The organism is Paenibacillus sp. FJAT-26967, assembly GCF_001541095.1.
Classification (GTDB): domain Bacteria; phylum Bacillota; class Bacilli; order Paenibacillales; family NBRC-103111; genus Paenibacillus_F.
Map to the genome: position 1 here is coordinate 346,029 of NZ_LMXH01000003.1, position 57,671 is coordinate 403,699.

57 protein-coding genes and 1 riboswitch (1 of these 58 only partly in view) are annotated in these 57,671 nt (G+C 52.1%); of the genes, 44 read left to right on the forward strand and 13 right to left on the reverse strand.

The genetic code is table 11. From position 1 onward, the window contains the following. Positions 1-98: 98 nt before the first annotated feature. Positions 99-671: a GNAT family N-acetyltransferase gene (locus AR333_RS16090; protein ID WP_068776382.1), complete on the forward strand. Its 573-nt coding sequence runs from the start codon at positions 99-101 to the stop codon at positions 669-671. Between the two features lie 86 nt (positions 672-757). On the opposite strand, the gene AR333_RS16095 is transcribed toward AR333_RS16090, so the two are convergent. Beyond that, entirely contained in the window at positions 758-1,624 is an 867-nt protein-coding gene (locus tag AR333_RS16095) for a D-alanyl-D-alanine carboxypeptidase family protein (RefSeq protein ID WP_068776383.1), read from the reverse strand. 554 nt (positions 1,625-2,178) lie between these two features. Between AR333_RS16095 and AR333_RS16100 the strand changes: the two genes are divergently transcribed. Next, positions 2,179-3,252: a hypothetical protein gene (locus AR333_RS16100; RefSeq protein ID WP_068776384.1), complete on the forward strand. Its 1,074-nt coding sequence runs from the start codon at positions 2,179-2,181 to the stop codon at positions 3,250-3,252. A gap of 204 nt (positions 3,253-3,456) precedes the next feature. Here the strand turns inward: AR333_RS16100 and AR333_RS16105 are convergent, their stop codons facing one another. Both AR333_RS16105 and AR333_RS16110 read right to left on the reverse strand, forming a co-directional pair. Next, positions 3,457-3,690, reverse strand: a complete 234-nt coding sequence (locus AR333_RS16105; protein WP_068776385.1) for a hypothetical protein — start codon at positions 3,688-3,690, stop codon at positions 3,457-3,459. A 17-nt stretch (positions 3,691-3,707) separates the two neighbouring features. Then, the gene (locus tag AR333_RS16110) at positions 3,708-3,926 is read right to left on the reverse strand and encodes a hypothetical protein (RefSeq protein WP_068776386.1); all 219 of its coding nucleotides are present in this window, start codon (positions 3,924-3,926) and stop codon (positions 3,708-3,710) included. A gap of 293 nt (positions 3,927-4,219) precedes the next feature. On the opposite strand from AR333_RS16110, the gene AR333_RS16115 reads away from it, so the two are divergent. The 4 genes from AR333_RS16115 to AR333_RS16130 all read left to right on the forward strand — a co-directional run bounded on the left by AR333_RS16115 (position 4,220) and on the right by AR333_RS16130 (position 7,750). Further along, on the forward strand, positions 4,220-5,077 hold the full coding sequence (locus tag AR333_RS16115; RefSeq protein WP_068776387.1) for a sugar phosphate isomerase/epimerase: 858 nt from the start codon (positions 4,220-4,222) through the stop codon (positions 5,075-5,077). Between the two features lie 156 nt (positions 5,078-5,233). Further along, the gene (thyA, locus tag AR333_RS16120) at positions 5,234-6,028 is read left to right on the forward strand and encodes a thymidylate synthase (RefSeq protein ID WP_068776388.1); all 795 of its coding nucleotides are present in this window, start codon (positions 5,234-5,236) and stop codon (positions 6,026-6,028) included. Between the two features lie 167 nt (positions 6,029-6,195). Beyond that, positions 6,196-6,684 (forward strand): dihydrofolate reductase, encoded by a 489-nt coding sequence (locus AR333_RS16125; RefSeq protein ID WP_068776389.1) that lies wholly within the window; start codon positions 6,196-6,198, stop codon positions 6,682-6,684. A 160-nt stretch (positions 6,685-6,844) separates the two neighbouring features. Next, the gene (locus AR333_RS16130; protein ID WP_068776390.1) at positions 6,845-7,750 is read left to right on the forward strand and encodes a Gfo/Idh/MocA family protein; all 906 of its coding nucleotides are present in this window, start codon (positions 6,845-6,847) and stop codon (positions 7,748-7,750) included. A gap of 321 nt (positions 7,751-8,071) precedes the next feature. Here AR333_RS16130 and AR333_RS16135 read toward each other — a convergent pair whose 3' ends face one another. The 4 genes from AR333_RS16135 to AR333_RS16150 form a co-directional block, all read right to left on the reverse strand. Next, a complete protein-coding gene (locus tag AR333_RS16135; protein ID WP_068776391.1) occupies positions 8,072-8,716 on the reverse strand; it encodes a YcnI family protein in 645 nt (214 codons plus the stop codon). Between the two features lie 103 nt (positions 8,717-8,819). Further along, positions 8,820-9,488: a response regulator transcription factor gene (locus AR333_RS16140; RefSeq protein WP_068776392.1), complete on the reverse strand. Its 669-nt coding sequence runs from the start codon at positions 9,486-9,488 to the stop codon at positions 8,820-8,822. Beyond that, a complete protein-coding gene (locus AR333_RS16145) occupies positions 9,451-10,287 on the reverse strand; it encodes a sensor histidine kinase (protein ID WP_068776393.1) in 837 nt (278 codons plus the stop codon). Before AR333_RS16145 ends, AR333_RS16140 begins: the two co-directional genes overlap by 38 nt. A 236-nt stretch (positions 10,288-10,523) precedes the next feature. Next, positions 10,524-10,766, reverse strand: a complete 243-nt coding sequence (locus AR333_RS16150; protein WP_068776394.1) for a hypothetical protein — start codon at positions 10,764-10,766, stop codon at positions 10,524-10,526. Between the two features lie 220 nt (positions 10,767-10,986). On the opposite strand from AR333_RS16150, the gene AR333_RS16155 reads away from it, so the two are divergent. Next, positions 10,987-12,330, forward strand: coding sequence for a hypothetical protein (locus AR333_RS16155; RefSeq protein WP_068776395.1), 1,344 nt, complete (start codon positions 10,987-10,989; stop codon positions 12,328-12,330). Positions 12,331-12,497: 167 nt separating this feature from the next. On the opposite strand, the gene AR333_RS16160 is transcribed toward AR333_RS16155, so the two are convergent. After that, complete coding sequence (locus tag AR333_RS16160) at positions 12,498-13,091, reverse strand: TVP38/TMEM64 family protein (RefSeq protein WP_068776396.1); 594 nt, start codon at positions 13,089-13,091, stop codon at positions 12,498-12,500. A 201-nt stretch (positions 13,092-13,292) separates the two neighbouring features. On the opposite strand from AR333_RS16160, the gene AR333_RS16165 reads away from it, so the two are divergent. The 9 genes from AR333_RS16165 to AR333_RS16205 all read left to right on the forward strand — a co-directional run bounded on the left by AR333_RS16165 (position 13,293) and on the right by AR333_RS16205 (position 22,675). Next, positions 13,293-13,907: a type II toxin-antitoxin system PemK/MazF family toxin gene (locus AR333_RS16165; protein WP_235918035.1), complete on the forward strand. Its 615-nt coding sequence runs from the start codon at positions 13,293-13,295 to the stop codon at positions 13,905-13,907. 217 nt (positions 13,908-14,124) lie between these two features. Next, the gene (gene pxpB / locus AR333_RS16170; protein ID WP_068776397.1) at positions 14,125-14,910 is read left to right on the forward strand and encodes a 5-oxoprolinase subunit PxpB; all 786 of its coding nucleotides are present in this window, start codon (positions 14,125-14,127) and stop codon (positions 14,908-14,910) included. A gap of 21 nt (positions 14,911-14,931) precedes the next feature. Next, positions 14,932-15,990 carry a biotin-dependent carboxyltransferase family protein gene (locus tag AR333_RS16175; protein WP_068776398.1) on the forward strand — a complete coding sequence of 353 codons (1,059 nt, stop codon included), beginning with the start codon at positions 14,932-14,934 and terminating at the stop codon, positions 15,988-15,990. 5 nt (positions 15,991-15,995) lie between these two features. Next, on the forward strand, positions 15,996-16,757 hold the full coding sequence (locus tag AR333_RS16180; RefSeq protein WP_068776465.1) for a LamB/YcsF family protein: 762 nt from the start codon (positions 15,996-15,998) through the stop codon (positions 16,755-16,757). Positions 16,758-17,389: 632 nt separating this feature from the next. Then, positions 17,390-17,686: a CD3324 family protein gene (locus AR333_RS16185; protein ID WP_068776399.1), complete on the forward strand. Its 297-nt coding sequence runs from the start codon at positions 17,390-17,392 to the stop codon at positions 17,684-17,686. Positions 17,687-17,967: 281 nt separating this feature from the next. Continuing rightward, positions 17,968-18,369, forward strand: a complete 402-nt coding sequence (locus AR333_RS16190; protein WP_068776400.1) for a response regulator — start codon at positions 17,968-17,970, stop codon at positions 18,367-18,369. Between the two features lie 22 nt (positions 18,370-18,391). Then, on the forward strand, positions 18,392-20,155 hold the full coding sequence (locus AR333_RS16195) for a diguanylate cyclase (RefSeq protein ID WP_068776401.1): 1,764 nt from the start codon (positions 18,392-18,394) through the stop codon (positions 20,153-20,155). A gap of 319 nt (positions 20,156-20,474) precedes the next feature. Next, positions 20,475-20,882 (forward strand): DUF2203 domain-containing protein, encoded by a 408-nt coding sequence (locus AR333_RS16200; protein WP_068776402.1) that lies wholly within the window; start codon positions 20,475-20,477, stop codon positions 20,880-20,882. A 155-nt stretch (positions 20,883-21,037) separates the two neighbouring features. Continuing rightward, the gene (locus AR333_RS16205; RefSeq protein WP_253735881.1) at positions 21,038-22,675 is read left to right on the forward strand and encodes a copper resistance CopC/CopD family protein; all 1,638 of its coding nucleotides are present in this window, start codon (positions 21,038-21,040) and stop codon (positions 22,673-22,675) included. Positions 22,676-22,830: 155 nt separating this feature from the next. Here AR333_RS16205 and AR333_RS16210 read toward each other — a convergent pair whose 3' ends face one another. Both AR333_RS16210 and AR333_RS16215 read right to left on the reverse strand, forming a co-directional pair. After that, positions 22,831-24,027, reverse strand: coding sequence for a DUF418 domain-containing protein (locus AR333_RS16210; protein ID WP_068776403.1), 1,197 nt, complete (start codon positions 24,025-24,027; stop codon positions 22,831-22,833). Positions 24,028-24,215: 188 nt separating this feature from the next. After that, positions 24,216-25,010 carry a lipid II flippase Amj family protein gene (locus AR333_RS16215; protein ID WP_068776404.1) on the reverse strand — a complete coding sequence of 265 codons (795 nt, stop codon included), beginning with the start codon at positions 25,008-25,010 and terminating at the stop codon, positions 24,216-24,218. A 295-nt stretch (positions 25,011-25,305) separates the two neighbouring features. Between AR333_RS16215 and AR333_RS16225 the strand changes: the two genes are divergently transcribed. Further along, positions 25,306-26,283: an ABC transporter substrate-binding protein gene (locus tag AR333_RS16225; RefSeq protein WP_068776406.1), complete on the forward strand. Its 978-nt coding sequence runs from the start codon at positions 25,306-25,308 to the stop codon at positions 26,281-26,283. Between the two features lie 264 nt (positions 26,284-26,547). Beyond that, positions 26,548-26,940 (forward strand): hypothetical protein, encoded by a 393-nt coding sequence (locus AR333_RS16230; RefSeq protein WP_068776407.1) that lies wholly within the window; start codon positions 26,548-26,550, stop codon positions 26,938-26,940. A 392-nt stretch (positions 26,941-27,332) separates the two neighbouring features. On the opposite strand, the gene AR333_RS16235 is transcribed toward AR333_RS16230, so the two are convergent. Beyond that, on the reverse strand, positions 27,333-28,265 hold the full coding sequence (locus tag AR333_RS16235) for an aldo/keto reductase (protein ID WP_068776408.1): 933 nt from the start codon (positions 28,263-28,265) through the stop codon (positions 27,333-27,335). A 175-nt stretch (positions 28,266-28,440) separates the two neighbouring features. Between AR333_RS16235 and AR333_RS16240 the strand changes: the two genes are divergently transcribed. From AR333_RS16240 to AR333_RS16275, 8 genes are all read left to right on the forward strand, one after another. Continuing rightward, entirely contained in the window at positions 28,441-29,016 is a 576-nt protein-coding gene (locus AR333_RS16240) for a TetR/AcrR family transcriptional regulator (RefSeq protein WP_068776409.1), read from the forward strand. 27 nt (positions 29,017-29,043) lie between these two features. Next, positions 29,044-29,397 (forward strand): multidrug efflux SMR transporter, encoded by a 354-nt coding sequence (locus tag AR333_RS16245; protein WP_068776467.1) that lies wholly within the window; start codon positions 29,044-29,046, stop codon positions 29,395-29,397. Then, complete coding sequence (locus AR333_RS16250) at positions 29,397-29,711, forward strand: multidrug efflux SMR transporter (RefSeq protein ID WP_068776410.1); 315 nt, start codon at positions 29,397-29,399, stop codon at positions 29,709-29,711. Before AR333_RS16245 ends, AR333_RS16250 begins: the two co-directional genes overlap by 1 nt. 483 nt (positions 29,712-30,194) lie before the next feature. Next, positions 30,195-31,229: a phenylalanine--tRNA ligase subunit alpha gene (gene pheS, locus AR333_RS16255; protein WP_068776411.1), complete on the forward strand. Its 1,035-nt coding sequence runs from the start codon at positions 30,195-30,197 to the stop codon at positions 31,227-31,229. Between the two features lie 25 nt (positions 31,230-31,254). Continuing rightward, positions 31,255-33,711, forward strand: coding sequence for a phenylalanine--tRNA ligase subunit beta (gene pheT, locus AR333_RS16260; protein ID WP_068776412.1), 2,457 nt, complete (start codon positions 31,255-31,257; stop codon positions 33,709-33,711). A gap of 181 nt (positions 33,712-33,892) precedes the next feature. Beyond that, a complete protein-coding gene (locus tag AR333_RS16265) occupies positions 33,893-38,662 on the forward strand; it encodes a hypothetical protein (protein ID WP_068776413.1) in 4,770 nt (1,589 codons plus the stop codon). Beyond that, positions 38,662-39,210 (forward strand): CvpA family protein, encoded by a 549-nt coding sequence (locus tag AR333_RS16270; RefSeq protein WP_084783737.1) that lies wholly within the window; start codon positions 38,662-38,664, stop codon positions 39,208-39,210. Before AR333_RS16265 ends, AR333_RS16270 begins: the two co-directional genes overlap by 1 nt. Before the next feature lie 224 nt (positions 39,211-39,434). Further along, the gene (locus AR333_RS16275; protein ID WP_068776415.1) at positions 39,435-40,007 is read left to right on the forward strand and encodes a hypothetical protein; all 573 of its coding nucleotides are present in this window, start codon (positions 39,435-39,437) and stop codon (positions 40,005-40,007) included. 103 nt (positions 40,008-40,110) lie between these two features. Here AR333_RS16275 and AR333_RS16280 read toward each other — a convergent pair whose 3' ends face one another. Then, positions 40,111-40,476, reverse strand: a complete 366-nt coding sequence (locus AR333_RS16280) for a cupredoxin domain-containing protein (protein WP_068776416.1) — start codon at positions 40,474-40,476, stop codon at positions 40,111-40,113. Positions 40,477-40,702: 226 nt separating this feature from the next. Then, the gene (locus AR333_RS16285; RefSeq protein ID WP_068776417.1) at positions 40,703-41,068 is read right to left on the reverse strand and encodes a phage holin family protein; all 366 of its coding nucleotides are present in this window, start codon (positions 41,066-41,068) and stop codon (positions 40,703-40,705) included. Between the two features lie 187 nt (positions 41,069-41,255). On the opposite strand from AR333_RS16285, the gene AR333_RS16290 reads away from it, so the two are divergent. The 18 genes from AR333_RS16290 to cbiB all read left to right on the forward strand — a co-directional run. Further along, entirely contained in the window at positions 41,256-43,622 is a 2,367-nt protein-coding gene (locus AR333_RS16290; RefSeq protein ID WP_367584600.1) for an endonuclease MutS2, read from the forward strand. 225 nt (positions 43,623-43,847) lie between these two features. Then, a complete protein-coding gene (locus tag AR333_RS16295; RefSeq protein ID WP_068776418.1) occupies positions 43,848-44,522 on the forward strand; it encodes a PspA/IM30 family protein in 675 nt (224 codons plus the stop codon). Positions 44,523-44,618: 96 nt separating this feature from the next. Then, positions 44,619-45,038: a DUF350 domain-containing protein gene (locus tag AR333_RS16300; RefSeq protein ID WP_068776419.1), complete on the forward strand. Its 420-nt coding sequence runs from the start codon at positions 44,619-44,621 to the stop codon at positions 45,036-45,038. A 12-nt stretch (positions 45,039-45,050) separates the two neighbouring features. Further along, positions 45,051-45,182 carry a hypothetical protein gene (locus AR333_RS25635; RefSeq protein WP_301336126.1) on the forward strand — a complete coding sequence of 44 codons (132 nt, stop codon included), beginning with the start codon at positions 45,051-45,053 and terminating at the stop codon, positions 45,180-45,182. A 47-nt stretch (positions 45,183-45,229) separates the two neighbouring features. Continuing rightward, entirely contained in the window at positions 45,230-45,760 is a 531-nt protein-coding gene (locus AR333_RS16305) for a hypothetical protein (protein ID WP_253735882.1), read from the forward strand. Between the two features lie 156 nt (positions 45,761-45,916). Further along, positions 45,917-47,245 (forward strand): MFS transporter, encoded by a 1,329-nt coding sequence (locus AR333_RS16310; RefSeq protein ID WP_068776420.1) that lies wholly within the window; start codon positions 45,917-45,919, stop codon positions 47,243-47,245. Between the two features lie 110 nt (positions 47,246-47,355). Further along, positions 47,356-48,282 carry a cysteine synthase A gene (gene cysK, locus AR333_RS16315; RefSeq protein WP_068776421.1) on the forward strand — a complete coding sequence of 309 codons (927 nt, stop codon included), beginning with the start codon at positions 47,356-47,358 and terminating at the stop codon, positions 48,280-48,282. A gap of 268 nt (positions 48,283-48,550) precedes the next feature. Beyond that, positions 48,551-48,847, forward strand: a complete 297-nt coding sequence (locus AR333_RS16320) for a GNAT family N-acetyltransferase (protein ID WP_068776422.1) — start codon at positions 48,551-48,553, stop codon at positions 48,845-48,847. Positions 48,848-49,060: 213 nt separating this feature from the next. After that, positions 49,061-49,552 carry an Lrp/AsnC family transcriptional regulator gene (locus AR333_RS16325; RefSeq protein WP_068776423.1) on the forward strand — a complete coding sequence of 164 codons (492 nt, stop codon included), beginning with the start codon at positions 49,061-49,063 and terminating at the stop codon, positions 49,550-49,552. A gap of 12 nt (positions 49,553-49,564) precedes the next feature. After that, positions 49,565-50,761 (forward strand): aminotransferase class I/II-fold pyridoxal phosphate-dependent enzyme, encoded by a 1,197-nt coding sequence (locus tag AR333_RS16330; protein WP_068776424.1) that lies wholly within the window; start codon positions 49,565-49,567, stop codon positions 50,759-50,761. A 66-nt stretch (positions 50,762-50,827) separates the two neighbouring features. After that, positions 50,828-51,088 (forward strand): aspartyl-phosphate phosphatase Spo0E family protein, encoded by a 261-nt coding sequence (locus AR333_RS16335; RefSeq protein ID WP_068776425.1) that lies wholly within the window; start codon positions 50,828-50,830, stop codon positions 51,086-51,088. 53 nt (positions 51,089-51,141) lie between these two features. Beyond that, the gene (locus tag AR333_RS16340; RefSeq protein ID WP_068776426.1) at positions 51,142-51,717 is read left to right on the forward strand and encodes a hypothetical protein; all 576 of its coding nucleotides are present in this window, start codon (positions 51,142-51,144) and stop codon (positions 51,715-51,717) included. An 88-nt stretch (positions 51,718-51,805) separates the two neighbouring features. After that, a riboswitch (cobalamin riboswitch) is annotated at positions 51,806-52,010 on the forward strand. A 180-nt stretch (positions 52,011-52,190) separates the two neighbouring features. Further along, entirely contained in the window at positions 52,191-53,198 is a 1,008-nt protein-coding gene (locus tag AR333_RS16345; protein ID WP_068776427.1) for an ABC transporter substrate-binding protein, read from the forward strand. After that, complete coding sequence (locus AR333_RS16350; protein ID WP_068776428.1) at positions 53,199-54,236, forward strand: iron ABC transporter permease; 1,038 nt, start codon at positions 53,199-53,201, stop codon at positions 54,234-54,236. Beyond that, positions 54,236-55,021, forward strand: coding sequence for an ABC transporter ATP-binding protein (locus tag AR333_RS16355; RefSeq protein ID WP_068776429.1), 786 nt, complete (start codon positions 54,236-54,238; stop codon positions 55,019-55,021). Before AR333_RS16350 ends, AR333_RS16355 begins: the two co-directional genes overlap by 1 nt. A gap of 178 nt (positions 55,022-55,199) precedes the next feature. Beyond that, complete coding sequence (cobT, locus tag AR333_RS16360; RefSeq protein WP_068776430.1) at positions 55,200-56,258, forward strand: nicotinate-nucleotide--dimethylbenzimidazole phosphoribosyltransferase; 1,059 nt, start codon at positions 55,200-55,202, stop codon at positions 56,256-56,258. A 28-nt stretch (positions 56,259-56,286) separates the two neighbouring features. Continuing rightward, the gene (gene cobU, locus AR333_RS16365) at positions 56,287-56,871 is read left to right on the forward strand and encodes a bifunctional adenosylcobinamide kinase/adenosylcobinamide-phosphate guanylyltransferase (RefSeq protein WP_068776431.1); all 585 of its coding nucleotides are present in this window, start codon (positions 56,287-56,289) and stop codon (positions 56,869-56,871) included. Positions 56,872-56,881: 10 nt separating this feature from the next. Beyond that, positions 56,882-57,671, forward strand: partial view of an adenosylcobinamide-phosphate synthase CbiB gene (gene cbiB / locus AR333_RS16370; protein ID WP_068776432.1) — the 5' portion only. Its footprint extends 188 nt past the window's final position; the window shows 790 of its 978 coding nt (coding positions 1-790); its start codon is at positions 56,882-56,884; the stop codon falls past the right edge of the window.

A 57,671-nucleotide genomic window follows, 5' to 3' on the forward strand; every position in this document is an offset into this window, starting at 1 on the left:
TCTCCAATCTGTCCTTTACAAAAAGAGGAATCTGTCTATTTTAGACTATACAAATATCCGCTATAGTAAAGTCAGTAAAGAAACTGGAGGTACATGATATGAAGCAGACCAAAGGCAGCTCCCCTGTCAGATTCCGGGAAGGAGCAGCCGTTTACTTACGTCCCATTGAGCTGGAAGACGCCGAATTGTATCATGCCAGTTTGTATCATTCCGCGATCCGCGAGTTAACGGGGACCCAGAAAATCTATTCCAAAGAACAAATCCGCCAATATCTTGAAGGGAAGATGCAGGATTCATCGAGCCTGCTTCTGCTGATTGCCCTGAGGGATACGGATGAGGTTATAGGTGACATTGCCCTGCAGGATATCGATTTGCTGAACCGGAGCGCGAATCTCCGGATTGCTTTGTTCGGAGACGAGGTGCTGGGCAAAGGCTACGGCAGTGAAGCCATTACGCTTCTGCTGGATTACGGATTCGGTATTCTTCAATTGCACCGTATTGAGCTGAATGTGTTTGACTTCAATCCGCGCGCGCAGCATGTCTATGAGAAGCTTGGCTTCCGCAAAGAGGGTGTGCAGCGAGATGCGCTGTTCTACAATCACAAGTACCATGACTCGATCACGATGAGCATTCTGGAAGAAGAATACAGAGCGATCTATTGCGCGAAGTAAAAAAGCGGAGATGGGGCGTTGACCCTAAAGAAGAAAAGAAGCCGGCTATCCCTTGGGGGGATAGCCGGCTTCTGTCGTTAGCCGTATTAGTTAGAGACAGCGGTTGAATTAAAATATTCTTCCAAAGTCGTGTTCTTGCTGTGAATTTCTTTGGCAGTCTTCGTACCCACATAGCGCATGTGCCACGGCTCATACTGGTAGCCTGTAATATTTTCTTTTCCCTTAGGGTAACGCACGATAAAACCGTAGTTCTGCGCGTTGTCTGCCAGCCACTTTGCTTCCGGTGTACCGGCGAAGCAGTCATCGGCGGCACAGGCGCCTGTGCTTCCCGAGATGTCGATGGACAGGCCGGTTTCATGCTCGCTGTGTCCCGGAACGGCGCTGTATTTCTTGGCGGCTTCTTCCCCGTCTTTTTGCACATAGCGGTTAAACAGGGTGGTCTGAGTAGCGTGCGAGCGATAAGCCGAGACACCGGCCAGATTAATACCGTCTTTTTTAGCTCCGGCAAACATCTTCTCAAGTGCAGTAGCCGCCTCCTGACGCATCATCCGCTTCTCGATTTTTTCTTTGAAAAGAAAAGGGACATCGGGGTAGGTAAGATCGGTAGGCTTATAGTTGTCAGGCAGTTTATATTCTTTGTTGACGAGAACAGATACACTCTGCGGATCGGCTGACCCCGGGGTAGAACCGCCGCCGGCAGCAGGTGCGGTTGCTTTGGGTGAAGCGGTAGCAGCAGGCTTGCCCGATTCTGATGGTGAAGTGCTTGGTTTGTCAGATGGCGAAGGTGAAGGTGTTGGTGAAGCCGAGGCCGAGGCTGTTGTGTCCGGCGTGGCTGACGGATTAGCAGAAGATGATGCGGTTCCACCCGTTTCCTTATTGTCGGAGCAACCTGCGAATAGAGCGATTGCAGCGGTAAGCAGCAGGGTACGAACCATGATTTTTCCTGATTTCATCGTATTTCCTCCTTGATTGCAAAGCTGGTCTGGCATGAATAGGATAGCTATGTAACTGGCAACTCTTCTATTATACCCCATGAGGGTCTTCGATGCATTTGTGACTAAGCAGTGACAGCACTATTAACTTCTTGAATGATTCGTTACAATGTGAGTAATCGAGAGGAGGCAGCGCACAATGATGATTGCATCTTTGCTAATCGGGCTGGCATTAGCCGGGCTCATATTATGGGCTACGATATGGATCACCAACAAGGCATACTCCAGAAAATGGGACAATCCGGATCAGGATTAACCGCGGATAATCATGTAATTGTTTTACTTCCCGAACTTAATTTCCGTTATAAGGGTTATAAACCACTGGTATAACTAGTTTTAGGAAAAAAATTCCCTGAAGTGGTTTCGATTTCGGATGAACGGGTTAATCTCAACTGGGATATGATTTCATCATTTTCCTGCATTATACAAATCACTCCTTTGCTTCAGATACGATTTGTATTATAATGGTTCTTCGTGCTCCACTAAAAAGAAGGTTAGAGAGAGGGGAAATGGGTTTGAGTAAGAAAGTATGGATGTCCTTATTTGTTATTATGCTGGCGATTTCCGTAGTGTTAACGGGTTGCGGAAGCAAAGAAACTCCGAAGCAGGCTATGGAGGAAGCAACAACTACGGCCGCGGCAATGACTTCTGCTGATTTTAACATGAAGATGACGCTGAATCTTGAATTCCCGGAAGCCGCCGTCAAAGCGGATCCAAGCTTGAACATGGCTGCCAATCTCATGAAGAACATGGAATTGACCGCTAAAGGTGTTTACCAGGCTGACCCTATGCAGACGGAAATGACCCTGGAGGCTCATATTAAAGGCGATATGCAGACTACAATCACCGTTCCTATGGTAATGACTGCAGATAAGATTTACATTAAAGTTCCCAAAACGCCATTTTTGCCGCTACCGGAAGACGTGACGAGCAAATACCTGGTGATGGATATGAACGAACTCAACAAGAACAGCGATGTGAAAGTCGATATTAAATCGCTTGATATGAAGAAACAGCAGGAATTCAGCCAAGATGCCATGAAAATCTTTACAGCTAACTTTGACGAGAAGACTTATTTCGTTGATGTAGACAAGAAAGATGCGGGCATTCCGGATACCGCTGACGCTAAGCAGGTTGTTAAGTTCCAGATCACGAACGAGACACTGGAGCCGGCACTGATGGCTATTATCGAGAAAGTGGCTCCTCAGATTCTTGATCTTGTAGGCAGCGACAAATATAAAGACATGTTCCAAATCGACCCGGCAGAGCTTGAGAAAGCGAAGAAAGAAGTGGCGGCAACCGATACAGAACAAGCAAAGAAAGATATTGCTGAAATCAAGAAAGCTCTGAACATCAATGAAATGAACATCATCACAGCGATTAATAAAGATAACTACCCGACTTATCAAGCTATCAACGCTAATCTTGATATCAAAGACGAGAAGTCCGGTAACTTTAAAGTCGGCACCAAAATAACCAATGAGTATACGAACATCAACCAGAAGGCTAATTTCAAAATTGGCATTCCGGCTGAAACCCTTACTATGGAAGAGTTTAATAAAAAAATGCAGGGATCCGGTCTTCAGTAACCGGCCTGCATGATCATACGAAGAAATCCCAGGCATGCTCTAACAGCCTGGGATTTCTTCTTTTTATTCGGCAATGCACACCCAAATAGCCGCCCGAAGTAACAATAAGCGTTCCGGAGATATAAAATCCGGAACGCTTATTGTGAAGATTTCGGGTATTTTTATAGGAACATCCTAATAGGATGTTGGTAGATAAACAAGAGATCAGCAATTAAACAACAGCCGGGCGTATTGCATGATGAGCTGCATGACGGCCGTTTGTTCCTCTGTCTTGGCCAGAAGGCAGTGGCGGCGCCAATCGAGAAGTCGGATGGCTGCATCGGGATTTCCGCTGCGGGCAGCCTGCCAGGTTTGCTCCACCTCTGTCATAGTAGGGATTACCTGATGTCTGCGGTAAAAGCCGACTTGTCTGGAAAGAGCGGCAAAATCGTCTTTCATTGTGAATGGACCCGTCCTTAGCTGCTTTTCTTGTGGGCATTGGTTTCTTCAAATCCCGACCAGAAGAAAAATGTGCCGCTTATAACGATTAGCAGAGGACCCCACTGCAGAAGCTGATTCCAGCCCTCTGAGGATATCAAATACACGCCATATCCGGAGAGCAGGATTCCATATACCAGAAGAAGATAGCCCAGCAGCAGCTTTGTTTTCAGTTTTTTGACGGCCCAATTCGGCATTGTTTTCTTCCCCCTGTTTCCTTATGACTACTCTTTATTACCTCGTTCTTTTTCAAAGGAATCACCTATTTCTATAAATTTAGTCACGAATAGCGAGAAAGAAGAAACCCGAGTGGAAAGAATGTCCAACATTAGCCGTAAGCGGGATGATAAGGGGCTAAAAAAGCGCATTTAGGGGGATATACGCGAATTATGCTGAATTATGCGAAATCAAGGAGGTTGCTTCTTGCTGAGGGGTTTTCTATGATACAGGTGTAGTTATTTCATTCATACAGAGAAACGAGGCGGCCCAATTGAAAATCGGCTTAAGCTCCTACAGTTTGTACCGCGCGATTACGGCAGGAGAATTGGACTATGTCAGTGCACTCGAATGGATCGCAGCTAACGGCGGCGAGCACATGGAAGTGGTTCCGCTTGGAATCGATTTCACCCAGGAACCCCAGCTTGTGCAGAGCATTCGCGAGAAAGCGGCTGAGCTGGGCATAGAGCTGTCCAACTATGCTGTCGGCGCCAACTTCCTGACAGAAAATGATGAAGCATACCAGCAGGAGATCGAACGTGTAAAACGTGAAGTGGATGTGGCTAACGCCCTTGGCGTTAAACTGATGCGTCATGATGTTGCCCGTCACGAAGATGTGTCCATGCGTACTTTCAATGCAAATGTGGACCGGATGATCGAAGCCTGCCGCACAATTGCAGACTATGCAGCCCAGTATGGCATTACGACGAGCATCGAGAACCACGGTTTTCTCGTTCAGGCAAGCGATCGTGTCCTGACAGTTGTACAAGGAGTAGACCGTCCTAATTTCAAAACGACTTTGGATATCGGAAACTTCATGTGTGCCGACGAGAATCCGGTTGCATCGGTGAAGAAAAACTTGCCGCTGGCATCGATTGTGCACATTAAAGACTTCTACCTCCGTCCTTCCTACCGGAATCCGGGTGAAGGCTGGTTCAAGACAACGGCCGGCAATTACCTGCGCGGCGCCATTGCGGGACAAGGCGATATTGATATGTGGGAAGTGCTTCGTGTTGTGAAGGAATCCGGCTATGACGGTTACCTTTCGATAGAATTCGAGGGCATGGAGGAGTGCAAGCAGGGCTCCCGCATCGCTATGGATAATGTGAAGCGCATCTGGTCCGAAGTGTAAACAGCATGAATTATTTCCGTACACAATAATAAACAGATAAGCCCGTAAGAGGAGAAAACAATCCCTTGCGGGTTTTTTGCGTCCCCTGCTAATGAATTCTTGATGGAACCAGGGAACTAACTTATACTAATAAGGATGTTTTTCCGGAGGTGTGTAATGAACAGTTATTTGAACTTGCTGCGTGATGTAAGGGACAATGGAGTCCGCAAAGAGGACCGTACGGGTACGGGGACGATCTCGGTATTCGGGCGCCAGATGCGGATGAATTTAGCGGAAGGATTTCCGCTTCTGACTACGAAGAAGCTCCATACACGATCCATTATTCACGAACTGCTGTGGTTTCTTAAAGGCGAGACGAACGTACAATATCTGCATGACAATAAAGTAACGATCTGGGATGAGTGGGCCGACGAGAACGGCAATCTCGGGCGTGTATATGGCGCTCAGTGGCGTACATGGCTCGCGCCGGACGGCCGCACCATCGACCAGATCTCTAAGCTGATCGACCAGATCAGGAACAATCCGGACTCACGCCGGCATATGGTCAGTGCCTGGAATGTTGCGGAAGTGGATTCGATGGCTCTGCCTCCGTGCCACTATGCGTTCCAGTTCTATGTAGCGGACGGGAAGCTGTCCTGCATGTTCCAGATGAGATCCGTAGACACATTCCTTGGTCTGCCGTTCAATCTGGCCTCCTACGCCCTCCTGACGCACATGATCGCACAGCAATGTGATCTTGAAGTGGGGGATCTGGTGTGGACAGGCGGCGACGTACACATCTACTTGAACCACCTGGAGCAAGTAGAGACGCAGCTCGCCAGAGAACCGTTCCCGCTTCCCAAGCTCGTAATAAAGCGCAAGCCGGAATCGATCTTTGATTATACTTTCGAAGATTTCGAATTTACCGGCTATGAATCTCATCCGGGAATCAAGGCTCCGATTGCGATTTAGCTCCGCTGCATTTACCGACATTTTATTGCCAGGGAGGATCGTTTAACTCCATGGCAATTTTTATTTTGGGGTGTTATGCTAAGATGGAATTTTCCAACCGGACAACAAGAAGTCAACACGGGCCGACTTCACGTATGGGCCCAAAATTTGAATAATGAGGTGAGAGTATGAGCGTATCATTCCTATTTGCTATGGATCGCCAGAATGCGATTGGCATCGATAACAAGCTTCCCTGGCACCTGCCTGCAGATCTTAAGTTTTTTAAAAAAATGACAACCGGTCATTCCGTCTTGATGGGGCGCAAGACTTATGATTCGATCGGACGGCCGCTGCCGAACCGGAGGAATATCGTGCTGACCAGACAGCCGGATTATAAGCTGGAGGGCTGCGAGGTTGTTCATAGTGTGGAAGAGGCGCTTGCCGGTTTCCAGGAGGAAGAAGTCTTTGTAATCGGTGGCACGGAAGTGTTCAAATTGTTCTGGCCCTATGCAGATAAGCTATATGTAACGTTTATCGACGATATTTTCGAAGCGGATACGTATTTTCCGGTCATTGAGCCGCAGGAATGGTCGCTTGTTTCAGAGGAACAAGGAATCAAGGACGACAAGAATCCCTACGACTATTATTTCCGTACTTATGAACGCACAGGGAAATAGAAACGGAAGATACGCTAATCATTCAGGAACACGGCAGCCGGACGAGGGTAAGCTTCATCTACATAGAAAGACTGTACTTACACAACTACAGGGCTTTGAGGAATAGAGGAAATGGCATCGCGATTGTGCTCATGAAGCCTATGGGGAGCGGGGAACGTTGATGGACAAGGTGTTGCGTATTGGGATGATCGGCCTGGATACATCACATGCCGTAGAATTTACGAAGCTGCTGAATGATCCGGCCAATCCATATCATGTACCAGGCGGCAAGGTCGTTATCGCTTATCCGGGCGGTTCGGATGATTTCGAGCTCAGCCGCTCGCGGGTCGAAGGGTTCACGAATAAGCTGCGGGACGATTTCGGTATCGAGATTGCCCATTCCCCTGCTGCGGTTGCGGCGGCGTGTGATGCCATTCTGCTGGAATCGGCGGATGGACGGGTACATGCAGAGCAGTTTCGCCAGATCGCCCCTTTCGGCAAGCCGGTCTTTATCGACAAGCCGTTTGCGGTATCTTCCCGGGATGCCGCTGACATCGCCGCTTTAGCGAAATCCGAAGGGATAGCGCTTATGAGCAGCTCATCGCTCCGCTTCGCCGAAGAAGTGACACGGGCGCTTGCGGACACCTCCAGAGGCGCGCTGCTTGGCGCGGACTGTTACGGTCCGATGGCGCTGGAGCCTACGCAGCCGGGGCTATTCTGGTACGGCATCCACATGGTGGAGATGCTGTACGCTGCACTGGGCCCGGGCTGCATGCAGGTCACCGCGTTCACGCGGGATGCGCATGACGTGGTGGTCGGCGTCTGGGCGGACGGACGCATCGGCACTGTCCGTGGCAACCGCGCCGGAAGCTTCGGCTTCGGCGCCCAGATACACCGCGAGAAGGGCACGACCGCGGTAGACGTGGCCGCTTCGGCGAAGCCTTTCTACGCGAGCCTGCTCGAGCGCGTAATGGAGATGTTCGCCGGAGGCAGCGCCGCTGTCGGGCTGGAGGAGACGCTGGAAGTAATCCGCTTCATCGAAGCGGCCAACGAGAGCCGTGAGACGGGGCTGCCGGTACGCTTGTAGCCGCTGCTGACTTGCTGGGGCGGCTCTTGCAGCGGGTTAACGAAGAGACTTGCCCCAAGTAAGCCCCGAAGTCAGGCGGCTTTCGACTGCCCGCAATCCTGCTGAGAAAAGCGGCAGTGGATGCCAATAACAAAGGAGCTAAGCAGATTTAAGCCGCTTAGCTCCTTTTCGTTTAAACGATCACTTTATCTAATCATGGATAGTGTCCCGTACCTCTACAAATTATTGCTTTTGGGACAGCTTTGACAGCCTCAGATTCGGACCCGCAGCCTATCAGGAGGCGGCGCTAGTTGCCGGGATCCTAGATCGGTCGGTGTGTTCCTACGTACGCTTACGGAAAAGTGTGAGCAAGAGTGATGCTGCGCTCAGAACTACCGCTGCGATGGACAGGATCAGGGGCGTGCTGCTAGTTTCCGCACCGGCGGCTGCTTTAGGAGCTTCGGCTGCCTGATTAGGCGCAGCCGCTGTATTGCCGTGACTGTCTTTGGCCCCTTCGGCAGGCTTGGCGCTTATTTTCGTAACGGAAGCGGGCTTGTCGGAACCTTCGGCTCCGGTCCATTCGACGACGCTGCCGTCTTTGTAGGTCTGGTAAGCTTTCCATACGATGCTGGAAGCATTGTCGGCCACTTTGCCCTGCATGCTGAACTCGGCAAATTCTGTTTTGCTGAGTCCTTCGCCTTCGGAAGTCCAGGTGACGCCGGTTATTTTCTCGGCGGCATCCTTGGCGATCTCGTATTTCCAGCCCGGTTTCGGTTCGAATCTGGAAACAGCTACCGAATCGATTGGGAATTTCACTTCGACTTTGACAGTCGGGATGTCCTTTTCAACCGGAACGCGGACGGTAAACTTCTGATAAGAGCCGGCAGGCGCTTCAGCCGGATTTACGGTTACGTGTGCGCTGGCGACTCCTGCAAAGAGCATCATCCCCGCCATTAAAGCGGCAGCTTTGACTGCGATTTTTTTCATTATTAAACATCCTCTCTCCTGCGTTTTCTATACTTCTACTGTATCTAATCTGCGCGGGAGAAAGAATGACTCAGGTGGGCTATTTTTATACAGAATTTGTAGATTAGTTATGTAAATTTCGTGTCAAACCCTGTTTGACGGCATAGGCAGTGAGCTGAACGCGGTTATCGATCTGAAGTTTCTCGAAAATATTCTTCATGTGATTCTTAACGGTATTCTCGGAAATCAGCAGCTTGCCCGCGATTTGACGGTTGTTATACCCTTCGGCAACATGCAGGACGATTTCGTGTTCCCTGTTGGTCAGCGGGGGAAGGGACTGGCTGGAGTGAGGCGGAGTCCCCGACATACGGAAGCGCTGCATCAGCCTGTCGGCCATTTGCCGGGCAACCTGTGAATCGTCGTCGAGAAGGGCATGTAAATACTGCATCCACTCGTCGGGGTCCATATTCTTCAGAAGATAGCCCTGGGCACCGAACTGAATAGCCGTGAACAAATCCGCGACATCATCGGATACCGTAAGCATAACGATCCGAATATGCGGGTAGAGCTGTTTAATCTGCCGGGTAGCTTCAAGTCCGTTCACCGGGCTCATATGGATGTCCATCAGAACTACATCCGGCTGCAGGTCTCCGCACATGGGTACGACTTCCTCGCCGTTATAGGCTTCACCTACTACAGTAAAAGACGGATCGTCCTCCAGCAGGCTCTGCACGGCTTGCCGTGCCAGCGGATGATCATCCGCGATGATGACGCGGTATGGGGTCTTTGCCATTTGACTTCCTCCTTACTGAATGAACGGACAGCTCTGTCCCGCCTTCAGGCGGAGATTGGAACTTCCAGACTGCGTTCAATTCCGCTGCCCGTTTCTGCATCATGGCGAGGCCATAACGGTATCTGCCCGGATCCCCTTCAGCGAATCCGAGCCCGTTATCCGATATTCTCAGGGACCAGCTTGTCCCCGAAGCTTCCAGCTCGATCGAAGCCTGGCTGGCGCGGGAGTGCTTGCGTATATTCGTGAACGCCTCCTGGATAATCGCGAATAGCTGGACTTCCTCCCCGGGCGTGAATACTTTGTCTGCGATGCTGAGATCCTGCAAGGTTTCGATCCCGGTCAGCAGCTCCCAATCCTGAAGCCATTTCACAGCACGCAGCGTGAAGGTGCTTCCTTCTTCGGGAAGGGTGCGCAGATTATAGATCGCCTGCCTCAGGTGGTGATCTATCTCCGATACAGCAGCGGTGGCCTCTTCGGTCTTGCCCTGCTTTAACTTTACATGGATAAAAAACAACGTTTGCGCCAAGTTATCATGAAGTTCTCTGGCAAGTCTCTCGCGTTCTTCGTAAACGGCCCGTTTGGATGTTTCCCTTGCGAGCCGGTCGTTGGTCCTCTCGATGTTGCGGAACATCCAGGTTGCGAAGAAATAAGAGAGGAGCAGGGTCAGCAGCGTAATGTACCAGTTGCCCGCTTCCATGGATAAATAGCTTAGGATAAGCTCGTGGCGGATAAACTCGAATCCTCCGATAATAAGGGCAGGCGTAATCACTGCGAGCCATTTTAATGTTTTGAGCGACATAAAAGTTCCGTCCTTTACCTCCGACTCAATCTGTTCCCACTATACCCCAACAGGCAGCTGTCAACAAGGCGGGGGGCAGTAAGACATCAGCTTGCCGCCCCGTAGTGAATTTACTGGCAGATTTCCGGGCATAGTTCTTTTTACTTTACGGTAAACGCTTACAAAACTCTTGGGCTTACAGACTCCGCAGATAGAAAATAAGCCGGCCTGTAATCGCGCTGGCCGACTTCTTCTTATTAATAGAGCATTTCCGAGTAGGAAGCTCCTTTATTCGGATGATGCAGCGGTAAAGCAGCGTGATCGAACGGATCATGACCTTCTATGATTTCAATCATGCGGACATGCTCTAAAGGAAGCAATACGTTATTCACTTTAATTAAACCGAATTGTTCATAATGATTGGTGATGGTACCCGTAATCGTATCTTTGCCGCAGCTGACTTTAACTTTTTTCTTTTGATAGATAAGAATATCGAACATGAACTCACCTCTCTAATAAGTTATGACATGTCTGCAAGGATATTCGTCACACGTTTGATAAAAAAAAGTTAATATATTTTAACATAAGGACAATTTAAGGACTTGTCTGTAATAGGAGCGTTAGGTAAAATGTGTAGTGTGTAAACGTTTGCTGAAAAACGCCGTGCACCTTCCGGCACATTCGCTTACTAAGGAGTAGAATCGGAAAAGGGGATGCAAGATGGAACTGAATATGGCGGGCAGCCGGGATGAGATACCGATTGGACTTATCGGTCCCGAAGAACTTCTGGATAAATTATTGGAAGCTGTTAAAGCGTTTCCCTCCTTTCGTCCGCTGCCGTTAGTCTGGCGTGGAGAAGGACACGATGTTGCTCAAACTCTGCAAATTATGGAGCAGGCAGAAGTATTGCTTTTTACGGATCCGATTACGTTCAAATGGGCTAAGAAAAAAATAATGTTCCGTATCCCGGTTCATTATGTCCCTCTTACGGGAACGGGGCTGTACCGTGCCCTTTACTTTGCGCGCAGCGGAGGGGCTCCCGTATGCTTGACGGTTGACGGTCTTAACGAGCCGGCGGCGGCCAAGGCGCTCCGAGAGCTGGGGGAGAGCAGCATGGAAGTTGTATGCTACAACGGTCCCAGTGATGATCCGGTCCCGGATCTTGTCAAATTCCATAGAGAAGCGGCTCAGAAGCCGGGCACGATTGCTTTGACGGGGATGAAGGCCGTATACGATGAGTTGACCGCGGCCGGGCTTCGGACAGAATGGCTTTCACCAACGGAGCACGATATGACTTTGTCGCTGCAGCGCGCGCTATTGTCTACAGAGACAAGGCGCAGCAAGGAAGGCCAGATCGTGATCGGCTTTATTAATATAGACGGATTTCAGCGTCTTACCGAGCGCTCCGGATCGGAGCATGAGGTGCAGAGGATGAAGCTTGATCTTCACCGGATGGTTCTTGATTACGTTGAGCATCTGGACGGATATATGAATACGCTTGGCGGGGATGAATTCTTATTCATGACGACCCGGGGAATATTCGAGCGCGAGACGGGCGGCTACAAATCTATCCCGCTTGCCAGAGATATCTCGGCTATGCACGATTTGACGATGAGCATCGGTATCGGATTCGGACGCTCGGCGAATGAAGCGGGTACGCATGCTCGACTGGCGCTTAGACGCGCCAAAGAAGCCGGGGGCAACATCACGTTCATTGTCCGCGAAGACCGCAGTGTCATCGGACCTTTGGAGATGACGGAGCCGAACCGCTTTGACTTGTCCCTGATTGATGCGGAACTTATCGGAGAAGCAAGCCGGGCCGGCATGACGCCTGCATACTTGAGCAGGCTTGTCGCTTATGTGACGCGCTTCGGCAAGCTCGATTACACGGCCCAGGAGCTTTCCTCTGTCCTGGATGTGACCGTCCGCAGCACGCACCGTTTCCTGCTTGCCTGGCAGGACGCAGGTCTGGTCGATGTGATCGGGGAGGAGCGTGGCGTGTCCAAGGGCAGGCCGAAGCAGATTTTCCGGTTGTCTTTTCTGGAAGAAAGACTACGAACTTAGAAGACATCGGCAATTTGACGCATAAGCGGCCATAAAAAGGCAAACAATGTATACGAATCGTTTTAACACTATCAAATTCAGCTCTTAAACCAATAAAGAAAAAAGCCCCGTAAGGAGCTTTTTTCTTTATATCGGGGTGCGATGGGGAGCGGCAGTTCAAAACCGGTCTAATCGCGGTGCATGCGGTTCTCCACCTTTTTGCCTAGAAGCCACAGAATGAGAATGACGACTAACATAACGAGGAACTTCCAGGGCTGCCGTACAAACGACATGATGTCGTAACCGACGAAAGCCATCATAAAGACCATAACGGCTTTGCCGGATATGATGGCGGGGAGGAACACCCATTTATCCATTCGGGAAAGCGCCGCTACAATTACGACCAGGGATGAGGGCGTGAACGGGAAGCAGCTTAGCAGGAAGATCGTACCGAACCCGTGGTTGTGAATCCATTTCATGCCGTTGCTTACTTTGGGCCGTTGTACGAATCGCAGCATGAAAGGGACATTGGAGAGCTTGCGGAACAAGAGGAACAAGGAAGTTGCCCCGAGGCTAGTCCCCAGCCAAGAGTAAAGAAAGCCCAATCCTAAGCCGTAGGCGGCCGCATTTCCGACTACAATGGCAAACAGCGGCAGGATCGGGAGGAACGCTTCTATGAAAGTCATGAAGATTCCGGGCAGCGGTCCAAGTGATTCGTACTGGGACAACAGCTGCATGATTTTTTCTTCGGTAAGCATATTTTTTAGCGATTCCCAGTTCACGATAGTTTCAAGGGCTCCTTTTTCGGGTAGTGATGTTCAATTGGATTTTTTATTCTAGATGGAAAAGGATTTCTTCTATAGTATAACGAATGAAAATCACAATGGTTTCTTGCACCCGGATAAATCCATTGTTGAATGTACATGCGTTACTCCTTTTACATCAAATTATACTTTCGGCCGCATGGAAGGAGAATGGGATTTATGTTGAACCGCAATCATAACGGAGGTGGCCCTTTGAAAGCTGACCTGACTCGTATGCAAGATTATCTCGAATGGCTCAAAACGAAAATCTATCTGGACTCTTTGTCCGACAAAGCGAAGACGCGATCTTTACGCCGCGGTGAAGTATACAAATGTAATCTGGGTAAAGGAATTGGCAGTGAAGAGGAGAAGGAGCGTCCTTGTATCGTTCTGCAGAATGATGTAGGCAATAAACATTCAGGAAATACGATTATTGCACCGATCACCCATACAGCCGGCATTCCTAGTGTATCCGTAGAGCTTAAGGGAGAATACACTTATCTGGAAGCAGGCAAAGAAAAAAAGCTTTCCGGTTACGTGCTGCTGGCCAACGTGATGACAATCAGCAAATCTCGTATCTCTGGAAGCTGTCTGGCTAATATCCGCAGCGAGATGGATGAAATTGAAGAAAAATTAATGGTTTCGCTGGGAATGTATAAGAAATACAAAGATCTGCTCGACAAAAAAGAACGGGATAAAGCGTTCATCAAACGTCTGCTGCAGGAAAATTACGCTCTCAAAGAAAAGCTGGATTTGTATGAGCGTCCGGACAGCGCTTCGGAAATACATGGTTGACAACTTTTATTTGGTATGGTTTAATTGGTTTAACGACTTACAAATATGTTTGGTCGGTCGATCGAATCGTACTGATAGGTCCATTACAAGTTCAAATATAAGGAGTCCGTTGATTCCTTCGCTTCTTTCGAAAAAAGATCTCCCGCCAGAGGTCTTTTTTTCATGTCTACATACTAATAAACGTTACAGATATTTTTGAAACCGGGAGGCACAAAAAGTGGGTACGTTTCCAAAGTTCTTGCTGGAACCATTGGGAGATCAAGCTCTACTCATAAGATTCGGTGAATCCTTCTCGGAGGAACTGAGCCGGCAGGTACTTGCGGCAGAATCGGTGCTGACACGGAACCCGTTCCCCGGACTGGTGGAGACAGTTCCTGCTTACCACACGCTGACGATCTGGTACAGTGTGCCCGAAGTACACGCTGCGCAGTCTGCGGAGCTGGCGAGAAACGTTGGGAATGGTTTATTCCATCAAGAAGTGACGGTCTTCGAATGGGTCAGCGGACAAGTTGAGAAGCTTCTGACGCCCGATCTGCTGGAGAAGAATTACCCGGAAGCTAGTATCGGAGCGGCTGCAGGAAGAGTCAAGATCATCCCGGTGTGTTACGGAGGCGAATACGGACCTGACCTTGAAGAAGTTGCCAAGATCCATGGGCTTACAGCAGAAGAAGTAATCCGGCTGCACAGCGGTGCCTGCTACCGGGTCTATATGATCGGTTTCATTCCGGGATTTCCTTACATGGGGGGCCTTCCATCTGCTCTGGCCACGCCAAGGCGCAGCAATCCGCGGGTGCGGATCCCCGCCGGCTCAGTCGGCATCGGGGGTACGCAGACCGGTGTGTATCCGCTTGCGTCACCGGGAGGATGGCATCTTATCGGTCGCACTCCTTATGAATTATTTACGCCTCGCCGCGATATCCCGGCTCTGCTTCAAGCCGGAGACGATGTCCGTTTTCAGCCGATTACAGCAGCGGATTATGAGCGGATACGGCGCACTCTATAAAGGAGAAGAGGTGGAATTACGATGACTCTCCTGGTGAATCAGGCAGGTTTGTATACGACGGTGCAGGACCAGGGGCGAATCGGCCTGCGCCGGTACGGCATGGTACAAAGCGGAGCTATGGACCGGAGGTCTGCCAGAATAGCCAATATGCTGGTAGGTAATCCTAGCGATGCGGCTTTATTGGAATGGACTCTCCGCGGCCCGAAGCTGACAGTCGGCAGGGATATGCTGATGGCCTTCTGCGGGGCACAGTCCGTTATCAAGGCGGACGGTCATCCCGTGAAGGGGTGGCAGGCCGTATACATTCCGGCCGGTACGGTGCTGGACCTGGGCAATGCGTCCGAAGGATGCCGCGGCTATCTTGCTGCAGCAGGCGGCATAGACGTGCCTGAGGTGCTCGGCAGCCGCAGCACGTACGTACGCGCGGCCCTTGGCGGCTTGGAGGGCCGGCCGCTTGCAGCGGGGGATAGACTGCCGATTGGCGAGCCTGGCCTGGCAGCCAATCGGCTGCTGAGGCTTCTCGCGAGAGATGGAAGCGGCGAGCGTACTGCGATGCCCGCAAGTCCGGCTGTCAAGGCGGCGCAGTGGAGTGTATCGCACACTCTGAGACCCGCCTCAGCCAAGGCAGCGGTGCTTCGTATGGTCCGCGGACACGAAGCGGACCAGTTCGTGCCCGGGCCTCACGGCCTTGCCGGACTGCTGGGCAGCGTATACCGCGTGCTTCCGCAGTCCGACCGGATGGGCTGCAGGCTGCTGGGCACCGAGCTGCAGTTGGCAGAGCGGACCCAGATGGTGTCGGAGAGTGTAGTTCCCGGCACCATCCAAGTGCCGCCGGACGGACAGCCTATCGTACTTGGAGCAGACAGCCAGACGACAGGCGGGTACCCCCGGATCGGCCATGTGATCTCGGCCGATCTGCCTATACTTGCGCAGCTGCCGCCGGGAGCATCGGTGAGGTTCAGCGAAGTAACACTGGAGGAAGCTCATGCTGCTATTAGAGATGAGGAGACGGATCTGCGCTGGCTTCAGGCTGCTCTGTACATGCGGATGGTAGGAATCGGAAGGAGTAGCATGTCATGACTTCTATTAAAAGAATCGATTTGAATTGCGATATGGGCGAGAGCTTCGGGGCTTACCGGTTCGGTTCAGACGAGGCGCTGCTGGACTGCATAAGCTCAGCCAATATTGCTTGCGGATTTCACGCAGGAGACCCTGGCGTCATGCGCCGTACTGTCCACCTTTGTCTAAGCAAAGGTGTTGCAATTGGCGCACACCCGGGCCTGCCCGACCTTGCAGGTTTCGGGCGGCGTGAGCTTGCGGTCAGCGCGGACGAGACGTACGAGCTGACGCTGTATCAGCTCGGCGCGCTGCATGCTTTCGTACGCGCCGAGGGGGGGAGCATGCGGCATGTGAAGCCGCACGGAGCGCTTTACCATATGGCGTCGGTGCGTCCGGAGCTAGCCGAAGCCATTGCCCTCGCCGCCTCGCGTGTCAGCGGCGAGCTCGTGCTGCTGGGCCCGCCGGGGAGCGAGCTGCTCCGTGCCGGCAGGGCTCACGGCCTGCAAGTGGCGGCGGAAGCTTTTGCCGACCGCACATACCGGCCGGACGGCAGCCTGACGCCGCGAATGCAGCCAGGCGCGCTGCTGGCCGATCCGGCCCAGGCTTGCGAGCAGGTGCTCCGCCTCGTTCAAGACGGGGCGGTACCCGTCGAGGGAGGCGGGGCGCTGCCGCTTGCGGCAGACACCGTCTGCATTCACGGCGATGGGCCGCATGCCTCCGCGATCGCCCGTGCGGTACGCGATGCGCTCGAACGCAGCGGTGTAAGCGTGCGGCCCGTCGGCAGCTGACGATCTGCCGCCGCAGTGACCCGCCCTCGCTACTCTGACAAAGCGGGCGTACCAGGTGCTTGCATCTTGATGGCCTTATGTGTCTGCTGTCTTTTCTTAACTGCTGGAAAGAACGACTATAACGAATCTTCCCCTTGTGAATGCGTGTTCATATATGCGTTAATAGAGTTGTAGCCGGCCGGCTTCACTCTCTAAGGAAAGGAGTGATTCGGAACAATGAACACAACTATGGAGGTGGCTTCCGCATAGCGGAGCCCGTCTGACCGGAGGCCGCAGTGCCTCCGGTTTTTATTTTTCCTAATGAAGAGACGCAAATTGGGCGTGACAAGAAGAGGCCGACTCCCATATAATTGAAAAATAGCAACTTAAAAAAAACTTTGGTGAAAGGAGATGCTTTTCCATGCAAAAAAAATTAAGAATTGTGAACGTCACCGTAGAGGTGCTCATTTCTTAACTGCATATCATTCATGGAAGTACCAATCACCTGTTTGTATATACATACAAGCTGCGCGATAGAGCTTATCGTGCTTTTTCTTTCCTCTGAATGATAGCAGGTGCGGAGATGAAGACCCTCTACGGTAGACGATGCGGTACGGAACACACACGACCAAATCGAGGAGGTATTCAATCCGATGAGTTATAAGAACGGCAAGGACATTCTTCCGGCTCACTTGCTACAAGAACTGCAAAAGTACATCCAGGGAGAAATCATATATGTACCTAAGAAAGAAAAGAAGCGTGCAGGCTGGGGCGAAAATAACGGCACAAGGCTGATTATCGAGCGCCGCAACCGGGAAATCTTCCGGCTGTATCAGAACGGCTCTTCTGTTATGGAGCTGATCCGGACGTTCCATCTTTCTGAGGACAGCATACGCAAAATCATCGGCAAAACCCGCGAACGGCTCAAACAAGCCGCAGCGACCCCATAAAACGGCGGCCCAACAGGTCGCCGTTTTTCTGCATTTATGACTAGGGTTGGTGTTTCAATCCAACATAGTATGATAACATAGGTTAATTATACGAAATGTGCCTTTTGAAGCAGGATTCTAAGAAGTTAAAAGAGAAAATGAAGCTACAGAAATAGTAAACGGAACGGCTGTGCGCGAAGTTACGTAGTGTCAGGGAACTAATCCCGGATGCCCGGAGGCCGTGAAGGTGAGTATCCGGTAAGCTGCTCGCCTTTCGTACAGACAAGACAGGAGGAAGAAGCTTGAATCCCTATCGTATTCTACTGGCGGATGATGAAGCCGCGCTCCGGTTTTTGCTGACCGAAACACTTGTGGATGAGGGTTATGAGATTACGGAAGTCATGGATGGCCTAGAAGCTATCCGTAAGCTTCAGCTGGAAACTTATGACCTGATTATACTGGATTATATGATGCCGGAGAAAACCGGCGTAGAAGTGTGCGAATGGCTGCGATCGGAAGGGGTGGCGAACCGGGACGTCCCCGTTATCCTGCTCACGGCCAAGGCGCTGGAGAAGGACCGGGAGAAAGCAAATGCTGCCGGTGTCACTACTTATATCGTGAAGCCGTTTAGCCCCCTGCAGCTTGTGGACACCGTGGAGGAATTAATCCGTGTACACAACAAGACTGTATATAACTCGCAATAACGAACGGATGTGAATCTGAGCTATGAATCAATCGGGTTCCCGATGGCAGGGCGACAAGGCCCAGGGAAAGGATGAGCGGCTTCTAAAGCAGGGCAGGAAGCTGTTTATTAAAGAGCTAGGTAACCAAATTAAGCAAATGGACGAGCTGCTGGTCCTCATTGCCTCTTCGTCCCCTGTACAGGATCTTCAGGATATGTACAGGATTGTTCATATGCTCAAAGGCAGTGCTCCCATGTTCCAGTTCGCCAGAGTCGGTAAAATTGCCGAAGAATTGGTGCGGATATGGGAATGGACGCAGGCTTTACAGCCTTCTGTATCCTTAAGCGAAGATTTTGCCCCGCTTGTGAATGAAAGTGTGAATCAGACAAGTCTCTATTTAAGACATTTACGTATGGAGCATGATGTGTCCGTCATTGAGCTTGAAGTGGATGATCAGAAAGAGCAGGGCATTGTTCTTAACTTGGGTACCAGACGAAGACTGCTCATCATTGACGACGACGATGTGCTGCGTTCTTACCTTGTACGTCGTTTGGAGCTTGATGGTTATACGGTGGATGAAGCGAACAATGTTTCATCGGCCCAGCTTCTTCTGCGTGAGCATGTGTATGATCTGGTGACTTTGGATTTGATGATGTATCCCCAATCCGGATACGAATTGTTTGACTTTCTCAAAGACGATCCTACCCTGAAATGGGTTCCTCTGATCGTACTCTCCGGACGGGATGATTTGAGTGACAAAGTCCGTTGCTTTCATCTGGGTGCGGATGACTATGTGACGAAGCCTTTCCAGTATGAGGAGCTGGCTGCGCGTATTTACGGGATCGTCAAACGGACCAAGAATTTCGAAGAAATGGCGTTTCGTGATCCGCTGACGGCCGTCTTCAACCGGAGATATTTCGATCATCAGATTCAACTGGAGCTGGAGAGGGTGCAGCGGTATCCTTCGTCTATTTCGCTTGCCTTCATTGATATCGACGGTTTCAAAAAAATTAACGATGTCTATGGTCACCATATTGGCGATCTGGTTCTCCAAGGGCTATCCCATCTGCTTCAGACCCGGATGCGTTCTACAGATCTTGTTTTCCGTTTCGGCGGAGAAGAATTCGTCGTCGTTATGCCCGGAACGGATGCGGACGGAGCGGCAGAGTCTGTACAGTCTCTGCTGGAGATAGCCCGCAGTCAGCCGATTGTGTCGGATGAAGGCAAGAACTATTGGATCACCTTCTCTGCAGGAATCTCCGCCTGGAACGCCGGACTTACCATCGATGAGTGGATTCTCCGTGCGGACAAAACGATGTACCGGGCCAAGCAGGAAGGCAAAGACCGGGTATTGGTCTCGGAAGAATCATGCCAGAGTCCGGCTCTTCCTGATGCGGATACACGGGGGCGGTATAAGCTGCTGGTTGTCGATGATGATAAAATTCTGCGAGCGATCGTCATGTCAGGTCTTAATCATCTTAATCTTCTCATCGAAGAAGCCCAGGATGGTGAAGAGGCGTATCACCGGCTGATGGAAGGGGATATCGATTTGTGCATCCTCGACGGAATTATGCCTAGAATGAGTGGTATGGAGCTGCTGGAGCGGATTAAAGCCGAGCCTCCTCAAACCCGTCCCATGTGTAAGGTTATGATGCTGTCCGGCCGCCGCAAGGATGAGAATATGGAGAGACTCCAGGAGCTTGGAGTCAGTGAGTATATGACCAAACCGTTCTCCATGGTAGAGCTGGAGATGAACGTAAAGAGGCTGCTTGGTATGGAGCAGCCCAGCGCAAAGGTTACCTCGTAACCGTATCCTGAGCATTTCGATCCCGGGGGATTGAAATGCTTTTTTATTATGAATTTGTCGGTTGTATAAATAGCTTCGGCAGGGACGGACCAAAGGACTGCTTGTTTCCCGTCCCGATTTTCGGGGTAAATTCCCTGTGCATATGGAGCGTACAGATGCCAATGCTTCCAGGGAGCCCTATCAGCCTGGTATTATTCGAATAATTGTAAGGCTAATAACGACCGTTTAGTCCGCGCTGTCTTATACTATAGGAAGTAGCAGAGGCGGCACGTTCGATTGAACGGTTATTTTCTGATACACTCAAAAGGGGGTGGAGTCGATGTCCAAACGGTATTTTACAATCCAAGAGGCCAATGCCCTGCTGCCTACGGTTGAAGATCAGCTTGATCGCTTGCAGGATATCAAGACGGACTTTGAATTCAAGTACATCGAATTGCGGGAGAAAAGGCAGCAAATCCGCCAACAGATGCAAAGCGGCAAGCGTGACCCTCTGTTTGAACTGGAATGCGAGCTGGAATTTATGCAGATTGAAGCACGCGGGATTATTCATCATTTTTACCATCAAGGCATTGAACTCAAGAATATCGAACATGGTTTAGTTGATTTTCCATCGATAATCGGTGGAGAGGAAGTACTTCTGTGCTGGCGCAGCGGTGAAGAACGGGTAAGCTTCTATCACAGCAGGCAGGATGGTTTCCAAGGCCGCAGACCGCTCCCGGAGGATTAAGAGTGTCTGAGTGTCTTTTGCATATGCCCGGATTACGGGGAGCCCCTCATTGGCAAATCTCCTGGCAGCCTCTTTGCTGGCTGCCAGGCTTAAGTTTGTCGTAGGCCGGCCGGACGCTGCACAGAAAGATTAACATTTGAGGGAGAGTAGAATAGGTGGCCATTGTCTTAAAGCGTTACGGCCGTGTATTGGCCGGCATATTCATGATTCTGAGCTTGCTTGTCGGGCTGTTTCCGCGAGAAGCATCCGCTCATGCGGCTCTGATTAACACCGAACCGGCTCCGAACAGCAGGATGGAGCAAGGGCCGGAACAAATCCGTCTCACCTTTAATGAAGCGCTGGAGGAAAGTGTTTTTTACATTCATGTGCTGGATCAGAGCGGTAACAAGATAACAGATGAAGAGGCAAGCATGACTCAAGACCGCTCGGCGATTGTGCTGAAGCTGCCGAAGCTCGGCGAGGGTTTGTATCTGGTTTCGTATCACGTCATCTCGGGGGATGGGCATCCTGTCGGAGGCAGTTATCCGATTACAGTCGGGGACCCGCCTGCTTCGGGAGATTCGGCTGCCGGAGAGGCGCCGCATGAACACGGAATCGGGAGCTCGGGCGTTGACGGGCTGCTCCAGTTCATTGCCCGCGGCTTCTGGTATGCGGCGATGCTGTCGCTGACAGGCTGGCTGTTCTGGAGGCGGACCGCTTCTATCCGGAAGCTTCCTGAGGCTGTATCGTCCAAATGGACGAGAATGCTGCAGCTGTTCTATCTGATTACGCTGCTTTTTGTAGTCGCTACACATTTGGAGTCTCTGCTGGGCGGGGGCGGTCTTTCGCAGCTCGGCAATCTCCTGACCCGTACGGGCATCGGAATATCATGGCTGGTATCATTGGCGCTTTCACTGCTGGGCTTTATGCTGCTCACCCGCAGGGCATGGCTCGATTATGCCTGGGCCGCGGCGCTGCTGCTAACCAAGAGTCTATCGGGACACGCGGTAACATTCTCGCCGGAATGGGCAAGCGTTCTCTCCGATGCGGTCCATTTGGCAGCTTCTGCATTATGGGTGGGCGGACTGATTGCCGCGTGGGTTCTTTACACAAAGAAAAGGGATGAGTTTACCGGTTTCTTGAAGGCCTTCTCAAAGGCAGCGCTAGGGTCCATCGTTGTTCTGGCCGTCAGCGGGTCTGTTCTTGTGCTGCTCTTCCTGCCGGATCTGACCTATATTTTCGATACGCAGTGGGGTATCCTTCTACTTATTAAGTTAGGATTGGTGCTTGTCGTTGCAGGAACAGGAGCACTTCTTCGTTATTATATGAAAAAGAACAACGAGCAGGCCGTTCGCAGCTTGTACAAGGTTGATTTCAGCGCGATGCTGCTTATCTTGTTGGCTGTGGGCTTTCTGACTTATTTGTCGCCTGCGCCGCCTAACCAGCCGCTTAACTGGCACGAAATGGGCAAGACGGCGCATATGACCGCTGTCGTTACCCCTAATGCGCCAGGAACCAATTCGTTCGCGGTAACGGTGTGGCTGCCTGAGAATACGGGCGCTCCCAAACATGTTCAAATGAACGTCCAATATCAGCCCGCAGCAGGGGATGATTCGGCTTTGGCTCCTATTCAGATACCTTTGGAGCTGCAAAGCGGATCTAAGAACGAAATGAAGATAGCAGACTTTACTGCTTACAGTTATACCGCGCAGGGCCCATTCCTTCCGCTCCCGGGCAATTGTGTGCTTGAAGTAAGGATTATGGACAGCAATGACGATGAGACTGTATTTAAAAAAGAAATGAAGCTGTATTGAACACGGAATGCGGCTTCACGCAGTTATTCGGCATTATGTGCGAATGAATATCAACACTGCATTTATGATGTGTGATAAGTTCAGCACATCCAAAAAGGACCTTCTGTCTGGAGAGACAGAAGGTCCTTTTTGTACGGAGATACAGGCTGCGGCGGCTAAGACTGCTGTTTGCCGGGTTGGTCTGCCATACCGGCGTAAGTAAGGCGCCGCCACACCCATTCTGCCGGTCCATAGCGGTGACGTCGCAGCCAGAATGCGGAGTAGGCAATCTGGACCGGGTAAATCGCAAGGCAGATCAGGGCTCCTTGCCATACATTCACATGGCCGTACAGCCGAAAGCCCAGGAACAGGACTACGCACAGGACCGTCTGGGTCAAATAGTTGGTCAGCGCCATACGGCCGTACGGCTGCAGGAAGCGGAGCCTGCGCTGCCACACGGGCTTCTCAAGCAGCAGAGCCAACTGGGAGATGTATACAAAAGCAAGCGTGTAGCCGCTTATGTAAGTGATGAAATAGACGACAGCGCTGAGGCTGGATTCCATTCCGAATGCATAGATGATTGCGGTGCATGCCAGAAGCGGCACGCTTGCAGCCAGATTCCGGCGGCGGAGCCGCTTCCACTGGGAACGGTGGGCTTCCACGTTCTGAAGCATGCCGCTTTTGCCGACCGCAAGTCCCAGCAGGAACATGCCGAGAATAATAGGCAGCATCGTCAGCTGGTTGGCAAGCGATTCGAAAACTTCCACTTGCCAGTGCCAAGCAAGCCATTCGGTCCATGGAAGTGTCCGGAAAGCCTGGAGGGCGCTCTGTATCTCGCTGGCGGTAAACAAGGGGCCGCCAAAAGCCGGATTAATGCGGCCTTCCAGGAGCGCATCAACTAGAACGATTATGGCGGAGAGTCCCAGAGTCAGCAGCAGGTAGCCGATTACCAGCAGACGTCCCCAGAACCATAAGGCTTCGGTGCGCATCGGATAGAAAGCGGGCAGCAGTAATCCGGTGATGGCATACAGCGTCAGGATATCCCCCTTCCAGAGGAAGATAAGATGCGCAAGTCCGATCACAAGAAGAATAAATAATCTTCGGAAGAACAAGCTCTTGCCGTATCCTTTCTGTTCCGCGCGTGACATGAAAAGATAGAAGCCGAGTCCGAATAAAAAAGAAAAGATCAGGTAAAATTTTCCTTGAACGAATAGATCGAAAAACATCCGTATGTACCGGTCCGCTCCGTCATAGGTTCTAAATTCGCTGCCGCTGAAGGTCGGCATGTTCACGAGGAAGATGCCCAGAAGAGCAAATCCGCGGATGATATCAATACTGACAATGCGTTCTTTTCCGTCGGCCGGGCCGATCATATGTGGAAAACTCCTTCCGGTTGGGCAATGTACACCTCATCATACCGGGAAAAAGAATCCCGTGCAATAAACGCATACCAGGCTCAGATTCTATGAATCAAGCCGGGTCCGGATCACATAAACAAAGGGGTGTTTGTACGATATGATTTCCCCAGACGGTAATAAAAATCAATGATTTGCCGAGAATTCTAATACAAGGAAAGCGTCCAGCGTATAAATGCGGCGGCGGGAACAAGCAGCACTTGTGCAAGAATCGTCCCGGCAAGGCGGGAGAGCATCAGCAGACCGAACATTTTGTTCATGGATTCCTGGCTTGCTTTGCCGCTCATCGCCCGGTCCGTCAAGAGAGCCACCCGCGGATCAAGGAAAAGCGTCATGATGATTGTCGCAACGCCATTGATCAGGGCGGAAGACATCGTCGCCTGCGATTTGCCGTCTGGTGTAAATGCCGAAGCGTACAGGGCAGCCAGCACACCGACGGTATATATAGCGGTAACGGCTACATTCAGCACAATCAGACGTTTGGGCACACCCCCGACTCGGAGGCGGGACAGCATATCTAATCGGGGCAGGCGGATATGGCGCTTGGCTCTTTTGACGCTATGAATATTCGCGGTTGCTTTGAGCATCAGAGGAATAGAGCCTGTCACTTCAAAATGGGCAATCATCCGCGCGGACAAAGCTACTAGTGTCGGGAAGAGCAGGATTGCGACAGCCGTTCCGATGGAGGAGGAAATGAGTACATAGCGAAACGGCGCCAAAGCCAGATGAGGATCAGTCAGACCTGCGTTGTCGGCTATTCCTGCCGTCAGCATCCCTTGAAACATATTGGAAGTACGGGATACGAGAACAATCATTCCGGCAAGCGATAGCGCCACAGCGAGCTTGCCTATCCGGATACCGGCTAGCCGGACCGCATAGGCAGCCGTTTCGGATGCGTGGATCAATAGAGTGAACATGCATGCGAGAAGCAGCATAGACAAGGATATCGACGCTCCTTTGGTTTTAATCAATGAACAGCTAAGAGGAGAATATAGCCGGTTGTAATGAAACTATATAAGTGCTTGATCTTGTCCGTCACTTTAAATGTATATGCGGAGATATTCTGCCGGAAACCAGCTTTGATTTAAAAGCAAGAGAGAAAATGGAAGCAGCGGGGGAGAAACTGAATGTAATGGTTGACAAGCAGGCTTCTAAAAGGTATATTTCTTTGGTGAATGATAATCATTATCATTCGTTGTCATCTAGAATACATACAAGACAGGAGAGAATAGATCGATGAAATCAGCAGCACGTAAAGTATACGTACTCGGAATGATCGTTCTTGCCATGGTGCTGGTACTGGCGGCATGCGGCAAGAATACGGATACTTCTAATGGGGGTGCGGCAACCCCTGGAGCGGGAGAAACAGCGTCAACCGTTAAGATTAAGCATGCCATGGGCGAATCCGATGTACCGGCCGCTCCCAAGCGCGTCGTTATTTTGACGAATGAAGGGACGGAAGCTCTTCTGGCACTAGGCATTAAGCCGGTTGGTGCGGTTAAATCATTTACAGGCAACCCTTGGTATGATCATATTAAAGCAGATATGGAAGGCGTAACAGTCGTCGGGGACGAGCAGCAGCCCAATCTTGAGCTGATTGCCAGCCTGAAGCCGGATCTTATTATCGGGAATAAAATGCGTCAGGAAAAAGTATATGAGCAGCTTAAAGCAATCGCTCCTACGGTCTTCTCGGAGACGCTGCGCGGGGAATGGAAGAACAACTTCAGTCTGTATGCGGATGCGCTCGGCAAAAAATCAGACGGCGAGAAAGTAATTGCCGACTTCGACAAACGTATTGAGGATTTCAAAGGTAAAGCCGGAGACAAGCTGAAGGAGAAAGTATCGGTTGTCCGCTTTATGGCAGGGAAGACACGTATTTACTTGGAAGATACCTTTACCGGAATCATTTTCAAACAGATCGGCATTGCCCGGACTCCGGTGAAAGCGAAGGATACATTCGTGGAGGAAATCACCAAGGAGCGTGTTCCTGAGGTGGATGCGGACCGTCTGTTCTACTTTACGTATGAAACCGGTAACGGGGATGGAGTCAAGCAGGAGGAAGCGATCACCCAAGATCCGCTTTGGCAGAACCTTAATGTAGTGAAGAACGGCAAGACCCAGAAGGTCAACGACGCAATTTGGAATACGGCCGGCGGCGTGAAAGCAGCTAATCTGCTGCTGGACGATCTGTATAAGTTCTACGAAGTTAAATAAGCCGGAGAATCAACAACTCCGCTTTCCTGGCAGCAGCCGGGGAAGCGGAGTTGTTTTGCCTCGTTTATCTGCGGCATATGCCGGGATGAAGCTGGCAGCGGACAGGCTGGCGGGACAGTCTAGCTTAAACCTGCGATAACAGTTAAAAAGAATGATTACAACCAAAAAAATAAATAGTAGACAGTTATATTTTGATTTTTTGAAATATAGTTAGAATTATGGTAATATATTCATGTAATTAAATCCCTTATAAGGAGGTTTATTATGAAAAAGAAAATTGTATCACTCGCCCTGACCGGTATTATGTCTCTTACGATGGCTGCTTCCGCCTTTGCTTATCCGGAGAGCAACAACCGGTTCGTAACGGAATCCGGCCAGCGGACCGGGTCCATAAACGGTGATCACCAGTATGGGCGGATGACTTTGAAGTTGGATACGATTGTGTGGTACGACAATTACGCTTATGCAAGTCTATATGAGGTCTGCCCGGGCAAGTCGAGGAATAATTTGGGGACGGTAAATGTAGGTATGTATAACCGCGAGGCTTCGAATAATTTCTATATGAGCGGAGCTTGTACGTATTATGCGGAGTATACGAAGGTCAGTCCGGAGGGCGCGGCCGTCTTTTCAAATCTGAGGATTCAGAACTTTCCTTAAAAAAGCGAAGCAAGGTCTGATAAGAAAGCAGAACAGTAAGATAGTTTGATTCTAAACGGCCCCTAAAGACTTACACTTCCGGAAAATGCGGTTGTGTCCAGGGGGATATGTTTGACAGCGGCGCTGATATGACTAAATGAGCTGTCTCAAAAGGGTGAAACTGGTGAGGCAATCCTATAATATGTGCAAAAGAACCTTCAAAACCACTATAAAGTGGATCTGAAGGTTCTTTTTTAACCGAATATCACGTGAAAAGTGGGACTGATTTTCTTGAAATGACTCTTGGGACAGCCCCTTTGTCGTCAGTCTGCTAAATTCTATTTGTGCTCTCGTTAAGGCAGTCACTATTACCCTCGCGGTAGAGCGCTGAGCTTTGCGGTCCACATGCCGATTTAGCCGGCCTGCTCCTCTGTCCACGCCTGCACGTGGTTGCTGCTCAAGTAATCCGCCGCTTTGGCGTTGCTTTCCACTTGAGCGGTGTTCTTGCAGCCTGGAATGACGGCGGTAACCGCGTCATGCTTCAGGCACCAGGCGAGCGCCCATGTCGCCATGTCCATGCCTTCGGGCACCTCATGCGCCTGAATGCGCTGCACTTCCTCCAGCTTGCGCAGCGTAGCCTCGGGATCGTGGCGGTGCCGCGTATCCGTCTGGGCGAAAGTTGCGCCCGGCTTGTACTTGCCGCTGAGGTAACCGCTTGCCAGCGGGACGCGGGCCAGTACGCCGAGATTCTGCTCCAGGCAGGAATCGAATACGCCCTGCTCCGGCGCGCGGTCCAGGCGGTTGTAGACGACTTGAATGACTTCAGAGCCGACACTGCTTGAAGCGGCTACCTGGTGGAGATTGTCATTCTTAGCGATGGATGTGCCGATGTGACGGATCTTGCCCGCTTGCTTCTGCTTATCCAGCGCCGTCCACAATGCATCGCTGTCAAAGGCGGAGTCCGGGCCTGAATGAAATTGATAGAGGTCGACATAATCCACACGAAGCGCTTTGAGTGAAGCGTCCAGCTGGGTCAGCACGTCTTCAGCGGAGTACCGGTCATCGCGCTTGAAACGATCATGGAAATGATGGCCGAATTTCGTAGCCACTACCCAACTCTCGCGGTCGCGGCGGCTCAAATAGTCGCCGATGAAAGATTCGGACAAATGATCGCCATAGCACTCTGCCGTGTCGATCAGATTAATTCCGAGCTCCCGCGCCTTGTCGAGAATAGCATCCACTTCGGGCTGGGTAAAATCCACGCCCCATTCACCGCCGAACTGCCAGGTGCCTACACCGATCACGGATACTTTTAATCCGGTTGAACCAAGTTTGCGGTATTTCATCGTTTAGCCTCCTACGTTTCTGGTTAACCGCCAAACGACTCTGCTGCAGGCGGTATATTCTCTTCCATTTAACGCAAAAATGAAGGCAAAGTCAAAAATTCGGAGAAGGCTCTTGATATCACAGGCCGAGTGTGAGATACTAACCTAACTAATGTTAGTTAGGAGAATCTTACTCATGAATACCTCTGAGCGTATCAAAACCGCAGCTCTGGATCTTTTTGCCGCACAAGGTTATGAGGGGACATCGATGGCGCAAATCGCAGAAGAAGTCGGCATTAAGACCCCTTCTATTTATGCGCACTTCAAAGGAAAAGAAGAGCTTTTTCTCAGCGTATTGCAGGACGCCTCCAAAGAGGAGCTGGCTTTTGCGACGGCGCACTTGGACGCAGACCCGGATCAGCCTCTTCACGGCAAACTCTATAATCTGCTGCTGTATTTTCGTGACAAATATGAGCACGATAACGGGGCGAAGTTCTGGATCCGGATGATGTATTTTCCACCGACGGCTCTTTATAAGGAAAGCATGGAACTGGCCTATGTCTATCTGGGCAGGCTCGAAGAGCTCCTTACAGCGGTTTTTGAAAACAACCGGATCTCTATAGCTGTGGACGCCAGTACAGCCGCTGCAGCCTACCTTTGTCTGATGGATGGTATGATCGTTGAGCTTCTGTACGGGACGCCGGCAAGCTTCGAGAGAAGGCTGGAAGCGTCATGGGAAGTATTTAAGAGAGGAATTTCTCCTTCATCATAAATGACAGAAAGTCTGGAGGCAGAGGCAGTGAACAAACATTGGATTTACGTATTGGCCGCAGGATTTCTTGAAATCGGCTGGGTATCGGGGTTGAAACACGCGGACAGCGCCCTTACGTGGGGGATGACCGCGCTTGCCATCATTATCAGTTTCTGGGTGCTGCTAGAGGCGACGAGAAGACTGCCTGTCGGAACGGTGTATGCGGTTTTTACCGGGATCGGCACGGCAGGTACGGTTATTGCGGAAACTGTTTTTTTTCAGGAACCGTTCAGCTGGTTGAAAGTGCTCTTTATTCTTATTCTTCTTGGCGGCGTGGTCGGACTTAAACTAACGACAAAGGAACCGGATAATCCGGGACCGGCGGAAGGAGCGAATCGATAATGGCCTGGGTTTCACTGATTCTAGCAGGTTGTACAGAAGTGCTCGGCGTATATTCGATGAATAAAATTAGTCAAAAGCGTACCTTAACCTGGTTCTTGATGCTTATTATCGGTTTCGGTTTGAGTTTCTCGCTTCTGTCTATCGCGATGGAGACGATTCCGATGGGAACCGCCTACGCCGTATGGACCGGAATCGGTACGAGCGGAGGGACACTCCTGGGCATGTTCGTGTTCGGGGAATCCAAAGACTGGCGGCGGATCGTGTTTATCGCGATGATTATCTCAGCGGCCGTAGGGCTTAAGCTTTTGACTTAGATTATCTTCTGCTGAGCAAGAACTAAGAATCCACCTTGGCCGCAAGCTCTCCCGCTGCGCACAGATACGCAAATAGGCTTGCAACGCCGGGGTGTTTTTCATATAATAGAGGGCATAACTAAAGCAAGAAGCTTCACGAACCGCATATCAAATGCGCTGAAGGAGAAGAGTACGCAGTACTTCCGGACAGGGAGGCGACACCGGAGATTGAGAGTGTCCCCATGGAACCAGGCTGCCGAAGTTCGCTCCCGAGCAGTCTCTTGAACACGGGCACAGGGCCCGGACCAGTAGAGAGCACCGGCTACGAACCGTTATTCGAATGAAGTGAGACCGTACACGAACTGAAGCGACAACCCGTCGCCGTGCACGTGCAGGTCTAACAAGGGTGGTACCACGGCTTTCTCGTCCCTTACCGGGCGGGAAGGCTTTTTTTGTTGGGCGGAAAACCCGTTAGCATGGACAGATTCAAAGGAGGGATTACCGATGAGAGAACGATTGGAAGCGTTGAAGGAAACAGCTTTGCAGGAGTTAGCCGCTGTCGGCAGCCAGCAGGAGCTAAATGAGCTTAGAATTAAGTATTTGGGCAAAAAAGGACCGCTTACCGAGATTTTGCGCGGTATGGGTGCATTAAGCGCGGAAGAGCGCCCGGTGATCGGTCAGGTGGCCAATGATGTGCGCGGGGCTATTGAAGAGGTTATTGCCCGCAAACAGGAAGAGTACGACCGTTTGGAGACGGAGAAGCGCCTGAGCGCCGAAACCATCGATGTAACGCTGCCGGGTCGTCCGTCCGAGCAGGGTGCCGTACATCCGCTGAACAAGATTACTCAGGAAATCGAAGATATTTTTATCGGGATGGGTTTCACGATTGCAGAAGGTCCGGAAGTGGAGCGTGATTATTATAATTTCGAAGCTCTGAATCTGCCCAAAGATCATCCGGCCCGCGACATGCAGGATTCTTTCTATATTACCGATGAAATTCTGCTGAGAACCCAGACCTCCCCTGTGCAGGTACGGACGATGGAAGCGCGTAAAGGCGCCGTGCCGATTCGTATCATTTCTCCGGGCAGAGTATACCGCCGCGATGACGATGACGCTACTCACTCTCATCAATTTACACAGATTGAAGGACTTGTGATCGATAAAGGTATCCGCATGACGGATCTGAAAGGGACCCTCCTGCAATTCATGCGCGAGATGTATGGCCCGGATACACAGATTCGGATGCGCCCGAGCTTCTTCCCGTTCACGGAACCGAGCGCTGAGGTCGATGTCAGCTGTATGATGTGCAGCGGCAAGGGCTGCCGGACCTGCAAACAAACAGGCTGGATCGAAATCTTGGGATCCGGTATGGTACATCCGCGCGTACTTGAAATGTCGGGTTACGATCCGAATGAATACAGTGGATTCGCTTTCGGTATGGGTGTCGAACGTGTTGCGATGCTGAAATACGGGGTGGAAGATATCCGCCATTTTTATACAAACGACCTGCGTTTCCTGAAGCAGTTTATTCATCTATAGAATCGGAAGAGGAGGGAATAAGACGATGAAAGTTTCTTATAAATGGCTGTCGGAATACGTGGATCTGCAAGGATTCACAGCGGAAGAGCTTGCTGAAAAATTGACGAGAAGCGGCATTGAGGTCGATATTGTCGAAGCGCTCAATAAAGGTGTGTCGGGTGTTGTTGTCGGTTATGTCAAAGCAAAGACGAAGCATCCCGATGCGGATAAGCTGAATGTATGTACCGTAGATGTCGGAAGCGGGGAAGACCTGCAGATCGTCTGCGGAGCGAAGAATGTGGATGCCGGTCAAAAAGTGCCGGTTGCCGTAATCGGCGCGGTCCTTCCGGGAGATTTCAAAATCAAACGCGCCAAGCTGCGCGGTGTGGAGTCCCAGGGGATGATCTGTTCGGCCAAGGAACTCGGCATGAACGATAAGCTGCTGCCCAAAGAAATCCAGGAGGGGATTCTGGTTCTGCCGGCATCCACCGAAGTCGGTCTATCCATTCTGGATGTGCTGACGCTCGATGACCAAGTGCTAGAAATGGAATTGACTCCGAACCGTTCGGACTGTCTGAGCATGATCGGAACCGCCTATGAAATCGGTGCAATTCTGGGCCGTCCTGTCCAATTGCCGGAAGATAAGCGGCATCCGAATGTTGAGATGAGCACAACCAAAGCGGAAGACCGCATCAGCGTCAAGATTGATGCCCGGGAAGAGTGCACGCAGTATGCCGCTCGTCTCATTGAAGGTGTAACCGTAGGCACTTCACCGCTGTGGATGCAGAGCCGCCTGATGGCAGCCGGTGTGCGTCCGATCAATAATATCGTCGACGTGACCAACTATGTCATGCTTGAATACGGACAGCCGCTGCATGCGTTCGATGCCGATCAGGTCGATTCCGGCCGTATCGTTGTAAGGCTCGCTCATGAAGGGGAGAAGATGGTCACCCTTGATGACGTAGAGCGTACGCTGGAGCCGCACATGCTGCTTGTAACGGACGGTATCAAGCCGATTGCGATTGCAGGCGTTATGGGCGGAGCCAACTCGGAGGTTACCGAAGGCACGACGAATATTTTGCTTGAATCGGCACGTTTTGCAGGTCCTTCTGTCCGTAAAACATCCCGTCAGCTTGGACTTCGTTCCGAAGCGAGTCTTCGTTTCGAGAAAGAAGTGAATCCGGAAGCCGTCATCTCGGCTCTGGACCGCGCAGCCGCGCTTCTCATCCTGTGCTGCGGCGGAAAAGTAGCACAAGGAATTGTCCAGGAGATCGGTGCTGCTTATACGCATGCTAAGATCGCCCTTAAGCTGGACCGGGTTAATCATTACCTCGGCACTGATCTCTCCATCCAGCAGGTCAAAGAAATTCTGGACCGTCTGGGACTGGAATATGGTCTGCTTGACGGCGGTTCCCTGATTGTTCAAATTCCGGGTCGCCGCGGGGATATTACCCGGGATGTGGATCTTATTGAAGAAATCGCCCGTCTTTACGGTTATGATAATATCCCGACCACCCTGATGACAGGAGTAACGACTCCGGGCTCCCTGACACGCGAACAGGCGCTTCGCCGTACGATCACACGTCTTCTAACCGGCAGCGGACTTCATGAGGTGATCACCTATACTTTATCGCATCGCGAAAGTACGGCAGATTATCCGGGATTGTATCCGGAATACACGCCGATCCCGCTGGCTATGCCAATGAGTGAAGACCGTAGTGTGCTGCGTACCACGATTGTACCGCAGCTGCTTGAGACGGTTACTTACAACCGCAACCGCAAGAATGACGATGTGGCTATTTTTGAAACCGGCACAGTCTTCCTGTCGGAAGAAGCCGAAGCCGGGTTAACTAAACAGCCGCAGGAGAAACGCGTTCTGGGGATCGCGATGACTGGCAGCCGTACAGGCAGTCACTGGCAGCAAAAGCAGAAAAAAGTTGATTTTTATGATATCAAAGGAGTTTTTGAACGGATAACTTCTTATCTGGGGCTTCATGTGGAATATCGCTCGGCCCAAAAAGAAGGCTATCACCCTGGCCGGACCGCCGAGCTGATTCTGGTAACTTCTTCCGGAGAGCGTCAGCCGATCGGATATATGGGACAGCTTCACCCTGCTCTGCAGAAAAAGCGCGATCTGGAAGACACGTATGTACTGGAAGCAGAGCTGGGTCCGATTCTTCAACATGCGGATTATGAAGCGGACTACAAACTGCTGCCTCGTTACCCGTCTGCAAGCCGGGATATGGCGCTGGTTGTAGACGCTGCGGTGCCGGTCGGTGAATTGGAGAAACTGGCCGCAGACACCGCAGGAGAGCTTCTGGAGTCTATCCGTGTGTTCGATGTATACACAGGAGAACGTCTGGGCGAAGGGAAGAAAAGTATCGCGTTTGCACTTGTATACCGGCATCCGGATCGCACTTTGCAGGATGAAGAAGTCGCTCAACTGCACGAGGGCGTTGTAAAAGCACTGGAGACCGCTTTCGGAGCGGAACTGCGCAAGTGATCTTTCGCTGAAAAATCAGGGCATGCAGAAGGAAATAGGGCGGGTCACATCGAATTCTTACTCGATGGACCGGCCCTTCATTTTTATGTTAACGTGTATAGGCAGGGTTAAATTTGTCTGAACCGCTGCTGGCGTTACATGCGGCCGATTCGAATGCTGCACAACCGAAGGAGGATTTATCGTGAATTCGGAAGAAAGAGCGAATATTACCGTTGACATATATGGAAACGAATACAAATTAAGAGGGAATTCCAACCCGTCTTATGTAAGAAAAGTGGCAGCTGAGGTCAATGAACAAATGGTTCAGATCGCCTCCAGTTACCCGCGTCTGGATACATATAAAATAGCAGTGCTCGCTGCCGTTAATCTGACGGACGAGAAAGCCCAGCTGGCTCAGCGGTTCGATCAGTCCGAAAACAAGCTCGGCGATTTGAATAAAGCCGTTGCTCAAGCTGAATCTGCCGTCGAGAAGGCCAGGCAGGAGCTGGAAAAAGCGAAGCAGGAAGAGCAGCAGCGCAGTCAGGAACTGACGCAAGCCCGTGAACAGGGAGAGCTGTCTGCTAAGCGTGAGCAGGAAATGAAAGCCGAGCTCCAGCAGGCCAAACAGAGAAGTGAGCAAATTCAGCGTGAGCTCAGCACAGCTCGCGACAAGTCACAGCAAGGCGCTAAGCGGGAAGAGCAGCTGCGAAGTGAGCTCCAGCAGGCTAAGCAGCATGGGGAGAAACTCCAGAACGTGCAGAATACGTTAAAGCAGCAAATGGAGAAAGATGCGGCACAAGCCCAGCAGTTGAAGCAAAAATTAGATGAGACTGTTGAGCGTGAGAAGAAACTTCAGGCTGAAGCAGACCGGACTAAACAAAATGTTGAATCTCTGCGTAAAGAGCTTGAGAAAGAAAAGCAAGCCGCTCAGCAGCTTCGAAGTGACGCTAAAGCATCTCTGGTTCAGATCCAGGAAGCGGCCGAGAAGGAGCAGACTTTAAGGGCGGAGCTCGCTCTGCTTAAGCAGCGCAGTGAACAAGTCCAGCGTGAGCTGAGCGGATTCAAGGAGCGGGCCAAGCAGCAGGAGCAGCAGCTGCAAGATCTGAAGTCTGAGCTTGAGCAGCTTACGGAGCGGGAAAACAGCGTACGCAAGGAAGCGGAACAAGCCCGGCAGGATGCGGAAGCGCTGCTGGAAGATCTGGAGCATGAGAAGGCGGCTGCAGCAGCCAGACAGCAACAATCGGATGCAGAGTTTGCAAGGCTGCAAGAAGAGAAGAAATCTGCAGATGCACAGCTCGCTGCGATTAAGTCGGAGCTGGAGCTGGCGCATGTTAGCGTACAGGAAAGCAAAGAGCTGGAAGAACAATTAAATGAGGCGGCCCAGCTTGCTGCCGAGCGTGAAGAGATGCTTCGCAGTGAGCTTCAGCAGGCTCAGCGCGATGCCGAAGCACTGCTGGAAGAAGTAGAGCGTGAGAAAGCCGAGGCAGAGGCTGTACGCGAGGAGCTGCGTGAAGCAGCTGAACGGGAGCAGACCCAGCGCGCTGAGCTTGCCCTAATTAAGCAGCGTTCCGAAGAGACCCAGCGTGAGCTTGCTGAGAGCCGGGAACAAGTGCAACAGCAGGAACAGCAGCTGCTTGATACCGCTGAGCGGGTGGAAGAAGTGCGCCGGGAATTGGCGCAGGCCCGAAGCGATGCGGAAGCGTTGCTGGAAGACCTGGAACAGGGTAAAGCGGCAGCCGATGAAGAGCTGCGTGAATCAACCGAGGCTTTGAAATCGGCCCGTTTGGAAGCCAAAGCTGCTAAGGAGTCGGCTGAGGCCGAGAAATCCACGCGTGAAGCGGTGCAGCAGGAGAAGGCTTCGGTGGAAGCGAAACTGGAAGAAACTGCGAGAGCGCTGGAAGCGGCCGAGCAGCGTCATGCTTCGGCTGAGTCGAAGCTGGGCGAGACAAGCGCAGCGCTGGAGCAAGCGAAGCAGGAAGCGGCGGCAGCGCGAGAATCCGCCGAGACCGAACTTCTGGAAGCGCTGGAGGCAGCAGAGAGCGAGAAGGCAGCGCGTGAAGCTGAGCAGCAGCAGCGGGCTTCGGTTGAAGCGAAGCTGGAAGAGACCGCAGCGGCACTGGAAGCGGCCGAGCAGCGTCATGCTTCGGCTGAGTCGAAGCTGAGCGAGACAAGCGCAGCGCTGGAGCAAGCGAAGCAGGAAGCGGCGGCAGCGCGAGAATCCGCCGAGACCGAACTTCTGGAAGCGCTGGAGGCAGCAGAGAGCGAGAAGGCAGCGCGTGAAGCTGAGCAGCAGCAGCGGGCTTCGGTTGAAGCGAAGCTGGAAGAAACCGCAGCGGCGCTGGAAGCGGCCGAGCGGCGTCATACTTCGGCTGAGTCGAAGCTGAGCGAGACAAGCGCAGCGCTGGAGCAAGCGAAGCAGGAAGCGGCGGCAGCGCGAGAATCCGCGGAGACCGAGCTTCTGGAAGCGCTGGAGGCAGCAGAGAGCGAGAAGGCAGCGCGTGAAGCGGTGCAGCAGGAGAAGGCTTCGGTTGAAGCGAAGCTGGAAGAAACCGCAGCGGCACTGGAAGCGGCTGAGCGGCGTCATGCTTCAGCTGAGTCGAAGCTGGGCGAGACAAGCGCAGCGCTGGAGCAAGCGAAGCAGGAAGCGGCGGCAGCGCGAGAATCCGCGGAGACCGAGCTTCTGGAAGCGCTGGAGGCAGCAGAGAGCGAGAAGGCAGCGCGTGAAGCTGAGCAGCAGCAGCGGGCTTCGGTTGAAGCGAAGCTGGAAGAAACCGCAGCGGCGCTGGAAGCGGCCGAGCGGCGTCATGCTTCGGCTGAGTCGAAGCTGGGCGAGACAAGCGCAGCGTTGGAGCAAGCGAAGCAGGAAGCGGCGGCAGCGCGGGAATCCGCGGAGACCGAGCTTCTGGAAGCGCTGGAGGCAGCAGAGAGTGAGAAGGCAGCGCGTGAAGCTGAGCAGCAGAAGCGGGCATCGGTGGAAGCGAAGCTGGAAGAAACAGCAGCGGCGCTGGAAGCGGCTGAGCGGCGTTATGCTTCGGCTGAGTCGAAGCTGACCGAAGCATCCGCAGCGTTAGAAACTTCTGAGCAGCGCCGGGTAGGGTCCGAAACGAAGCTGAGTGAAACGTATGCAGTATTGGAGCAAACAAATCAGGAAGCGCAGCAGCAGATTGCTGCGCTGCAAGCCGAACTGGCAGTTGAGCGTGAACGAGTGGCGCAGGAGAGAGCGGCAGCAGCCGGACTTGCCGGCGAGCTTCAGGCCGCTGCAGCGCGTGAAGAGGCGCTTCGCGCAGATTTGGCCCAGTCCCGGCAAGACGCAGATGCTATGCTGGAAGATATCGAGCAGCAAGAAGCGGCTAAAACCAAGCTGGCTGAATCCGCTCAGGCGCTTGAGAGGGCGCTTCAGCAGGAGGCGGATGCCCTGCAGTCTGCTCAAAGTGAATTGACTGAAGCTAAAGAAGCCGTACAGAGAACGGAAGATTGGGCTCGAACACTTGAGTTGGAGAAGTCGAATTTACAGGCGGAACTTCACGACTCTAAAAAATTGCTGGAAATCGCGCTTCAGGAAGCAGCTGAGGCGGAGAGTGCGGCTGCAGAGGCAGCTGAACAAGCCAAAGTTCTAATTGCCGGGCTGCGTATAGATCTCTCTGAGGCGCACAAAGAACATGAAACGGGCCGGAATGAGATGGCTCAGACCGTCAGCAGGCTGAAAACTGCGCTGGAAGCGGCCGAAAGCGACTTGTCCGCAGAGCGGGAACGCGTTGTGCAGGAAAATGCCGTTTCCTCGGATTTGTCGGCGAAGCTTAAATCCGCCGAAGCGCGCGAAGAAGCACTTCGTGGAGAATTGGCGCAAGCGAAGCAGGACGCTGAAGCGCTGCTGGAGGATCTGGAGCGCCATCAATCTGATGCGGAGAGCAGACTGCGTGAGATTACGATATCGCTGGAGGAAGCGCACAAGGAAACGGTTGCCGCCCATCAGAGAAGAGCGGAGCTGGAGTCGTCTTTCCATACCCAGCTCGCTGAGGCGTTAATTCAGAGTGAGAAAATGTTCACGGAAGTGGCGGCTGCAAGAGAGAAGGCGGAGCGTGAACTGGCTGCGGAGAAGGGAAGATTCGCTCAAGAGCAGCTTGCGGCCACAGAGCTGGCGGAAGCGCTGAAAATGGCAACAGAACGTGAAGAAACGCTTGCCAGGGAGTTGACCGAGGCACTTCTGAATGCCGAAGCCTTATTCGAACAACTGGAGCACGGACAACGGGAAGCTCAAAGCAAATTGAACGAATCAACGGCTGCCCTTGAAGAAGCGCGTGAAGCGGCGAAGCTTGAGCTGGCTGCCGAACGCCAGCGGGCAGCGCAGGAGATCCGCTCCATGGAAGGTCTGGTTGCCAAGCTCGAAGAAGCGGAAGCAGCCCGCGTGGAAGCCATGAAGCGCGAAGCGCAGCTTCGTGAGGAGCTGGACCGGGTCAAAGCGGCGGGTGAAGCAAGCAATGCCGAACTGACCTCTGCGCTGCGCGAAGTAGCCGCTACCCAGCAAATGGCTCATGAGCAGGTACTTCAGGAGCAGAATATCCGGAGAGAGCTGGAGAAGGCGCTCACGGAGAGACGCTCTTTACAGGAAGAACTGGACGCTTATCGTCAGCTGATGGATGAGCAGGCGGATCAGGAACGGGCGAGCCTGGGCGAAATGGGTACGCTGCGCAGCGAGACCGGCAAGCTCAGCCAGGAGCTGGCGAAGCTGCAGGAAGCGCTGGAAGCCGAAAGCAAACGGAGCGGCTTGCTGCAGCATCAGCTGGAAGAGCTGGAACGCATCCATCTTCAGTCCCAGCAAAGCCTGACGGAGCTCCGCCGGCGTGATGAGCAGACAAGCGGACGCTGGGAAGCTCTTCAGGAGGAACACAGCAAGCTGCTCGATGAGTATTCCAAGCTTCAGAGCGAGTATAACGAATGGGTTCAGCTCGTCATGGAAGAGCCGAAAGAGTAATGGTTCTGCCTCCATGGAATGTGCTTGACTGGTCCATCCTGGTCATTCTGGCGGGAGGACTCTTCCTGGGATATGCAAGGGGATTGATCAGCGGGCTGGTTTCGATGGCCGGGTTATTGATCGCGTTATTCGTGGCGGCCCGTTATCACCGCGCTGTTGCCGAATATTTACTGGAATGGCTTTCCCTTTCTTCTTTTTCCGGTTATGATAAATATGAGTTTTTGGTAAAAGGCCTGAATTTGGAGATTTATATCGCAGGTGCACTGGCATTTGCCTTTCTGTTTATTCTGGTCAAGCTGCTGCTGGGCATTGCGGGAAGAATGCTCAACCTCATCGCCCGCCTGCCTGGTTTGAATTTAATAAATCGAATAACGGGCGTTGCTCTCGGAGGAATAGAGGCGTTTGTCCTTCTCGTCATTGCCGTTCATATGATGGTTATTCTGCCCTCCGATTATGTCCAGGACATGCTTGGCAGCTCACGTATAGCTCCCTATCTGCTTGATGATGTGCTCGAATGGGCACGCGGCATTTGGGAGCGGTATACGTAATTGAGTGAAACTTCTCCTCCCGCAAGGGAGGTTTTTTTACCAGATAGGAAGAAATTCGTATACAAAATCTGATCATTTTTAGACAAGCGAAAAAGATATGCACCCGTACATACGTACCAGGCAAGCGTGCGCAGATGCCAGGCGGTTACAGCCATAACACCTGCTTTCGTTCCAGCCGGATAAATCGGTATGCGACTGTGGAGCGAGAGGAGGAGAACCAGACAATGGAACAAACGTTAGCCGCAGGGAACGTCGTTATCGCCGCTTTTATTATGATCTCAGCTTGTCTCGGGTGGTTCTATGTATGGATTCGTAAAAAGCAGAAAGCAGAGGGAGCGGCAAAAGTCCAGTCGATCATTACCGCGATAGCGGTTACGTTCTTTTTCCTCCTTCCGCTTCTGATTATGTTCGTGTGCATGTACGCCGCGCTGCTCAGTGCAGGAACCATCCTTACGGATAGTATCTGGTATGAAAGATCCGAGGATTTGCTCAGCCTGGCCTTGTTGATGGTATTCGGGCAGGTGGTGCTCAGCTTCCCGGTCCGGCTGCTGCTGCGCCTGGGAGCACTCCAACCGCTCAAACGCCTCCGCAGCAAACTGGGGATGCCGCTCCTTCCGCTTCAGCTCAGCCTGACGATGTTGACGTTCGCGATCGGATACTCAGCGGCAAGGTCATGGAACCTGACATCCGTAGAGCTGAATGAACAGGGACTGTTTTATATAGCGGTGCTTCCTCCGCTGGCCGCTTTCGGGATCTTTGCCTTACTCCGCCGTAAACGGCAGAAATCCGACCAGTAGGAAAGATCCGCCTCTGAACACACAAAAAAGCTTGCGTCTACGTATCAGCGGATACGAATGACGCAAGCTTTTTAAATCTGCAGATGGTATTAGCAGGCGGAGATTACTCAACTACCAGCTTTGCTGTCATAGTGGAGTGTCCGGAGCCGCAAGGAATACTGCACTGGATGTTATAAGTGCCGGCTTTATCGGGCGTGATAACTTTGCTTTTACCGCCGTCTACACTTACTTTTAAATCCGGAATTTGAAGCGCGTGCATGCCCTCTTTATTGTTAAGGCTGATTTTGAGCGGCTCGCCTTTTTTGACCGTATATACGTCTTTATCGAATTTCCAGTTGGAAGCTTCTACGGAAATCTCCTGGGTAGGCGTAACTGTGGTTTCGCCTGCCTTTTCTTCGGTTTTACCGCATGCGGCCAATGCCAGAATCAATACGACAGACATCATCAGCAATAAGGCTGATTTTTTCATAGATTTGTCCCCTCCGTGTAACCATATTCGCACAAGGCAGTGCAACACACATACCATGTACGAATTAATCATACACCTGCCGGGAGAGGAAGTCAGTGGCAAATTGGTGAACCCTTTATGACAATTTCCCTTTGTATTCCATTTTTAACTATATAAATGGAAAGACCGGCCTCAGCTAAGTCGAGCTGACGGCCGGTTTTTTCAGCATCATGCAGGGAAAAGCAGGTCAGCGCGCACCATGCGATTGATCCGATTTGTCAAACGGACTGGAGATGGGGATAAACAAATCGATAATGCCGATGACAAGCGCTGCAAGAATGGCGCCTATAATCGAGACGGATACCCCGGAGACCAGGAATTGAGAAAGCCAGATAACGAGCGCACTTGTCAGAAAACCGACGATTCCACGTCCGAACGGTGTTATTCTCCTGCCGAATACGCTCTCGATAATCCAGGCGATTACAGCAATAACAAGGGCGAGCAGCAGGGCACTGAAGAATCCCCCGACCGTAAAGCCCGGAACAAGCCAACCGACCACCATCAAAACCAGCGCAGAAACGATAAACCTGACCACATGTCCAAGAAACCGCATCGCTTTGGTACCTCCTTGATTTGTTGGCTGAATATGGGAATCGCCGTTACCTGCGGACTTTCATTTGCAAGATGCCTGATATAGCATACCCTGTTTTGCAACTTTGCATTTTAAAAGAACTCTCCATAGCTTCGGCCGGGAGGATTGGATATAATAAAGGGATCATTCAAATGTGAGGGAGAATGCATTGAAGAACTCGAAAATTTTGCAAACGATGGAATTTCATAAAATCACACATAAATTAGGGACTCATGCGGCAACCTCGTTAGGAATCGCGAAAGCAGAAGAGGTGCGTCCTTCAGGCGATTTTACAGAAGTAAAACTCCGCCTTCAGGCGACGGATGAAGCCTTTGCAGTCGACCGCCTTAAGGGTGGAGCTCCGTTCGGAGGCATCCGCGATATTCGTGCAGCGATACACCGCGCGAGGGTTGGCGGTATGCTGAACCCGAGCGAGCTTCTTGATATTTCGACGACCATTTACGGAGGAAGGCGTCTGCGCAAGTTCCTCGAGACGATGAACGAGCAGCATCCCATTCCGATGCTTACGGGTTGGGCCGAGCTGTTGAGCGATAACAAAGAGATGGAAGATCGGATCAAAAGCTGTATCGACGATAACGCATCGGTGATGGACAGCGCGAGCAGCGATCTGGCGCGTATCCGCAGCGAGTTAAGAAGCGGTGAGGCGCGTGTGCGTGAGAAGCTGGAGCAGATGATCCGCAGCACGTCCGTCCAGAAAATGCTCCAGGATGCGCTCGTAACGATGCGTGGAGACCGGTATGTGATTCCGGTCAAGCAGGAATATCGCTCTTCGTTCGGCGGGATGATCCACGACCAGTCCGCTTCGGGCGCTACTTTATTCATCGAGCCGGAAGCTGTCGTGACGCTCAACAACCGCATTCGTGAGCTGAAGCTCAAGGAAGAGGCGGAGGTTGAGAAGATTCTGCGCATGCTGACGGCTCAGGTGGCGGAGATATCGGAGGAACTGCTCGCCGATGTCGAGCTGCTTGCCCAGCTGGACTTTACGTTTGCCAAGGCTGGCCTTGCCCGCGAACTGAAGGCGACCCTCCCGCGGCTGAATGACCGGGGATTCCTGAAGCTTAAGCGCGCACGCCATCCGCTGATTCCGATGGACAAGGTCGTCCCGATCGATCTGGAGCTGGGCGCAAGCTTCACGACTATTATCGTGACGGGCCCGAACACCGGAGGGAAGACGGTTTCGTTGAAGACAGTCGGACTCCTCAGCCTGATGGCCATGTCGGGATTATTTATCCCGGCTGAAGAAGAAAGCGAGCTTTGTGTGTTCGACGGCATTTATGCCGATATAGGCGACGAGCAGAGCATCGAACAGAGCCTTAGTACGTTTTCCAGTCATATGACCAACATCATCGGAATTCTGAAGGACATGACGCCCAAAAGCCTGGTGCTCCTGGATGAGCTTGGAGCCGGTACAGACCCTGCAGAAGGTTCGGCGCTCGCCATCTCCCTTCTGGAGAACATCCACAGGATGGGCTGCCGGATGATCGCGACCACTCACTACAGCGAGCTCAAAGCGTATGCGTACGAACGGCGCGGCGTCATTAACGCCAGCATGGAGTTCGATGTCCAGACGCTGAGTCCGACATACCGCCTGCTGGTCGGGGTTCCCGGCCGAAGCAACGCATTCGCGATTGCGGAGCGTCTGGGCCTCCCGCGCGCGATTATCGACAGCGCCCGCGTACAGGTCAGCGACGAAGACCAGCGCGTCGAGACTATGATCGCCTCGCTGGAGGAGAACCGTCTGACGGCTGAGGCTGAGCGCAATAGCGCGGAGCAGATCCGCCGCGAGACCGAGCAGCTTCGCGCGTCTCTGACCAAAGAGAGGGAGCGGCTCGAGGAGCAGCGCGACAAGGTGCTTCTCAAGGCGCAGCAGGAAGCGCAGGACGCCGTAGCCAAAGCCCGCCGCGAAGCGGAAGAGATCATCGCGGATCTGCGCAGGCTCGCGAAAGAAGAGGCCGGCGCCATCAAGGAGCATAAGCTCATTGATGCTCGCCGCCGCCTGGATGAAGCGGAGCCTAAGCTCCGCAAGTCCGGAGCGAAACAGCCGCAGCGCACCAGGCAGGCCGATGCCGAGCCGGGTGATGAGGTCCGGGTGATCAGCCTGGGTCAGAAAGGCCATGTCGTTGACATTGTGAACGCCGCAGAGGTGACCGTCCAGCTCGGCATCATGAAGATGAAGGTCAAAAAATCCGATCTTGAAGTGATCAAAGCGGCTCCTCAGAAAAAACCGGTTCAACAAGCCGCGGCTACGGTTAAACGTACTCGTGACGACAATATCCGGATGGAGCTGGATTTGCGGGGCGCTAACGTCGAGGAAGGAATTCTGGACCTGGACCAATTCCTGGATGAGTCGTTCCTGAACAATTTCGGCCAGGTCTTCGTCATTCACGGTAAAGGCACAGGGGTACTCCGGGCAGGGATTCAAGATTACTTGCGCAGGCACAAACATGTCAAAAGCTTCCGCATAGGTGGATATAATGAAGGCGGCAACGGGGTTACGGTAGTCGAGCTTAACTAGATCTCTGTTCATTGCGTTCTTGCGTTCAGGATCACTTATCTAGGTGGGTCTCAGAGCCGGCCAGAGGGGCCTGCAGCTGAACGATTTGGCCCCCATACTAAGATTTCTTCCGGATGGTTGAAAAATTATTTTAGGAATGAATGAAACGTAATTGTGGGTCCCGCGTATGAAAAAGTATGGAAAAACAAAATAAGACATTTAAGCGAAAGCGGGAGGTATACCATTATGGGGATTTTTAAACGACTGAGAGACTTAACGATGGCTTCAATGAACGACCTGCTTGACAAAGCAGAGGACCCGGTCAAGATGTTGAACCAGTTCCTTAGAGATATGGAGCAAGACATTCAAGAAGCGGAAGTTGCGGTAGCCAAGCAGATCGCGATCGAGAAGAAATTCAAGCAGCAGTACGAAGAAGCGGAAGAAATGGTAGAAAAGCGTACGGAGCAGGCTATGAAAGCTCTGGAGCAGGGCAATGAAGATCTCGCCCGCCGCGCCCTTGAAGACAAAAAGGAGCATCAGATCAAGTTTGACGAGATGAAGCGCCAGTTTGATGTCGCCAAAACCAATGCGGATCAACTTCGCAGCCAGTTGTCTGAAATGAAAGATGAGTTCACGAAACTGAAGAACAAGAAAGACCTGCTGATCGCGCGCGCTGAAGCTGCCAAAGCTCAGAAGCATATCAACCAGGCGCTGTCGGGCTTCGGTTCGGACAACGCAGCCAAAGGCTTTGACCGCATGTCCGAGAAGGTTCTCCAAATGGAAGCCGAGGCACAGGCAAGCAACGAGCTCCGTTCCAAAAGCAAGAGCCTGGATGACGAACTTGACAAGCTCGGCGCGACTGACGGAATCGCAGATGAACTGGCGGCTATGAAAGCGAAGCTGGCTGAAAAAAATAAATAACCGTGCTATAATGGCGGTATGCCTTAACACAGAGACTGGGATTTATTCTCAGTCTCTTCCCTTGTTTACTACTTTAATACCGGAGGGGGCATACACTTGCATGAAGAGGTGAATCAATTGCTTAGCAATCCTTATTTGGGGGCGCTTGCTTTTTTTTCTGTCGCGGTTGTTACGGTTGTCGTGTTCCTGACACTATTTGAAATTGTAACGAAGTACAATGACTGGGAAGAAATCAAACGCGGGAATGTATCTGTGGCAATGGCCACCGGAGGTAAAATATTCGGAATTTGCAACGTATTCCGCTTTGCCATCCTCAACAACGATTCGCTGATCCGTTCTTTGATGTGGGCGGGATTCGGATTCATTCTGCTGATGGCCGCTTATTTTATCTTTGAGTTTTTGACTCCTTATTTTAAAATAGACGACGAAATAAAAAGGGACAACCGCGCGGTCGGATTGCTCTCGATGATGATCTCTGTCTCTCTTTCCTATGTGATTGGAGCTTGCGTTACTTAAGATACAGGGACGTTGAAGAGCGGGCCTGGCGTTGTGCTCCGGTACCGGGAGGGTTACGGGAAAATGAAATATTTATGGGGAATCCTGCTTGCGCTGGCCATCTTGTTCATGGGGCTGGGTGTACGTTATTTGATGGTGCAATAGGCAGGAGAAGATCTTGGATGAGGAAAGTTAGCTAGGAGGTATGAAGTATGACCGAAATGCGAAAAGAAGAAGAGAAAGAAACGTTGTGTCCCTGGTGTCAGACGGAAATCGTATGGGACCCCGAGATCGGGCCTGAGGAATCTTGCCCTCACTGCTACAATGAACTGGGCAATTACCGCAGTCTGACCCTCGGCTCCGAATTGAACGAAGAAGAGGAAGACGAAGACGAAGACGAGAAACCGCAGGCTGCCGATTCCGAGGAAGATTTGCTCTGGGAAGAGGAAAGCGAATATACGGATGCGTATGCCGAAGCGGTACTGAGCTGTCTGGATACGCAGGAAGAAGCGCCCGAGTGTTCCTCCTGCCGTGAACTGATGCTGCATGCCGGTACGCAGTCGTCCGGAGCAGATTATAAAGCCGCAGTTCCGGCGGCATTAGGCAAACCGTTCCTGGACGGCGGTTATAAATTAAATGTATACGTCTGTCCTTCTTGCTTTAAAGTGGAGACGTTCCTGGATGAAGCGGGAAGAGAGCGTATGCTGGCAGCATTCGGTGTCGAAAAAGATCCGCAGACCTGAGCTGCCCAAAGAAAGTTCAACAAACCGCACGTCCATTACGGACGGTGCGGTTTGTTTTTTGTCAGGCGCGGAAGCGGAAGAAATTTGCTTCATTGAAGAGTGCCCCTTTTGGTAACGATAAGGAAGAAAAGTTGCCCGAAAGGAAGGGGTTTCTAAGTGCAGCAGAACAAAACCCGGCGCCGCTCCCGGTTTATGGCCTGGTTCAGCGGACAGGGGAGCGGGCAGACAACCGCAGCAAGCCCTGCGGCGTACGTCGAATCACTCAAGCCGGCCGATGAGCCTGCTGCAGCATCGAGACTGGATCGCCAAACGATCCTGCTGCTGTTTGAGAATACCTTGTACGGGGCGGCCCATGCGTTCTCCGGAACTTTTGTCAGTATTTACTTGTGGAAGGCAAAGAATGATTTTGCGATGATCGGCTGGTTTGCACTTATTCATCAGCTCAGCACGGCACTGACTTTCTGGCTGGCAGGCAAGTGGGTGAAAGAGCATAACAAGATGAACTGTCTGCGGACAGGTGTAGCTTTATCCGCTTTCTTTTACATACTCGTTCTTCTGCTGGGTCCCAAAAGTGTCGATTATATTATGCTGCTGGGTATGGTGCAGGGACTAGCCGCGGGCTTCTTCTGGCTGGCCTTTAACATCGTCTATTTTGAAGTCACAAGCAGAGAAACGAGAGACAGGTTCAATGGGCTGGCCGGGCTTATGGGCGCGGGAGTCGGCATGCTGGCACCATGGGCATCGGGCTTAATCATTGTTCATATGTCCGGGAATATCGGCTACAAGGTGATTTTCTCCATATCACTGGCTATATTCCTGCTGGGAGTTGTCGTTAGTTTTTTTCTCAAAAAACGCAAGATTGAAGGGACCTATGACTGGACGTATGGGCTGCGGTGCTTGCGAAGCCCCCGGAATGTCTGGCGGCCTGTATGCGCGGCTCTCGTCGCTCAAGGATTCCGGGAAGGGGTATTCGGCTTCCTGATCGCCCTTATGGTCTATATCGCGACAACCAGCGAACAGAAGCTTGGTAATTTTGCGCTCATTACGTCGGGGGTATCTTTCGTCAGTTTCTGGTTTGCTGGTCGGTTCCTAAAGCCGAAGTTCCGGAGCAGGGGGATGCTGGTAGGCGTGGTTATGGTCATAGTGGTGATTCTTCCATTTTATTGGAAGGTGAACTACTTGACGCTTCTGCTTTTTGGCGTAGGAACGGCCTTGTTTCTTCCGCTCTATACGATCCCGATGACTTCGTCCGTGTTTGATCTGATCGGCATGAATGAGGAAAGTGTGAGCAGACGGGAGGAATTCGTGGTGCTGCGCGAGATTTCCATTAATACGGGGAGAATGCTCGGTACGCTGCTGTTTATTATCGTGATTTCCCGCAGCACAGCCCCTGTCGTGATCAATACGCTGCTCCTCCTGCTGGGCAGCACTCCCTTGATCTCTTGGTTTTTCATGAGAAAAGTGCTCCGGCTCAAAAACTCTTGACAAGGCCTTAAATTCCTATAAAAATAGTAGGTATAGGAACCGGGCCCGGCAGTAAGCCTTTCAGGTCGGTTTAGAATGGAACGGCAGTATGCATCAGGGAGGAAACGACCATGGGAAAAAAATTAGTGAACAGTATTGCGGAGTTAATCGGGGATACACCAGCTGTCAGGCTGAACCGTCTGACAGGGGATGATGATGCGGAAGTCTATGTGAAGCTTGAATATTTCAATCCGAGCGGCAGTGTAAAAGACCGCGCGGCTTATAATTTAATCGCGCAGGCGGAGAAAGACGGCCTCTTGCAGCCCGGGGCTACGATCATAGAGCCGACGAGCGGCAACACGGGTATCGGGCTGGCGATGAACGCAGCCGCCAGGGGCTATAAGGCTATCCTGGTCATGCCGGACAATATGACCAAGGAGCGGATTAATCTGCTCAAGGCCTATGGAGCCGACGTTGTGTTGACTCCGGCCGCGCAGCGGATGCCGGGTGCGATTGCAAAGGCGCTGGAGCTGCAGAAGGAAATTCCCGGCAGCTACATTCCGCAGCAGTTCGAGAACAAGGCTAACCCCGATATCCACCGGGTGACGACGGCGCTTGAGATCATCGAGCAGACGGAAGGACGTCTGGACGCGTTCGTCGCTTCCTCCGGAACGGGCGGCACGATTACCGGGACAGGCGAAGTGCTCCGGGAGCGCATTCCCGGCATCAAGATCTACGTGGTCGAGCCGGCAGGCTCGCCTGTGCTTTCGGGCGGAGAGCCCGGACCGCACAAGCTTGTCGGGACGAGCCCGGGCTTTGTGCCGGCCATCCTCAACACGGACGTGTACGATGAAATCGTACAAGTATCGGATGAGGATGCGGTGCGCACGACGCGCGAGCTGGCCGCCCAAGAAGGCATCTTGGTCGGGCCTTCCGCGGGCGCGACGGTTTGGACGGCCATTCAGATTGCCCGCCGGCTCGGTCCGGGCAAGAGGGTGCTGTGCATAGCGCCGGACACTGGGGAGCGGTATTTGAGCTCCGGGGTATTCGGGGAGTAGATCGGCAGCACATCCGGCGCCGTTCCTGATAAAACTTGCGAGGAATCAAGACTTTAACTTAGATCAAGACACAAGACAGCCTTACGGTTCGTCACGCCCATCATGCTGATTATCGGCATATTGGGCGTGGCGTCCGGGGGGCTTTTTGTATAGCAAGAAGATAAATAGCGGGGTTTAAGCGGAATAGTTATTCGTATCATTGAATAAAAATACATTATGATGTATAATTATCGAAGAGGTATTGTGCGAAGAAAGGTGGACTGCAAAGATGATTTCCTTGACGTGTGAAATTCCAAAACCATGGATTCTAAATCCCTTCATACAATCGTATACGGAACTGACTCAGCTCAGTGTGGACTACAGACATTTGAAAGAAATCCCCGCCAGTCAATTTATTTCCGCTTATGAGGATCAGGAGCTGGTAGGTATCGCTTTCGTGGCAGCGAACGGCCAGGCCGAGACGGAGTCCTCCTTGTCGGTAATGATTCTGCCTTCGTATCACAAGCGGGGAATTGAAAGCTCCATGCTGCGCCTTTTGAAGGGCAAGCAGAGCCGGGGAGCTTGAAGGCAAGCGGGGTGCCCGGCTGAGGTGAAAAATGCATAAGATGTTAAGGCTGCAGAGCGGATGAGCTCCCGGCCTTTTTGTGATTGTGCTTTTTATTGAATTCATACCGGGCTGGGTGTAATATGATAAATAAAGATTTTATGCTTAAACAAGTTGTGCACGACCATTAAGCTGGATGCGTAAGTGATCATGATCCAAGCAGGAGGTTCGAAGATGAACGATCTTAATCACCAAATTCTTGAAATCCTCAAAGAAGATTCCCGCCGTAATCCGGCCCTTGTGGCTACTATGCTCGGAATTACAGAGGAAGAGGCGGCATCTGCGATACGTCAGATGGAAGAAGATCACATTATTGTTAAATATGCGACTGTTTTGAACTGGAGCAAGGTAGACAGCGAGAAAGTAAACGCGCTTATCGAAGTGCAGATTACTCCTGAACGCGGAACGGGTTTTGACGCCATTGCGGAACGTATCTATTTATATCCGGAAGTGAAGTCCGTTTATCTGATGTCGGGCGCGTATGATCTGCTTGTCGAAATCGAAGGCCGGACACTTAGAGAAGTATCTTCGTTCGTTTCCAATAAGCTCTCCACGCTGGACCGGGTACTTTCGACCAAGACTCATTTTATTCTAAAAAAATACAAACAGGACGGGATCATTTTTGATGACCATGAGGATGATCATCGGATGCTGGTCTCGCCATAAAGGACGATGACGATGATAAACCAGGATGAAATCGGACGTAAACAAAAGTCCATGCAGGACTATTTATCGCCGCTGGTCCGGGATATTCCTCCTTCGGGCATCCGGCGTTTTTTTGATTTAGTCAGCGGAAGCAAAGACATTATTTCTCTGGGGGTCGGGGAACCGGACTTTATTACCCCATGGCATGTGCGTGAAGCCTGCGTGTACTCTCTGGAGAGAGGCCGTACCAACTATACGCCTAATGCGGGGCTTCCCGAGCTTCGCGAAGCGATTGCCGAATATTTATACAGCGGCTTCCAGGTCAAATACGAGCCATCTAATGAAATTGTCGTGACGGTGGGAGGAAGCGAAGCGATCGATCTGGCGCTGCGCGCCCTGATTACGCCTGGGGACGAAGTGCTTGTACCGGAACCGTGTTACATCGCGTATAGTCCGATCGTTACGATCGGAGGCGGCGTATCCGTTGGTCTGGAGACCTTCGCCGAAGACAATTTCAAGCTGAAGCCGGAAGCGCTGCGCGCTAAGCTGACACCCAAATCGAAGGTGCTGATCTTGAGTTACCCGAGCAATCCTACGGGCGGGATCATGACTTACGAGGATTGGCTGCCAATCGCCAAAATCGTGGAAGAGAACGATCTTATTGTCATCGCCGATGAGATTTATGCGGAACTGACCTATGGCAGCAAGCATGTCAGTTTTGCTTCTCTGCCGGGGATGCGTGACCGCACGATTCTCGTAAGCGGATTTGCCAAAGCCTTTGCAATGACAGGCTGGCGTGTCGGTTACATGTGCGGGCACCCGGAGCTAATCTCGGCTATGCTCAAAATTCACCAGTACACGGTGATGTGCGCCCCGATCATGGGCCAGATCGCAGCGCTTGAAGCACTGCGGAACGGACTGGAGGAGAAAGACCGGATGGTGGATTCGTACAACCAGCGCCGCCGGTTAGTCGTTCAGGGCTTCCGGCAGATCGGTCTGGAGTGCCACGAGCCGGAAGGGGCATTCTATGCTTTCCCGTCTATTAAATCAACGGGATTATCTTCCGAAGAGTTTGCGCAGAGACTACTTGTCGAAGCTAAAGTTGCCGCTGTTCCGGGAGCCGTATTCGGTAACGGCGGGGAAGGTTTTGTCCGCTGTTCTTATGCGACTTCGGTATCTCAGCTCACTGAGGCTTTAGACCGTATTGGAACTTTTATGAAAAAATTGTAAAGGTTTGTCCAAAAAATAGTTTTCAGATTCGGAAAAAACTGATATCTTTAGGGTAAAGGAGGGATCATGATGGCTTTTGAATATCATTTGGCAGATCCGGGAAATTGGTACAGCCATGATGCTCCTGAGCAGCGCTGGTTGTCGAAAAGAACTGTAAAGCTAGCATCCCTCTTTCACCTGGAAGAAGAAATTCAGTTTATGCGCAGGCGTTTGGAGCAGTTGGTTCAGTCGGGCGAAGCCATGACATCCAACACAGTTATTGAAATGAGCGTATCTCTTGATCATAAAATCAACGAATATATGAATCTAGTTCAGAAAAGCCGGTAGAGTGCCGGCTTTTTTGCAGCGTTTGGATGGACGATCGCATCGGAGGGATTTTAATGACACAAAAACGCTGGTTGCCGGCCGCTTTACTCTTATTGCTGATTACCGTTCTGGCCGCCGGTTGCGGCAAAGATGAGGCCAAAGCGGATGTTTCTGTTTTCTTTATGAACAAGGAAGGTACTTCGACCGAGAACGCGGTCAAGCTCCAAGAGTCTCTAATCGCGCTGGTCGGACCCGCGCCTAGTATCAGCATCTCGACATCTCCTATTTTTTCCGCGGAGAAAATGATCGTTGAGCTAGGCTATGGCGGACACGGTATTTTTATTCTGCCGGAAGAACAGTTCAAGAATTTTGCCAAGAGCGGATCTTTTCTGCCTTTGGACGAGCACTTTAAGCCGGAAGATTATTCCGAGGGGATCGTGGAAGCTGAAATTCAGCCTCCGGACGGCCAGAAAGTGGATAAGACCGCGCCGCCCAAGATGGAAAAGCACTTATACGGCATTCCGCTGCAGCATTCCAAGTGGTTCAAAGACAACGGTTTTAACGGGAATGGCTTGGTAGCCTTTATGGCGGAGAACAGCCGGAATCCGGAATTGTCGCTGGAAGTTCTTAAGAAAATTGCAGTCAAATAGCAGGGAAAGGACAACTTAGTTTGCTTTACTGGTTGTCATGACGGCGGGAGTTCGCCTATAATTGTTGAAAGAACTTGAAGGTTTAAACCAAATACGTCTACCGCCAGGTCCCGCAGATTCTTCTTGCTCCATTGGAAGAGCACGGGTTAATAGGGAAGCCGGTGTAAATCCGGCACGGTCCCGCCACTGTATAACGGAGATGTTCTTACGAAGCCACTGTCCAAGGGGATGGGAAGGCAAGAACAACCAACCATCCGTAAGTCAGGAGACCTGCCTGCCGGTCTTGCAGCACAACATCCTTCGAGGAGAGGATTGCGCGAAACCGGAAGTGGCTTCCTGTGAAGCCACAGCCAACTCGTGTTCTCTGAAATCGTCCCCTCTATCTTCGGATAGGGGGGTTTTTGTGTGACGTGCCCAGTTATTTACTGTAACCCAGCTTCAAGTCAAACTTAAGGATCAAGGGAGAGAAAACGATGAGAAACCCCGAAGAAAGTACACAATCCAGGAGATATTTGCAGCTGGTTCTTGTATTCATGCTTGCCCTGCTCCTAACCGCCTGCGGTAAAACCGAACAGCCCCCGGCTGGTACAGCCGCTCCGTCTTCGCCAAGTCCTGCTCCGCAAACCGCGGACAGTAAAAAAACGCAGTATCCGCTCAAAGTTAAGGATGCAACGGGTAAAGAATTTACTTTCGATAAAGCACCGCAGAAAATTATTTCCGTATCTCCGGCAGAAACAGAGGCTTTGTTTGCAATCGGTCTGGGAGATAAGATCGTAGGCGTCTCGGATTATGACGATTATCCGGCAGAAGCCAAAACGAAACCCAAAATGGGCGGGATCGTACAGCCTAACCAGGAATCCATCATTGCTTCTGGAGCTGAAATCGTCTTTACAGGCGTCTCGATGAAAAGTGAATCCGTAGAGAAACTTCGTGCGATGAATATCAATGTCTTTAAGGTAGAGCCTAAGACTGTGGACGATGTGATCCAGAACGTACTGCTATACGGTAAAATAACCGACCATCAGGAGCAGGCGGAGAAAGTAGTTTCAAAAATGAAAGAAGAACTCAAGAAAGTGACGGATGGAGTCAAAACTGTAGCTGCCGACCAGAAGAAAAAGGTGTACATTGAGTTTTCGCCAGGCTGGACCGTTGGTAAAGGCGAATTCATGGACGAGCTTATTACGCTGTCAGGCGGCGTCAATGCAGCGTCGGATATCACCGGCTGGAAACAGATCAGTGAAGAGAAAATCATCCAGGCGAATCCGGACGTCATTCTATTTGCAAATGATGTCGTCGATGATAAAACTAAGAAAAGTCTTGAACAGCTTATTCGTGAGCGCAGCGGCTGGGGGGAAATAAAAGCAGTCAAAGACAACCGTGTAATCGGCCTGGATCAGAATAAACTAAGCCGCCCGGGTCCGAGACTCACAGAAGGCCTGCTGGAAATGGCCAGAGCTATTTATCCGGATCTGGTGAAATAGATGAGAAATAGATGGGGGCTTTGGGGAGGAGTAGGAGTTATACTCCTTCTTCTTTCTATTGTACTCAGCCTTTCGATGGGCTCGGCCCGTCTTCCGGTTGGAGATATTACCTCGATTCTGGTAAGTAAACTGCCGTTCATAGGAGAAGGAATAGCAGTCACTTGGCCTGCCTCATCCGAACAAATCATTATGAATGTACGGATGCCGCGTGTGGCACTGGCTATTCTGGTAGGCGCGTCATTATCCGTTGCAGGAGCGGCCTTTCAAGGAGTGCTGCGCAATCCGCTGGCGGATCCCTACACACTCGGCGTTTCCAGCGGAACGAGTGTGGGCGCGGCTTTTATTATTTATTTCGGTCTCCAGACCGCCTATTTCGGTTCATGGACGGTGCCTATTGTCGGTTTTGTCACGGGAGCCATCTCGTTGTGGATCGTACTCCGTCTGGCTCAAACAGACGGCAAAATCCGTATGGAAACGCTGCTGCTGGCTGGAGTGGTTATGCAGGCATTTCTCGGAGCAGTCGTATCTTTCCTTGTTTCCATCTCGAATAAAGTGGTCAACGAAATCGTTTTCTGGCTTATGGGAAGTCTGGCTATGAAGGGCTGGAGTTACTCCGGCGTCCTGCTCCCGTATTTCCTGCTCGCTTTCCTGGTGCTGTTCAGCTATACGAGAACGCTGAATCTGCTGGCTCTGGGCGAGCGGCAGGCTGCGCATCTGGGCATCCATGTTGAACGAACCAAGCTGGTCGTGCTCATTACGGCCACACTTGTAACGGCCGCAGCCGTCTCCGTATCGGGCGTAATCGGCTTCGTCGGCTTGATTGTTCCTCATCTGGTCCGCCTGCTGGCAGGACCGGATTATAGGCTGATCGTACCCTTATCTGCGCTCGGCGGCGCGATTTATGTGCTGTGGGCGGATACACTGGCCCGTACGGTGCTCAGTCCGACAGAAATTCCGCTCGGTGTGATTACCGCATTCCTGGGTGCGCCTTTTTTTGCCTATCTGCTGCGCAAACAGAAGAAATGGGGAAGAGGCTGATGGAACCGATCATTCAGGTGCAACATGCCACCAAGGCATTTGACGGCACGAAGGTGCTGAAGGATATCAATATAGAGGTTGCTGCCGGTGAATTCTTCGGAATCATCGGCCCCAATGGCAGCGGGAAATCCACGCTGCTGCGCCTCATCTCCGGTGTGGAGCCGGCGACAGAGGGGCAGATCCTGCTGAAAGGCAAAGATGCAAGCGGCTACCCGCGCAGAGAGCTGGCGAGGTGGCTTGCCGTTCTCCAGCAGGATGCTCTGCCGCCACTGGGCTACACGGTACGGGAAGTCGTGGAGATGGGGAGATTCCCTTTCCAGAGCTGGCTGGGGACAGATCGGCCGGATGCGGGAAAGCTGATCGATTCGATCATGCTGCGGCTTGATCTCGAATCGCTGGCGGACCGTACCGTCGAGAACTTAAGCGGCGGACAGCGCCAGCGGGTCGCTCTGGCCAAGGTAATGGCTCAGGAGCCCCGCCTGCTGCTTCTCGACGAGCCCACGACTTTCCTCGATATCGGCTATCAGGTGCAGCTTATGGACTATGTGAGCGCTTGGCAGCGTGAGGAAGGGCTGACAGTTGTGGCAGTTCTTCACGATTTGAATCTGGCATCACAGTATTGTGACCGGCTGCTTGTCGTCAGTGAAGGACAAGAGGTATCCACCGGTACACCGGATCATGTCATGAACATCGAGATGATCCGGAGTGTATACGGAACGGAACCGATCGTTCTCAAGCATCCAGCTAATGGAAAGCCGCAAATCCTGCTGAAGCGGGGAGAATAGCTATTTTAAACATAAGGCTGGAACATGTATGCTAGTATGTAGATGTTCCGGCTATTTTTATGGCACAATGGAGTTTCATGTTAAGAATAGAGACCGGATACAGTGAAATACAGTGAATACAGTGAATACAGGCAGCAAGAGCAATAACAACGAAGTTCCGATACTAGGAGAGATTACAATGAGTGAGTTGAAAAAAATAGAAGATTTGATCGGGGATATTCATCCCCTGAATCAAGATGCGATAGATGCGGCATCCGCCCACTTGGACAGTCTGACTAAACCGCCCGGTAGCCTGGGGAAACTTGAGGACATTTCGAAACAGTTGGCCGGTATTATGGGAGAGGTTATTCCGGATGTAACGCATAAAGCGATCATCGTTATGGCTGCCGACCACGGGGTATGCGAAGAAGGCGTCAGTGCGTTTCCGCAGGAAGTGACGCCTCAGATGGTGCTGAATTTCCTGCAGGGTGGAGCGGCGGTAAATGTTCTGGCAAGGCATGCAGGCGCAGAGGTCGTCTGTGTGGATATCGGCGTGAATGCAGATCTGGAGCATGAGGATCTTGTTGCCCGTAAAGTGCGGTACGGCACGGCCAATATGGCCCAAGGCGCCGCTATGACCAGGGATGAGGCAATCCGCGCGATTCTTGTCGGAGCAGAGGTTGTGGATGAGCTTGTCGCGCGCGGTGTGCGTATTCTGGCAACCGGCGAGATGGGAATAGGCAACACCACCGCCAGTTCTGCTCTGCTCCATGTTCTGGGCGGTGTAGATTTTGAAGCCGGTGTCGGAAGAGGAACCGGAATTGACGATGCAAGGTGGCGTCACAAGCAAGAAGTCATCCGCAGGTCGATTCAAGTGAACCAGCCGGATGATCGGGACCCGATTGATGTGCTTGCCAAGGTCGGAGGACTGGAGATTGCAGGCTTGACCGGCGTAATACTGGGAGCGGCCAAACATTCTTGCGCCGTCGTGATTGACGGCTTCATCTCCTCGGCAGCGGCTCTGATCGCCGCAAGACTGGCTCCGGTGTCGGTCCAGTACATGATCGGCTCGCACCAGTCCCATGAACAGGGACATGCCAAGATGCTGGAGGCCGTCGGCTTGAAGCCGATGCTGCATATGGACATGAGGCTTGGCGAAGGCACGGGAGCCGCGCTCTGCTTTACGCTTATCGATGCGGCCGGTAAAATCATGCGCGAAATGGCCTCGTTCGAAAGTGCCGGTGTATCACGCGGTTAAATGAATGCCAAGAAGGAGAACAACACTAATGACCGATCCTATCGAACAAGGCCCCATTCTGGTGACAGGGGGAGCCCGCAGCGGCAAAAGTTCATTCGCGGAACAGTTGTCCGCCAGACTGGCTGATGGGGGCACGTACATCGCGACCGCCCAGATCTGGGACGAGGAGATGCGGGAGCGCATCGGTCTGCACCGGCAGCAGCGGGAGTCGTCCGGGTTCGCCTGGACGACTCTCGAAGAGCCGCTGGAGCTGCCCGCATTGCTGCGGACCTGCAGCGCCAAAGAAGCGCACTCAGGCGTCGTACTTGTCGATTGCCTGACGCTGTGGCTCTCCAACTGCCTTCTGCGGGTGGAGGGGCAGGAGGATGCCGCGTCCTTGACCAGCGCAGCAGTAGATGAGCTTGTGCGGGCGGTACAAGGTCACGAGGGTCCCCTCGTTCTCGTGACGAACGAGGTCGGCAGCGGTATTGTGCCGGAGTATCCTCTCGGGCGGCTGTACCGGGATCTCGCCGGACGGATGAACCAGCGTCTGGCCTCCGTCTGCGGGCAGGTCTTCCTCGTAACGGCCGGCATTCCGGTTGAATTGAAGAGCCGGGCGTTCCGGCTCGAATAGGAGCGGCTCAATGCTTATATACACATGGAATGAAATCATAAGCATGGTGCTCGCCGCTATTGTCATTGATCTTGTGATCGGCGATCCCAAATGGCCGACGCATCCAGTTATTCGGATCGGGCGCTGGATCAGTTGGATGGAAAAACGTCTCCGCCGCCGTACATCCATCACACCGCGCGCCCTCAAACAAAGGGGCGTGGTGCTGGCCTTGTCCACGATGCTGGCCGCCTGCGGCATCATGTTTGCCCTGACGTGGGCAGCGGGCGAGATTCACCCTTGGCTCGGCTATGCCGTCACCACGTGGTTCATCTCGACCACGATTGCGGTCAAAGGGCTGAAGGATGCGGCGATGCTGGTAGCGGTGCCGCTGGCCGCCGGGAATCTGGCGGATGCCCGCAAGTACACCGGCTACATAGTAGGCCGGGATACGGCGCAGCTGGACGAAGGGGAGCTGACCCGGGCCGTTGTGGAAACCGTAGCCGAAAATACGGTCGACGGGGTCATCTCGCCGTTAATCTTCGCGCTGATCGGCGGGGCTCCTCTGGCGATGCTGTATCGCGCGGCGAACACCCTGGATTCCATGGTGGGCTATAAGAACGAGCGATACCTGCACTTCGGCTGGGCTTCCGCCCGCTGGGACGATGTGATGAACTGGCTTCCGGCCAGGCTGACGGGTCTGCTGCTTGTGCTGTCTGCCGCTGTGCAGCCTCGTATGGACGCGCTGCGGGCCGCGAGGTCCATCGGCCGCTTCGCCAGGCTGCATCCGAGCCCTAACAGCGGCATTCCCGAGTCCGCTGTAG

Coding starts and splice junctions, on each gene's coding strand:
- AR333_RS16175 (WP_068776398.1), top strand. CDS start 14,932: ATGACTCTCCTGGTGAATCAGGCAGGTTTGTATACGACGGTGCAGGAC.
- cysK (WP_068776421.1), top strand. CDS start 47,356: ATGGGAAAAAAATTAGTGAACAGTATTGCGGAGTTAATCGGGGATACA.
- AR333_RS16285 (WP_068776417.1), bottom strand. CDS start 41,068: ATGCGGTTTCTTGGACATGTGGTCAGGTTTATCGTTTCTGCGCTGGTT.
- AR333_RS16130 (WP_068776390.1), top strand. CDS start 6,845: ATGGACAAGGTGTTGCGTATTGGGATGATCGGCCTGGATACATCACAT.
- AR333_RS16165 (WP_235918035.1), top strand. CDS start 13,293: ATGTTGAACCGCAATCATAACGGAGGTGGCCCTTTGAAAGCTGACCTG.
- AR333_RS16145 (WP_068776393.1), bottom strand. CDS start 10,287: ATGTCGCTCAAAACATTAAAATGGCTCGCAGTGATTACGCCTGCCCTT.
- AR333_RS16150 (WP_068776394.1), bottom strand. CDS start 10,766: ATGTTCGATATTCTTATCTATCAAAAGAAAAAAGTTAAAGTCAGCTGC.
- AR333_RS16335 (WP_068776425.1), top strand. CDS start 50,828: ATGATGGCTTTTGAATATCATTTGGCAGATCCGGGAAATTGGTACAGC.
- pheT (WP_068776412.1), top strand. CDS start 31,255: ATGAAAGTTTCTTATAAATGGCTGTCGGAATACGTGGATCTGCAAGGA.
- AR333_RS16280 (WP_068776416.1), bottom strand. CDS start 40,476: ATGAAAAAATCAGCCTTATTGCTGATGATGTCTGTCGTATTGATTCTG.
- pheS (WP_068776411.1), top strand. CDS start 30,195: ATGAGAGAACGATTGGAAGCGTTGAAGGAAACAGCTTTGCAGGAGTTA.
- AR333_RS16350 (WP_068776428.1), top strand. CDS start 53,199: ATGAGAAATAGATGGGGGCTTTGGGGAGGAGTAGGAGTTATACTCCTT.
- AR333_RS16210 (WP_068776403.1), bottom strand. CDS start 24,027: ATGATCGGCCCGGCCGACGGAAAAGAACGCATTGTCAGTATTGATATC.
- cobT (WP_068776430.1), top strand. CDS start 55,200: ATGAGTGAGTTGAAAAAAATAGAAGATTTGATCGGGGATATTCATCCC.
- thyA (WP_068776388.1), top strand. CDS start 5,234: ATGAACAGTTATTTGAACTTGCTGCGTGATGTAAGGGACAATGGAGTC.
- AR333_RS16140 (WP_068776392.1), bottom strand. CDS start 9,488: ATGGCAAAGACCCCATACCGCGTCATCATCGCGGATGATCATCCGCTG.
- AR333_RS16305 (WP_253735882.1), top strand. CDS start 45,230: ATGACCGAAATGCGAAAAGAAGAAGAGAAAGAAACGTTGTGTCCCTGG.
- AR333_RS16235 (WP_068776408.1), bottom strand. CDS start 28,265: ATGAAATACCGCAAACTTGGTTCAACCGGATTAAAAGTATCCGTGATC.
- AR333_RS16155 (WP_068776395.1), top strand. CDS start 10,987: ATGGAACTGAATATGGCGGGCAGCCGGGATGAGATACCGATTGGACTT.
- AR333_RS16090 (WP_068776382.1), top strand. CDS start 99: ATGAAGCAGACCAAAGGCAGCTCCCCTGTCAGATTCCGGGAAGGAGCA.
- AR333_RS16185 (WP_068776399.1), top strand. CDS start 17,390: ATGAGTTATAAGAACGGCAAGGACATTCTTCCGGCTCACTTGCTACAA.
- AR333_RS16095 (WP_068776383.1), bottom strand. CDS start 1,624: ATGAAATCAGGAAAAATCATGGTTCGTACCCTGCTGCTTACCGCTGCA.
- AR333_RS16345 (WP_068776427.1), top strand. CDS start 52,191: ATGAGAAACCCCGAAGAAAGTACACAATCCAGGAGATATTTGCAGCTG.
- AR333_RS16355 (WP_068776429.1), top strand. CDS start 54,236: ATGGAACCGATCATTCAGGTGCAACATGCCACCAAGGCATTTGACGGC.
- AR333_RS16230 (WP_068776407.1), top strand. CDS start 26,548: ATGAAAAAGAAAATTGTATCACTCGCCCTGACCGGTATTATGTCTCTT.
- AR333_RS16295 (WP_068776418.1), top strand. CDS start 43,848: ATGGGGATTTTTAAACGACTGAGAGACTTAACGATGGCTTCAATGAAC.
- AR333_RS16275 (WP_068776415.1), top strand. CDS start 39,435: ATGGAACAAACGTTAGCCGCAGGGAACGTCGTTATCGCCGCTTTTATT.
- AR333_RS16195 (WP_068776401.1), top strand. CDS start 18,392: ATGAATCAATCGGGTTCCCGATGGCAGGGCGACAAGGCCCAGGGAAAG.
- AR333_RS16200 (WP_068776402.1), top strand. CDS start 20,475: ATGTCCAAACGGTATTTTACAATCCAAGAGGCCAATGCCCTGCTGCCT.
- AR333_RS16240 (WP_068776409.1), top strand. CDS start 28,441: ATGAATACCTCTGAGCGTATCAAAACCGCAGCTCTGGATCTTTTTGCC.
- AR333_RS16105 (WP_068776385.1), bottom strand. CDS start 3,690: ATGAAAGACGATTTTGCCGCTCTTTCCAGACAAGTCGGCTTTTACCGC.
- cobU (WP_068776431.1), top strand. CDS start 56,287: ATGACCGATCCTATCGAACAAGGCCCCATTCTGGTGACAGGGGGAGCC.
- AR333_RS16110 (WP_068776386.1), bottom strand. CDS start 3,926: ATGCCGAATTGGGCCGTCAAAAAACTGAAAACAAAGCTGCTGCTGGGC.
- AR333_RS16320 (WP_068776422.1), top strand. CDS start 48,551: ATGATTTCCTTGACGTGTGAAATTCCAAAACCATGGATTCTAAATCCC.
- AR333_RS16125 (WP_068776389.1), top strand. CDS start 6,196: ATGAGCGTATCATTCCTATTTGCTATGGATCGCCAGAATGCGATTGGC.
- AR333_RS16270 (WP_084783737.1), top strand. CDS start 38,662: ATGGTTCTGCCTCCATGGAATGTGCTTGACTGGTCCATCCTGGTCATT.
- AR333_RS16225 (WP_068776406.1), top strand. CDS start 25,306: ATGAAATCAGCAGCACGTAAAGTATACGTACTCGGAATGATCGTTCTT.
- AR333_RS16340 (WP_068776426.1), top strand. CDS start 51,142: ATGACACAAAAACGCTGGTTGCCGGCCGCTTTACTCTTATTGCTGATT.
- AR333_RS16250 (WP_068776410.1), top strand. CDS start 29,397: ATGGCCTGGGTTTCACTGATTCTAGCAGGTTGTACAGAAGTGCTCGGC.
- AR333_RS16325 (WP_068776423.1), top strand. CDS start 49,061: ATGAACGATCTTAATCACCAAATTCTTGAAATCCTCAAAGAAGATTCC.
- AR333_RS16330 (WP_068776424.1), top strand. CDS start 49,565: ATGATAAACCAGGATGAAATCGGACGTAAACAAAAGTCCATGCAGGAC.
- AR333_RS16135 (WP_068776391.1), bottom strand. CDS start 8,716: ATGAAAAAAATCGCAGTCAAAGCTGCCGCTTTAATGGCGGGGATGATG.